General features: G+C 63.6%; 59 protein-coding genes and 1 pseudogene. 22 read left to right on the top strand and 38 right to left on the bottom strand.

Annotated elements, in window-relative coordinates:
* The 7 genes from AC1DVM_RS13275 to AC1DVM_RS13245 form a co-directional block, all read left to right on the top strand.
* The coding region (locus AC1DVM_RS13275; RefSeq protein WP_477254896.1) for a DNA translocase FtsK at nucleotides 1-490 on the top strand (490 nt) is incomplete at its 5' end.
* 184 nt (nucleotides 491-674) lie between these two features.
* Nucleotides 675-1,280, top strand: a complete 606-nt coding sequence (locus AC1DVM_RS13270) for a cysteine hydrolase family protein (protein WP_477254895.1) — start codon at nucleotides 675-677, stop codon at nucleotides 1,278-1,280.
* Between the two features lie 275 nt (nucleotides 1,281-1,555).
* Nucleotides 1,556-2,008 (top strand): hypothetical protein, encoded by a 453-nt coding sequence (locus AC1DVM_RS13265; protein WP_477254894.1) that lies wholly within the window; start codon nucleotides 1,556-1,558, stop codon nucleotides 2,006-2,008.
* A 105-nt stretch (nucleotides 2,009-2,113) separates the two neighbouring features.
* On the top strand, nucleotides 2,114-2,302 hold the full coding sequence (locus AC1DVM_RS13260) for a hypothetical protein (RefSeq protein WP_477254893.1): 189 nt from the start codon (nucleotides 2,114-2,116) through the stop codon (nucleotides 2,300-2,302).
* A gap of 239 nt (nucleotides 2,303-2,541) precedes the next feature.
* Nucleotides 2,542-4,251 (top strand): ArnT family glycosyltransferase, encoded by a 1,710-nt coding sequence (locus tag AC1DVM_RS13255; protein WP_477254892.1) that lies wholly within the window; start codon nucleotides 2,542-2,544, stop codon nucleotides 4,249-4,251.
* Between the two features lie 45 nt (nucleotides 4,252-4,296).
* Complete coding sequence (locus tag AC1DVM_RS13250) at nucleotides 4,297-5,028, top strand: glycosyltransferase family 2 protein (protein WP_477254891.1); 732 nt, start codon at nucleotides 4,297-4,299, stop codon at nucleotides 5,026-5,028.
* Complete coding sequence (locus AC1DVM_RS13245) at nucleotides 5,028-5,399, top strand: lipid-A-disaccharide synthase N-terminal domain-containing protein (protein WP_477254890.1); 372 nt, start codon at nucleotides 5,028-5,030, stop codon at nucleotides 5,397-5,399. The genes AC1DVM_RS13250 and AC1DVM_RS13245 overlap by 1 nt, the downstream gene beginning before the upstream one ends.
* Nucleotides 5,400-5,421: 22 nt before the next feature.
* Here the strand turns inward: AC1DVM_RS13245 and metC are convergent, their stop codons facing one another.
* Nucleotides 5,422-6,618 (bottom strand): cystathionine beta-lyase, encoded by a 1,197-nt coding sequence (gene metC, locus AC1DVM_RS13240; RefSeq protein ID WP_477254889.1) that lies wholly within the window; start codon nucleotides 6,616-6,618, stop codon nucleotides 5,422-5,424.
* A 228-nt stretch (nucleotides 6,619-6,846) separates the two neighbouring features.
* On the opposite strand from metC, the gene AC1DVM_RS13235 reads away from it, so the two are divergent.
* The 4 genes from AC1DVM_RS13235 (at nucleotide 6,847) to AC1DVM_RS13220 (ending at nucleotide 11,312) form a co-directional block, all read left to right on the top strand.
* A complete protein-coding gene (locus AC1DVM_RS13235) occupies nucleotides 6,847-7,866 on the top strand; it encodes an amino acid ABC transporter substrate-binding protein (protein WP_477254888.1) in 1,020 nt (339 codons plus the stop codon).
* Between the two features lie 130 nt (nucleotides 7,867-7,996).
* Nucleotides 7,997-9,199 carry an amino acid ABC transporter permease gene (locus AC1DVM_RS13230; protein WP_477254887.1) on the top strand — a complete coding sequence of 401 codons (1,203 nt, stop codon included), beginning with the start codon at nucleotides 7,997-7,999 and terminating at the stop codon, nucleotides 9,197-9,199.
* An 8-nt stretch (nucleotides 9,200-9,207) separates the two neighbouring features.
* Nucleotides 9,208-10,527 (top strand): amino acid ABC transporter permease, encoded by a 1,320-nt coding sequence (locus AC1DVM_RS13225; RefSeq protein WP_477254886.1) that lies wholly within the window; start codon nucleotides 9,208-9,210, stop codon nucleotides 10,525-10,527.
* A 5-nt stretch (nucleotides 10,528-10,532) separates the two neighbouring features.
* Complete coding sequence (locus tag AC1DVM_RS13220) at nucleotides 10,533-11,312, top strand: amino acid ABC transporter ATP-binding protein (protein WP_477254885.1); 780 nt, start codon at nucleotides 10,533-10,535, stop codon at nucleotides 11,310-11,312.
* Between the two features lie 165 nt (nucleotides 11,313-11,477).
* Here AC1DVM_RS13220 and AC1DVM_RS13215 read toward each other — a convergent pair whose 3' ends face one another.
* Complete coding sequence (locus AC1DVM_RS13215) at nucleotides 11,478-12,671, bottom strand: amidohydrolase family protein (RefSeq protein WP_477254884.1); 1,194 nt, start codon at nucleotides 12,669-12,671, stop codon at nucleotides 11,478-11,480.
* A 352-nt stretch (nucleotides 12,672-13,023) separates the two neighbouring features.
* Here AC1DVM_RS13215 and AC1DVM_RS13210 point away from each other — a divergent pair, with 352 nt between their 5' ends.
* From AC1DVM_RS13210 to AC1DVM_RS13175, 8 genes and pseudogenes are all read left to right on the top strand, one after another.
* The gene (locus tag AC1DVM_RS13210; RefSeq protein ID WP_477254883.1) at nucleotides 13,024-13,725 is read left to right on the top strand and encodes a GntR family transcriptional regulator; all 702 of its coding nucleotides are present in this window, start codon (nucleotides 13,024-13,026) and stop codon (nucleotides 13,723-13,725) included.
* 198 nt (nucleotides 13,726-13,923) lie between these two features.
* Nucleotides 13,924-15,306: pseudogene (locus AC1DVM_RS13205) on the top strand (ABC transporter substrate-binding protein); the annotation flags it as partial.
* A gap of 123 nt (nucleotides 15,307-15,429) precedes the next feature.
* Nucleotides 15,430-16,434, top strand: coding sequence for an ABC transporter permease (locus tag AC1DVM_RS13200; RefSeq protein ID WP_477254898.1), 1,005 nt, complete (start codon nucleotides 15,430-15,432; stop codon nucleotides 16,432-16,434).
* Nucleotides 16,431-17,342 (top strand): ABC transporter permease, encoded by a 912-nt coding sequence (locus AC1DVM_RS13195; protein WP_477254882.1) that lies wholly within the window; start codon nucleotides 16,431-16,433, stop codon nucleotides 17,340-17,342. Before AC1DVM_RS13200 ends, AC1DVM_RS13195 begins: the two co-directional genes overlap by 4 nt.
* Nucleotides 17,339-19,072, top strand: coding sequence for a dipeptide ABC transporter ATP-binding protein (locus AC1DVM_RS13190; protein WP_477254881.1), 1,734 nt, complete (start codon nucleotides 17,339-17,341; stop codon nucleotides 19,070-19,072). Before AC1DVM_RS13195 ends, AC1DVM_RS13190 begins: the two co-directional genes overlap by 4 nt.
* Before the next feature lie 30 nt (nucleotides 19,073-19,102).
* Nucleotides 19,103-20,557 (top strand): amidohydrolase family protein, encoded by a 1,455-nt coding sequence (locus AC1DVM_RS13185; protein WP_477254880.1) that lies wholly within the window; start codon nucleotides 19,103-19,105, stop codon nucleotides 20,555-20,557.
* Between the two features lie 98 nt (nucleotides 20,558-20,655).
* Nucleotides 20,656-21,870 carry an MFS transporter gene (locus AC1DVM_RS13180; RefSeq protein ID WP_477254879.1) on the top strand — a complete coding sequence of 405 codons (1,215 nt, stop codon included), beginning with the start codon at nucleotides 20,656-20,658 and terminating at the stop codon, nucleotides 21,868-21,870.
* A 159-nt stretch (nucleotides 21,871-22,029) separates the two neighbouring features.
* Nucleotides 22,030-22,344, top strand: a complete 315-nt coding sequence (locus tag AC1DVM_RS13175; protein WP_477254878.1) for a hypothetical protein — start codon at nucleotides 22,030-22,032, stop codon at nucleotides 22,342-22,344.
* 66 nt (nucleotides 22,345-22,410) lie between these two features.
* Here the strand turns inward: AC1DVM_RS13175 and AC1DVM_RS13170 are convergent, their stop codons facing one another.
* From AC1DVM_RS13170 to AC1DVM_RS13135, 8 genes are all read right to left on the bottom strand, one after another.
* Nucleotides 22,411-23,001 carry a GNAT family N-acetyltransferase gene (locus tag AC1DVM_RS13170; protein ID WP_477254877.1) on the bottom strand — a complete coding sequence of 197 codons (591 nt, stop codon included), beginning with the start codon at nucleotides 22,999-23,001 and terminating at the stop codon, nucleotides 22,411-22,413.
* 120 nt (nucleotides 23,002-23,121) lie between these two features.
* Nucleotides 23,122-23,583 carry a hypothetical protein gene (locus AC1DVM_RS13165; RefSeq protein WP_477254876.1) on the bottom strand — a complete coding sequence of 154 codons (462 nt, stop codon included), beginning with the start codon at nucleotides 23,581-23,583 and terminating at the stop codon, nucleotides 23,122-23,124.
* A gap of 191 nt (nucleotides 23,584-23,774) precedes the next feature.
* Nucleotides 23,775-24,032: a hypothetical protein gene (locus AC1DVM_RS13160; protein WP_477254875.1), complete on the bottom strand. Its 258-nt coding sequence runs from the start codon at nucleotides 24,030-24,032 to the stop codon at nucleotides 23,775-23,777.
* A 131-nt stretch (nucleotides 24,033-24,163) separates the two neighbouring features.
* Nucleotides 24,164-25,432, bottom strand: a complete 1,269-nt coding sequence (locus AC1DVM_RS13155) for an RluA family pseudouridine synthase (RefSeq protein WP_477254874.1) — start codon at nucleotides 25,430-25,432, stop codon at nucleotides 24,164-24,166.
* 57 nt (nucleotides 25,433-25,489) lie between these two features.
* A complete protein-coding gene (gene crcB, locus AC1DVM_RS13150) occupies nucleotides 25,490-25,873 on the bottom strand; it encodes a fluoride efflux transporter CrcB (RefSeq protein ID WP_477254873.1) in 384 nt (127 codons plus the stop codon).
* A gap of 77 nt (nucleotides 25,874-25,950) precedes the next feature.
* Nucleotides 25,951-27,258 (bottom strand): replication-associated recombination protein A, encoded by a 1,308-nt coding sequence (locus AC1DVM_RS13145; protein ID WP_477254872.1) that lies wholly within the window; start codon nucleotides 27,256-27,258, stop codon nucleotides 25,951-25,953.
* Entirely contained in the window at nucleotides 27,255-27,701 is a 447-nt protein-coding gene (locus tag AC1DVM_RS13140) for a GNAT family N-acetyltransferase (RefSeq protein WP_477254871.1), read from the bottom strand. The genes AC1DVM_RS13145 and AC1DVM_RS13140 overlap by 4 nt, the downstream gene beginning before the upstream one ends.
* Entirely contained in the window at nucleotides 27,698-29,101 is a 1,404-nt protein-coding gene (locus AC1DVM_RS13135; protein WP_477254870.1) for a Do family serine endopeptidase, read from the bottom strand. The genes AC1DVM_RS13140 and AC1DVM_RS13135 overlap by 4 nt, the downstream gene beginning before the upstream one ends.
* A 230-nt stretch (nucleotides 29,102-29,331) precedes the next feature.
* Here AC1DVM_RS13135 and AC1DVM_RS13130 point away from each other — a divergent pair, with 230 nt between their 5' ends.
* Nucleotides 29,332-30,048, top strand: a complete 717-nt coding sequence (locus tag AC1DVM_RS13130) for a hypothetical protein (RefSeq protein WP_477254869.1) — start codon at nucleotides 29,332-29,334, stop codon at nucleotides 30,046-30,048.
* Nucleotides 30,045-30,425 carry a hypothetical protein gene (locus tag AC1DVM_RS13125; protein WP_477254868.1) on the top strand — a complete coding sequence of 127 codons (381 nt, stop codon included), beginning with the start codon at nucleotides 30,045-30,047 and terminating at the stop codon, nucleotides 30,423-30,425. The genes AC1DVM_RS13130 and AC1DVM_RS13125 overlap by 4 nt, the downstream gene beginning before the upstream one ends.
* A 295-nt stretch (nucleotides 30,426-30,720) precedes the next feature.
* Here the strand turns inward: AC1DVM_RS13125 and rplQ are convergent, their stop codons facing one another.
* From rplQ to rpsM, 4 genes are all read right to left on the bottom strand, one after another.
* Nucleotides 30,721-31,140 (bottom strand): 50S ribosomal protein L17, encoded by a 420-nt coding sequence (rplQ, locus tag AC1DVM_RS13120; protein WP_477254867.1) that lies wholly within the window; start codon nucleotides 31,138-31,140, stop codon nucleotides 30,721-30,723.
* A gap of 133 nt (nucleotides 31,141-31,273) precedes the next feature.
* Nucleotides 31,274-32,293 (bottom strand): DNA-directed RNA polymerase subunit alpha, encoded by a 1,020-nt coding sequence (locus AC1DVM_RS13115; RefSeq protein ID WP_477254897.1) that lies wholly within the window; start codon nucleotides 32,291-32,293, stop codon nucleotides 31,274-31,276.
* Nucleotides 32,294-32,400: 107 nt separating this feature from the next.
* On the bottom strand, nucleotides 32,401-32,790 hold the full coding sequence (gene rpsK / locus AC1DVM_RS13110; protein ID WP_036353018.1) for a 30S ribosomal protein S11: 390 nt from the start codon (nucleotides 32,788-32,790) through the stop codon (nucleotides 32,401-32,403).
* A gap of 151 nt (nucleotides 32,791-32,941) precedes the next feature.
* The gene (gene rpsM / locus AC1DVM_RS13105; protein ID WP_477254866.1) at nucleotides 32,942-33,310 is read right to left on the bottom strand and encodes a 30S ribosomal protein S13; all 369 of its coding nucleotides are present in this window, start codon (nucleotides 33,308-33,310) and stop codon (nucleotides 32,942-32,944) included.
* Between the two features lie 637 nt (nucleotides 33,311-33,947).
* On the opposite strand from rpsM, the gene AC1DVM_RS13100 reads away from it, so the two are divergent.
* A complete protein-coding gene (locus AC1DVM_RS13100; RefSeq protein ID WP_477254865.1) occupies nucleotides 33,948-35,537 on the top strand; it encodes a M10 family metallopeptidase C-terminal domain-containing protein in 1,590 nt (529 codons plus the stop codon).
* A 12-nt stretch (nucleotides 35,538-35,549) separates the two neighbouring features.
* Here AC1DVM_RS13100 and AC1DVM_RS13095 read toward each other — a convergent pair whose 3' ends face one another.
* The 24 genes from AC1DVM_RS13095 to AC1DVM_RS12980 form a co-directional block, all read right to left on the bottom strand.
* A complete protein-coding gene (locus AC1DVM_RS13095) occupies nucleotides 35,550-36,131 on the bottom strand; it encodes an adenylate kinase (protein ID WP_477254864.1) in 582 nt (193 codons plus the stop codon).
* 54 nt (nucleotides 36,132-36,185) lie between these two features.
* Nucleotides 36,186-37,523: a preprotein translocase subunit SecY gene (secY, locus tag AC1DVM_RS13090; protein WP_477254863.1), complete on the bottom strand. Its 1,338-nt coding sequence runs from the start codon at nucleotides 37,521-37,523 to the stop codon at nucleotides 36,186-36,188.
* Between the two features lie 122 nt (nucleotides 37,524-37,645).
* Complete coding sequence (rplO, locus tag AC1DVM_RS13085) at nucleotides 37,646-38,119, bottom strand: 50S ribosomal protein L15 (protein WP_477254862.1); 474 nt, start codon at nucleotides 38,117-38,119, stop codon at nucleotides 37,646-37,648.
* A 10-nt stretch (nucleotides 38,120-38,129) separates the two neighbouring features.
* Nucleotides 38,130-38,351, bottom strand: a complete 222-nt coding sequence (gene rpmD / locus AC1DVM_RS13080) for a 50S ribosomal protein L30 (protein ID WP_477254861.1) — start codon at nucleotides 38,349-38,351, stop codon at nucleotides 38,130-38,132.
* Nucleotides 38,352-38,365: 14 nt separating this feature from the next.
* On the bottom strand, nucleotides 38,366-38,932 hold the full coding sequence (rpsE, locus tag AC1DVM_RS13075; protein WP_150948333.1) for a 30S ribosomal protein S5: 567 nt from the start codon (nucleotides 38,930-38,932) through the stop codon (nucleotides 38,366-38,368).
* Nucleotides 38,933-39,098: 166 nt separating this feature from the next.
* Nucleotides 39,099-39,461 (bottom strand): 50S ribosomal protein L18, encoded by a 363-nt coding sequence (gene rplR, locus AC1DVM_RS13070; protein WP_150948336.1) that lies wholly within the window; start codon nucleotides 39,459-39,461, stop codon nucleotides 39,099-39,101.
* A gap of 12 nt (nucleotides 39,462-39,473) precedes the next feature.
* Nucleotides 39,474-40,007 (bottom strand): 50S ribosomal protein L6, encoded by a 534-nt coding sequence (gene rplF / locus AC1DVM_RS13065; RefSeq protein ID WP_477254860.1) that lies wholly within the window; start codon nucleotides 40,005-40,007, stop codon nucleotides 39,474-39,476.
* A 54-nt stretch (nucleotides 40,008-40,061) separates the two neighbouring features.
* Nucleotides 40,062-40,457, bottom strand: coding sequence for a 30S ribosomal protein S8 (rpsH, locus tag AC1DVM_RS13060; protein WP_477254859.1), 396 nt, complete (start codon nucleotides 40,455-40,457; stop codon nucleotides 40,062-40,064).
* A gap of 13 nt (nucleotides 40,458-40,470) precedes the next feature.
* Nucleotides 40,471-40,776 (bottom strand): 30S ribosomal protein S14, encoded by a 306-nt coding sequence (rpsN, locus tag AC1DVM_RS13055; protein WP_150948348.1) that lies wholly within the window; start codon nucleotides 40,774-40,776, stop codon nucleotides 40,471-40,473.
* A 39-nt stretch (nucleotides 40,777-40,815) separates the two neighbouring features.
* The gene (rplE, locus tag AC1DVM_RS13050; RefSeq protein ID WP_477254858.1) at nucleotides 40,816-41,382 is read right to left on the bottom strand and encodes a 50S ribosomal protein L5; all 567 of its coding nucleotides are present in this window, start codon (nucleotides 41,380-41,382) and stop codon (nucleotides 40,816-40,818) included.
* Nucleotides 41,375-41,692 carry a 50S ribosomal protein L24 gene (gene rplX / locus AC1DVM_RS13045; RefSeq protein WP_150948358.1) on the bottom strand — a complete coding sequence of 106 codons (318 nt, stop codon included), beginning with the start codon at nucleotides 41,690-41,692 and terminating at the stop codon, nucleotides 41,375-41,377. The genes rplE and rplX overlap by 8 nt, the downstream gene beginning before the upstream one ends.
* Nucleotides 41,692-42,060 carry a 50S ribosomal protein L14 gene (gene rplN, locus AC1DVM_RS13040; RefSeq protein ID WP_009764309.1) on the bottom strand — a complete coding sequence of 123 codons (369 nt, stop codon included), beginning with the start codon at nucleotides 42,058-42,060 and terminating at the stop codon, nucleotides 41,692-41,694. The genes rplX and rplN overlap by 1 nt, the downstream gene beginning before the upstream one ends.
* 183 nt (nucleotides 42,061-42,243) lie before the next feature.
* Nucleotides 42,244-42,483 (bottom strand): 30S ribosomal protein S17, encoded by a 240-nt coding sequence (gene rpsQ / locus AC1DVM_RS13035; RefSeq protein ID WP_477254857.1) that lies wholly within the window; start codon nucleotides 42,481-42,483, stop codon nucleotides 42,244-42,246.
* An 11-nt stretch (nucleotides 42,484-42,494) separates the two neighbouring features.
* A complete protein-coding gene (rpmC, locus tag AC1DVM_RS13030; protein WP_477254856.1) occupies nucleotides 42,495-42,707 on the bottom strand; it encodes a 50S ribosomal protein L29 in 213 nt (70 codons plus the stop codon).
* Nucleotides 42,708-42,717: 10 nt separating this feature from the next.
* Nucleotides 42,718-43,131 carry a 50S ribosomal protein L16 gene (gene rplP / locus AC1DVM_RS13025; protein WP_210484412.1) on the bottom strand — a complete coding sequence of 138 codons (414 nt, stop codon included), beginning with the start codon at nucleotides 43,129-43,131 and terminating at the stop codon, nucleotides 42,718-42,720.
* 28 nt (nucleotides 43,132-43,159) lie between these two features.
* Nucleotides 43,160-43,864: a 30S ribosomal protein S3 gene (rpsC, locus tag AC1DVM_RS13020; RefSeq protein ID WP_477254855.1), complete on the bottom strand. Its 705-nt coding sequence runs from the start codon at nucleotides 43,862-43,864 to the stop codon at nucleotides 43,160-43,162.
* A gap of 10 nt (nucleotides 43,865-43,874) precedes the next feature.
* Entirely contained in the window at nucleotides 43,875-44,261 is a 387-nt protein-coding gene (gene rplV / locus AC1DVM_RS13015) for a 50S ribosomal protein L22 (protein WP_477254854.1), read from the bottom strand.
* Entirely contained in the window at nucleotides 44,261-44,539 is a 279-nt protein-coding gene (gene rpsS / locus AC1DVM_RS13010) for a 30S ribosomal protein S19 (protein WP_150948377.1), read from the bottom strand. The genes rplV and rpsS overlap by 1 nt, the downstream gene beginning before the upstream one ends.
* A gap of 15 nt (nucleotides 44,540-44,554) precedes the next feature.
* The gene (gene rplB, locus AC1DVM_RS13005) at nucleotides 44,555-45,391 is read right to left on the bottom strand and encodes a 50S ribosomal protein L2 (protein WP_477254853.1); all 837 of its coding nucleotides are present in this window, start codon (nucleotides 45,389-45,391) and stop codon (nucleotides 44,555-44,557) included.
* Between the two features lie 20 nt (nucleotides 45,392-45,411).
* The gene (locus AC1DVM_RS13000; protein WP_150948383.1) at nucleotides 45,412-45,708 is read right to left on the bottom strand and encodes a 50S ribosomal protein L23; all 297 of its coding nucleotides are present in this window, start codon (nucleotides 45,706-45,708) and stop codon (nucleotides 45,412-45,414) included.
* Nucleotides 45,705-46,325, bottom strand: coding sequence for a 50S ribosomal protein L4 (gene rplD / locus AC1DVM_RS12995; RefSeq protein ID WP_477254852.1), 621 nt, complete (start codon nucleotides 46,323-46,325; stop codon nucleotides 45,705-45,707). Before rplD ends, AC1DVM_RS13000 begins: the two co-directional genes overlap by 4 nt.
* A complete protein-coding gene (gene rplC / locus AC1DVM_RS12990; RefSeq protein ID WP_477254851.1) occupies nucleotides 46,325-47,053 on the bottom strand; it encodes a 50S ribosomal protein L3 in 729 nt (242 codons plus the stop codon). The genes rplD and rplC overlap by 1 nt, the downstream gene beginning before the upstream one ends.
* 47 nt (nucleotides 47,054-47,100) lie before the next feature.
* Nucleotides 47,101-47,406 (bottom strand): 30S ribosomal protein S10, encoded by a 306-nt coding sequence (rpsJ, locus tag AC1DVM_RS12985; RefSeq protein WP_150948393.1) that lies wholly within the window; start codon nucleotides 47,404-47,406, stop codon nucleotides 47,101-47,103.
* Nucleotides 47,407-47,470: 64 nt separating this feature from the next.
* On the bottom strand, nucleotides 47,471-47,718 hold a 248-nt coding region (locus tag AC1DVM_RS12980), incomplete at its 5' end, for an EF-Tu C-terminal domain-related protein (RefSeq protein WP_477254850.1).

Here is a 47,718-nt window from a genome sequence, read left to right as displayed (position 1 = left end):
CATCTCGTTCCAGGTGACCTCGAAGATCGACAGCCGCACCATCCTCGGCGAGATGGGCGCCGAGCAGCTGCTCGGCCAGGGCGACATGCTCTACATGGCGGGCGGCGGGCGCATCACCCGCGTGCACGGGCCGTTCTGCTCCGACGAGGAAGTCGAGAAGGTCGTGGCGCATCTCAAGCGACAGGCCAAGCCGGTCTACGTGGAGGCCGTCACGGCGGATGACGAGGAGGAGTTGGAAGCCGAGGAAAGCCCGGTCTTCGACGAAGGCGATTTCGGATTGGGGGCCGGCGATCTCTACGATCAGGCGGTCGCCGTCGTGCTGCGGCACAAGAAGGCCTCGACCTCCTACATCCAGCGTCGCCTGCAGATCGGCTACAACCGCGCCGCGTCGATCATGGAGCGAATGGAAAAGGAGGGCGTCGTCGGCCCTGCCAACCATGCGGGAAAACGCGAGATCCTGCTCGGCGCCGATGGGCGGGATTTCGACTGAATCCACTCCCTCGGAGAGAGGCGAAGGGCGGCACGCATATCCTCGACGGCGCACGCGTGCCGAAGCCCGCCGTCGGCGCGGATTTCGACGCTTTGGCGCTGGCGGTCGGCCTCAAGGCCAGCCTTTAACGGAACCGCCTCCCGGCATCGCCGTTCACGGGACGATCGTTGGTCAAGAGCTGGAAATGGGCGATACCTTGCAGCGGGGCCTGGGGGCGTCGGCGGCGCATCTCTGCGTCGACATGCAGCGTCTATTTTCGCCGGACGGGCCGTGGCCGACGCCGTGGATGGAGCGAGTCCTGCCTGTCGTGGCGGAGGTGGCCCGGCATGCTCCCGATAAAACAATCTTCACACGGTTCATCCCGCCTGCGCGGCCGGAGGACATGCCCGGGACCTGGCGACTCTATTATGAAAAATGGGTCGAGACCACACGCGAACATCTCGATCCGCGGCTTCTCGAATTGATGCCTCCGCTGCGGGAACTGGTGCCGCCCGCGCTCATGTTCGACAAGCCGGTATATTCGGCTTTTGCCGGCCACCGTCTGTCGGAGGAGCTTCAACACCGTCACGTCGACACGCTGATCGTGACAGGCTCGGAGACGGATGTGTGCGTGCTCGCCACCGTGCTCGGCGCCGTCGATCAAGGTTACCGCGTGGTTCTGGTGTCCGATGGCCTGTGCAGTTCGTCCGACGAGGGTCACGACACCCTGTTGACGCTCTATCGGAAACGCTTCAGCGCCCAAATCGAAACGGTCACATGCGAGGAGTTGCTCGCCACATGGCGGCCCTGAGGGCTCTTCAAAGGCAGGATAGAATGTCCAATCCCGCCCGCGGCCTCGAAGGGACCGTTGCCGTTTGGTCACTCTCTGTGGAAGACACGCGTACGCTCTGACGCAGCGCCATGATTCGGCGCGACCGGGGTCCGCTTCCGTGCTAGCGTTCCCGTGTGTTCCAAATAAACGTCCCGCTTTTTTAATTACCTCGGAATATCCCGTGAAATTATTCACACGATGTTACGTTTGAAACGTTGGATAGTCGTTTGTTGCATAGCGTTATGGGAGCGAAAATGTCCGAGGAAGAAGTCGAGTGCGTTGCCGAGGAACTGGCCAAAGTCGGCGGTGTGGCCTGGTACCCGGGCCGCGAGCCCAATGCGATCCTCCGGGTCGTCAGTGACCGCTATCGCGACCGCGCCCGCGTGGCGATCGCCGCCCTCGAGCGGCTCCGTGCCAGCCGAGAGCAGCCCGGCGAGATGGTTCTCTCAGCGGGTGAGGATCAGGATTTCGCGAATAGCGCCCATACCCGCGCGTCCGAGGAAATCGAAGTCGGCAGCGTGGTGATCTATCGCGCTCCGGGCGATCTCAGGGCCATCGCGTGCCGTGTGACCCGGCGAGAGGGCGGGGCGGTCTACCTTGTCCCCTGTGAGCGCCCCGATGTCGGCTGGGTCCAACTCGACGGAATCGTGCCGAGCGCCAAGCTCGAGGAGCGTCCGCTGACCGAGAAGGTGAGCGAGAAGAATTGAATCGTCGGTATTGCGCCAAAGGAGTCCCGGCTACTCCCTTGTATTGCTTGCGCTGCAGGCCTTTCCGGCCCGAACCTCCGAACAGAAACAAAGCGGGGGATTCGCATGATCGACGACGAGATAGAAGACGTGGCCCGTGCGATTTATGCATCGGAGTACGATTCTCGCGGCTGGGAGCAGGAGCCGGAGCTTCTGAAAGAGCGCTATCTGAAAGAAGCGCGTCTCGCCATCGCCGCACTCGATCGTCTGCGCTATCTCTCCGCAGCCCGCGAGTCCCGCCGATCGGTCGGCTAGCGAATTGACCGGCGACCCGGGCGGGCGCGACCGCCCCGGTCTCTCCCGGGCTCAGTGCCTCCGCGGGGGCTGGAACCGGCTCAAATTCTACGCGAGCGCCATGCTGTCTACCCTCGTCTCACCAAGCGCTTAATTGACTTCCCTCCGGCTTTAGGTGACATCAGCGCCCTTCAGGGGCGGCTTGGTCCCGACGACTCATTTTTCAAACTCAACAGATTGTGTCGTTGCCGGAGTTATTTATGGACGGTCACGTCGCGCAGCAGCGCATGTCATGGCGCCATTTTTACGTCGCGCGCCTGGCGAGTGCGATCGAGCGGAGCCATTTCCGCCTGTGCGTCGTCCTCGTGCTTCTGTCGCTGGCGTGCTTCCTTCCGGGCTTCACGACCCTGCAACCCATGGACCGCGACGAGCCGCGTTATGCCCAGGCCTCCAAGCAGATGCTCGAAGCGGGGGACTTCGTCGATATCCGGTTCCAGGACGAGGCCCGGCACAAGAAGCCCATCGGCATCTACTGGCTGCAGGCGGCAAGCGTCGCCATCGGGGAGGCGCTCGGTGTGCCCGACGCGCGCAGGACGGTGGCKCTCTACCGCATTCCCTCGCTTCTCGGCGCCATCGCGACCGTGCTGCTGACCTATTGGGCGGCGCTTGCTTTCCTCGGACGACGCGGCGCGTTTCTGGCCGCCGCCTTCATGGCGACTTCCATCATCCTCATGGTCGAGGCGCGGTTGGCAAAGACGGACGCGGCGCTCGCGGCCTGCGCCGTCGCCACCATGGGCGGGCTCGCCCGTGCCTATTTGAGCCGCGGTGCGGGCATCCTGACCAAGCGAACCCTGGGGTTTTTCTGGCTCGGCATGGCGGCGGGCATCCTCATCAAGGGGCCACTCATTCCGATGTTCGTCGGCCTTCCCGCGCTGGTCCTGTGGTGGCGGGAAAAGTCGGGCCGCTGGCTGCTGACGCTTCGGCCGGTTCCGGGAGCCATTTTCACGCTGCTGGTGGTGCTGCCGTGGTTCGTCGCCATCACCTGGAAGAGCGGCGGGGCCTTCTTCTCGGAATCGGTCGGCCACGACATGCTGGGAAAGGTCGGGACCGCGCAGACCTACCACTGGGCGCCACCCGGCTACTACCTGCTGGCATTCTTCGCAACCTTCTGGCCGGGGGCGGTTTTGGCGGCCATCGCGGTGCCGTTCGCGTGGATCCATCGTCGCGACGAGCACGTCACCTTCGCGCTCGCCTGGATCGTGCCGTCCTGGCTCGTCTTCGAACTCGTGCCCACCAAGCTTCCGCATTACGTCATGCCGCTCTACCCGGCCATCGCGATCGTCACCGTGATGGCGATCTCCCGGCACTTCGTCGGCCCTCAACGGCCCCTGGCGCGGCTCTCCACCGTGCTGATCCCGCTGATCCCGCTCGCCCTCGCCGTCGGCATCGCGGCCGCGGCCTGGAACCTCGACAATACCCTGCCGTACCGTGCGATCCCGCTCCTCGCGCTGTCGACCGCCGCGGGCTTCTATGCCTGGTGGCTCTTCGTCCGCGCACAGGTCCTCAAGAGCATCTGGGCGAGCTTCGCCGCGGCTGTTCTGCTCTCTGTCGGCGTGTTCGGTCTGGGGCAACTCGATCTCCGGTCCCTGAAACTGTCCCCGCGCATGGCCGAGGTCGCCCGCAATATGGCGTGCGAGAATCCCCGTGTGGCGACGCTGGGCTATCGCGAACCAAGCCTCGTCTTCCTCACCGGCACGAATCTCGAAATGCTCGAGACGGGCGCCGAGGCCTCGGCTTTCCTGCGACAGGGCGGCTGCCGCCTCGTTTTCGTCGAGAAGCGCTTCGAGGAGGAATTCCGGGCCGCCAACGAACGCCTCGGACAGCAACCGAGCCTCTCGACCCGCGTCTCGGGTTTCAATATCAACAGCGGGCGGCGGCTCGATATCGGAGCCTACGCGGCCGGCCTTTGAGGTCGGCCCGTCCCATCAAGAGGTGGCCTCGACGGCCATTGACCCATGATCGAACAGAATGCGGCACCCCGCGTGAGCGTGGTTGTCCCCGTCAAGAACGAAGCGCCCAACGTGCTCCCGCTGCTGGAGGAGATCGCGCGCGCCTGCGCGGCCATGCCCTTCGAGACGATCTATGTGGATGACGGCTCGACCGACGCCACTGTGGCGGAACTGGAAAAGGCGAGGGCCACGCGGCCGTGGCTGCGCATCCTGCGGCACCAAGCGAGTTGCGGCCAGAGCGCGGCGGTGCGCACGGGCGTCCTCGCGGCCCGATCCCCGCTCATCGTCACTCTCGACGGCGATGGGCAGAACGATCCGGCTTTCATTCCCCAAATGGTGGCGGCCCTGGACGATCCGAAGGTCGCGCTCGTCGCCGGCCAGCGGCTCGGGCGCAAGGATGGCGCCTACAAGAAATGGCAGTCGCGCATCGCCAACGGGGTTCGGGGCCGTATCCTGCGGGACGGCACCCGCGATACCGGCTGCGGGTTGAAGGCCTTCCGGCGCGACGTCTATCTGGCGTTGCCCTATTTCGACGCCCTGCACCGCTTCATGCCCGCTCTCGTGAAACGCGAGGGCTTCGAGATCGCGCATGTGGACGTGGTCGACCGGCCGCGCCATGCGGGGCGGTCAAATTACGGCCTTTTTGATCGCCTTTGGGTCGGTATTGTCGACCTCGCGGGGGTGTGGTGGCTGATCCGCCGCCGCCGCCGCCTTCCGGTCACCCAGGAGATCCTCTGATGCTGATGCGGCTTTCGCACGATATCGGCCTGTATTTCTACGACGTCGTCGTAGCCCGCTTCGACCTGTGGGCCGCCTTCGGCGTGATAGCGCAGTTCGTCTTCGGCGCGCGCTTCCTGGTCCAGTGGATCGCCAGCGAAAAGGCCGAGAAGAGCGTGATCCCGGTGGGCTTCTGGTTCCTGTCGATCTCGGGGGGGCTGATGACCCTGATCTACGGTTTCGCCCGTCGCGACCTGGTGATCATACTCGGCCAGGCTTTCTCCATTCTCATCTATGTCCGCAATCTCATGCTCATCGCCAAGGAAGCGAAGCGGCGCAAGGCGAAGGATGCGGCGGACGCGGCGGTCGGGGCCGAGGGCGCGGCGGGATGATCTCCCGCCGCCCGGCAGGCGGTCAGGCAGCCTTCGAATCCGCGCTTTTCAGCCGGGCAAAGCCCTGATCGAGGTCCCGCTGGAGGTCGTCGAGATCCTCCAGCCCGATATGGAAACGCAGGCCGTGTCCGCCCGGCGCCCATTGGGTCGCGGTCCGGTAATGCCCGCAGTCGAACGGCACGACGAGACTTTCGAAACCGCCCCAGGAAAAGCCCATTCCGAAGAGCGCGAGGCCGTCGAGCATGGCCGCCACAGCCTTGTCGGAACACGGCTTGAGGACGACCGAGAAGAGGCCGGACGACCCCTTGAAATCGCGCTTCCAGATGGCGTGGCCGGGATGCGTCTCGATGGCAGGGTGGAGCACCTGCGCCACCTCGGGACGGGCCGCGAGCCATCGGGCCATGTCGAGGGCCTGCTTCTCATGCTCGCGAAGCCGCAACGCCATCGTCCGCAAACCCCGCAATCCGAGAAAAACGTCCTCGGGACCGGGGCACATGGCAAAAGCGTCATAGGTCTTTCGTAGGGTCTTGAAGCAGCGTTCATTGGCCGAAACCATGCCGAGGAGCAGGTCGGACCCGCCGCTGAGATACTTCGTGCCCGCCTCGATCGCCACGTCGACGCCCCGCTCGTGGGGCGGGAAGAACAGCGGTGTCGCCCAGGTGTTGTCCATGACGACCACCGCCCCATGGCGGTGCGCGACCTCGGCGATGGCCGGAATGTCCTGCATCTCGAAAGATTGAGAGCCCGGCGCTTCCGTAAAGACAATTGTGGTGTTCGGCCTGAGCAGGTCGGCGATCCCCGCACCGATCAGCGGGTCGTAATAGGTGGTTTCCACACCAAAGTTTTTGAGGATCCCGTCGCAGAAGATCCGCGTCGGGCGGTAGACCGAATCCGTCATCAGCAGGTGGTCGCCCGCCTTGAGGAAGGCCATCAGCGCGAGGGTTACCGCAGCGAGACCCGATGGCGCCAGCACGGTGCCGGCAGCACCCGAAATCTGGGTCCAGGCCTTCTCGAGGGACTCCGTCGTGGGCGTTCCGTGCGTGCCGTAAGTGAAGCGTCCCCTCCGATTCAGCAGATCGTCGGTGGTGGGGAAGAGGACCGTGGAGCCGCGATAGATCGGGGTGTTCACGAAGCCGTGCTGTTCGTTCGGATCGCGGCCTGCATGAACCAGTCGGGTGCGTTCGCCGAGATCGTCGGGCTTGGGAGGAAGCTTTGACATCGCCTGCCGAATTTTTGTGAGCGGGAGAAACGATGTGGGACGGGGGGCGGGGTGCCGTCAAGTCACCTCGCAAGAGTGCTCCCATCAACACTTGACCCGTCATCGATGATAGAATGTGATGCTTTCCGGATGCCGCTCATTTTGAGTGGCGGACAGCCGCCAAACAGGGAACCGGGCTCGGCGCAGGCGACCATCGTCGCGTCAGCCTCTAGTGGAGACTATAACAACATGAAAAAGGCCATCGTAACGATCGCCTTCGGCCTCACGGCCAGCCTGCTCGCGACGGGCGCCTCGGCGCAGGCGACGCTCACCAGCGTGAAGCAAAAGGGGTATCTGACCTGCGGTTCGAACACCGGCCTCGCTGGCTTCGGCGTTCCGGACGCACAGGGTAGCTGGGCCGGCCTCGACGTGGATTTCTGCAAGGCCATGTCGGCGGCGATCTTCGACGATCCGACGAAGGTCCGCTACATTCCGCTTGCCGCGAAGGACCGGTTCACGGCCCTGCAATCGGGCGAGGTTGACGTCCTGGCGCGTAACTCGACCGCCACCATGTCGCGCGACACCCAGCTCGGCCTGGATTTCCCCGCCATCAACTACTTCGACGGCCAGGGTTTCATGGTCCGCAAGAAGCTCGGCGTATCCTCGGCCAAGGAGCTGAACGGCGCGTCGATCTGCACCCAGCAGGGCACCACCACCGAGTTGAACCTCGCGGATTATTTCCGCGCCAACAACATGAAGTATGAAGTCGTGGCCTTCGCGACCTCGGACGAGACCTTCAAGGCCTACGATTCCGGCCGCTGCGACGCCTTCACCACGGACGCCTCCGGCCTCTATGCGGAGCGCCTGCGCGCATCGGCGCCGGACGATCATATCGTCCTGCCGGAAATCATCTCCAAGGAGCCGCTCGGACCGRCAGTGCGCCACGGCGACAACCAATGGGGCGATATCGTCCGCTGGACCCACAATGCCATGCTGAACGCCGAGGAACTCGGCGTCGCCAAGGCCAATGTGGACCAGATGAAGACCTCGGATAATCCCGAGATCAAGCGTCTGCTCGGCACCGAGGGCAAGTATGGCGAGGCCATCGGCCTCACCAACGACTGGGCCTACCGCATCGTCAAGCACGTCGGCAATTATGGCGAGAGCTTCGAGCGTAACGTCGGCGAGGGCTCCAAGCTGAAGATCAAGCGCGGCCAGAATGCGCTCTGGACCAAGGGCGGCCTTCAGTACGGCATCCCCGTCCGCTAGGCGTCACGATCAAAGGGCGTCCGGAGCGATCCGGGCGCCCCTCTGAAAGAAAGAAGCCAGCCAATGGCTGCCTGCCGCGAAAATGCGGATCCCGGGCCAACAACAAGAATGCCGTGAGGGGTTAGGTTCAGTGCAGACAATCGTCAGCCAGACGTCGCCGCCAAAAAAATCGGTTCTCTACGACCCGAAAGTGCGTGGCGCGTTTTATCAAGTCCTGCTCGTCCTTGTGGTCGGCTACCTGTTCTACATGGCGGCCTCGAACGCGGTCGAGAATCTCCAGCGCGCCAAGATCGCCTCCGGTTTCGGCTTTCTCAACAACACCGCCGGCTTCGATATCAGCCAGACGCTGATCGCCTTCAGCGCGGCGGGTTCCACATACGGCGATGCCTTCATCGTCGGGCTGCTGAACACCCTGCTGGTCTCCGCCATCGGCATCGTGCTTGCAACCTTTCTGGGCTTCGCGGTCGGCATCGCGCGCCTGTCGAAGAACTGGATGGTCGCCAAGGTTTCGATGGTCTACGTCGAGGTGCTGCGCAACATCCCGCTGCTGCTGCAATTGCTGTTCTGGTATATCGCGGTGCTCGGCCCGCTGCCGCAGCCGCGCGATTCCATCGGGTTCGGCGCAGGCCTGTTTCTGAATTCCCGCGGGTTGTTCATGCCACGTCCGCTCTATGCCGGCGATGCCTGGGCCATCGGCGTGGCGATCATCCTCGGCATCGTCGGCACCATCGTATTTCGCCGGTGGGCGAGGAAGCAGCAGGAGCAGACCGGGCGGCAATATCCGGTCGGGATCGTCACGATCGCGCTGGTGCTCGTGCTGCCCTTCCTCGTGTGGCTGCTTCTGGCGCTGTTCGGCACCAATCCGATCAGCTTCGACATGCCCCAGAAGGGAACCTTCAACCTGCGCGGCGGAATGCAGATCCTGCCCGAATTCGTCGCCCTCCTCGTGGGCCTCGTCACCTACACGGCGGCCTTCATCGCCGAGGTGGTGCGCGCCGGCATCCTGGCTGTCTCCAAAGGTCAGACGGAAGCGGCGGGATCGCTCGGCCTGCGGCCGGCCCAGACGCTCCGGCTGGTCGTCATTCCGCAGGCCATGCGGGTCATCATCCCGCCGCTGACCAGCCAATATCTCAACCTCACCAAGAACTCGTCGCTCGCGGTCGCCATCGGCTATCCGGACCTCGTTCAGGTGTTCATGGGAACGGTCCTCAACCAGACCGGTCAGGCCATCGAAGTCGTGGTCATCACCATGGGCGTCTATCTCACGATCAGTCTCGTGACGTCGTTCGTGATGAACATCTACAACCGCCGCGTCGCAATCGTTGAACGGTAGGAATCATCATGAGCACCGCCGTTGACACATCCGGCTTCGTCCAGCCCCGTCAGATCGAAGCTCTGCCGCCCCCGAATCTCGCCCGCGGTCCCATCGCGTGGGTACGGGAAAATCTGTTCTCCAGCCCGCTCAACGGGCTGCTGACCCTCGCGGTTGCGTATCTGCTATACGTGATCGTGCCGCCGATCATCGACTTTCTGTTCATCGACGCGGTCTGGACGGGCACGGATCGCGATGCCTGCCGCGCCGAGACCGCCGGCCACCGGGTCGGGGCGTGCTGGGCGTTCGTGATCGACAAGATCAACTACTTTACGTACGGCTCCTACACGATCTCCGAGCGTTGGCGGGTGAACATCTTCTTCATCATGCTGGCGGTCGGCGTGACCTGGCTGCTCTGGCTCAAGGCGCCGCGGCGCGATCTCGGCGCGGTCTACTTCTTTTGGCTCTTCCCGACCTTCGCCTACATCCTCCTCACCGGCGGAAACATGAATCTCGGCGGCGGATTCTGGATCGGGTTCCTGGTGGTCGCAATCCTGTTCGCGCTCACATTCGGCGCGATGGCGTATCTGCTCAAGGTCTCGGTGAAGTCGGGAATTGCCATCGGCGCCGGCATCATGGCGGTCATCGGCATCACGCTGGGCTTGATGGATTTCGATTTCGGGCTGGACCACGTGCCGACGTCGCTCTGGGGCGGCGTTCTCGTCACGCTGCTCGTGGCAACGGTCGGAATCGTGTTCTCGCTGCCGTTCGGCATCCTGCTCGCGCTCGGCCGGCGTTCCAAGCTTCCCATCGTGCAACTCGCCTCGGTGATCTTCATCGAGTTCGTGCGCGGCGTCCCGCTCATCACCGTGCTCATCATGGCCAACACCATGCTGCCGCTCTTCCTGCCGGCCGAAATGACGGTGGACAGGTTGGCGCGGCCGCTCATCGGCGTGGCGTTCTTCGCCTCCGCCTACATGGCCGAGGTGGTGCGCGGTGGTCTCCAGGCGATGCCGAAGGGGCAATATGAAGGGGCGATGTCGCTCGGCCTCAACTACCCGCAGATGATGGTCTTCATCATCCTGCCGCAGGCGCTTCGCATCGTGATCCCGGGAATCGTCAACACCTTCATCGGGCTTTTCAAGGACACGTCGCTGGTGTCGATCGTCGGCATCTTCGACCTGGTCAAGACCATCGAGGCTTCGCGCATCGATCCCAACTGGGCGGCGCCGACCATCAGCTATACGGGCTATGCGTTCGCGGCCTTCTTCTATTTCGTCTTCTGCTTCGGCATGTCGCGCTATTCCCTCGGGGTCGAGCGTCGGCTTGCGGCAGGCCAAAACAGGTGAGTTCCATGGCAACGACACTGACTTCGCGACAAGCCGCCATCGACCCGACGGCGCAGCCGGCGATCCAGCTGGTGGACGTGCACAAATGGTACGGCGAGTTCCATGTGCTGCGGGACATCAACCTGACGGTCCAGCGCGGCGAGCGCATCGTGGTCTGCGGCCCCTCCGGCTCCGGCAAATCGACGATGATCCGCTGCATCAACCGGCTGGAGGAGCACCAGAAGGGCAACATCATCGTCGACGGCACCGAGCTGACCAACGACCTCAAGCGCATCGACGAGGTGCGACGCGAGGTCGGCATGGTGTTCCAGCACTTCAACCTGTTCCCGCACCTGACCATTCTGGAGAACTGCACGCTGGCGCCGATCTGGGTCAAGAAGATGCCCAAGAGGGAAGCCGAAGAGGTGGCGATGAAATACCTGACCCGGGTGAAGATCCCCGAGCAGGCGAACAAGTATCCGGGCCAGCTCTCCGGCGGTCAGCAGCAGCGCGTGGCGATCGCCCGTTCGCTCTGCATGAGCCCGAAGATCATGCTGTTCGACGAACCGACCTCGGCGCTCGATCCGGAGATGGTGAAGGAAGTGCTCGACACCATGGTGAGCCTTGCCGACGAGGGCATGACGATGATCTGCGTGACCCACGAGATGGGCTTCGCGCGCCAGGTCGCCGACCGGGTGATCTTCATGGATTACGGACAGATCGTCGAGATGAACACCCCCGACGCCTTCTTCAAGAACCCGCAGCACGAACGCACAAGGCTGTTCCTGTCGCAGATCCTGCACTAGAGCACGATCCGGCGAAGTGGTTGCCGGTTCGCCGAAAGATCATGCGGCTAAACCAAGAGATAGAGCCGGACCAGATTCGAAGAAGATGGATCCGACGCAACGCCGCAAGCCGGCGGGTGCGCGTTCGAGGCGCGTGAATGCGTCTCGAACGCATAAGGGTACAGGCTACGGCGCGGCCATGATCGAGCGGCCATCGCGGGCAACGACTTTTCCCGACTTGATCACGAGGTTGCGCGGCCGCCGGCTGACCACGGCTTCCGCGAGGGTCTCGCCGTCGAGCAGCACGAGATCCGCGTTGCAGCCGACCTCCAGACCATAACTCTCGCGCTCCATCATCCGCGCCCCGCCGGAGGTGCAGGTTTCCAGCGCCATGGCGACTTCGTCGTCGCGGCGGAAATTGTTGCGCAGGCCGACCAGTACCGCCCGTTCCAGCATGTCGGCATTGCCGTAGGGACCCCAGGTATCCCTGACGCCGTCCGACCCCGCACCCACCACGACGCCCGCCTCCATGAGGCGCTTCACGGGCGGCACAGCCTTGAAGGCCGGCGCGGTGGTGAGGATGTGGATCCGGGCTTCCGCCAGCGCCTCGATGAGCGCCGCGACGTAGTCCTGATCGGGCATCCCGAGGCAGAAGGCGTGACTGATGGTGACATGCCCCTGCATACCGAGCGCTTTCGTGCGCTCGACGATGAGTTCCACCGAGAAGGCGCCGAGTTCGGCCGTCTCGTGCAGGTGAATATCCACCGGCCGCCCATAGCGCTCGGCCAGATCGAAGATCACGTCCAGATGGCCCTTCGGATCGCGATCGATGGCCGACGGATCGAGACCGCCGACCACCTGGGCGCCGAGTTTCATCGCCTCTTCCATCAACGCGACCGTGCCGGGACGGATCAGCATTCCGCTTTGCGGAAACGCCACGACCTCGATATCGACGACATCGCGAAGCTTCTCGCGGGTCGCCAGAACCCCCTCGATGCCGGCGAGACCGAGATCGGTGTCCACATCCACGTGGGAGCGGATATGGGTCGAGCCGAGGGAGGACGAGAGCAGTGCCTGCCGCTCGGATTGGCGCGCGGGGTCGATGCCGAGCAGGCGCTTCTGCGCGCGTTCGTTCTCGATCTTGTCCATGAGACGCGGCCCGACATCGTTGTGATACCAGGGCATCCCCAGCAGCGTCTTGTCGAGATGGGTGTGAGCCTCCACGAGGCCCGGAATCAGGATACCCCCGCCCCCATCGAGGGTCTCCGCACCGACGCTGCCGGCTTGGCCAAACCCTGCGATGCGGCCATTCGCGAAGGTCACGCTGGTGGGATCACCGCCCATCGGGCGCACATTCGTCAGAACCAGGTTTTCACCCATCGTTTGTCTTTTCTCCATCCTGCCAAAGAAATCCGGACGGCCCGCGCGACGTGTAGTCGACCGGGACCTCGCAGCCTTCTCGTATACTCTGTGTATACAACCCGAAATGATCGCTACCGACCACCAAATTATCGTCTGTTCTCTTTCGACCTCTGCTCGCACGCCAAAAAAATCGATCTGCTTGCCGCATCGGAAGCATCGTCTGGCTTCCTATCGACACGGCGGCTTGCCGAAGCTGAAAGTTCGTATACAATAATGGAGACAATTTGTAAGATGAATTGCGCATTTGTGCGAGAGCAAAATGGATGCAAAATGGTGGAGACCGCTTTCCGTTTCACCATCCTCCGTGACCATGTCCCCCAGCAAATCGAAGACGCCGAAAAGTCCCCGCAGCGAGACGGTCTATTATGGCCTGCGTCGCGCCATCATCGAGCAGGCGCTGATGCCGGGGGACAAGCTCACCGAGGATGTCATCGGGGAACGCTTCGGGGTCAGCCGCACCATCGTTCGCACCGCTCTGGCACGCCTCAACGCCGAGGGATTGGTGGATCTGCAGCCGAATAAGGGCGCGGCCATCGCCCAGCCGAGCCTGTCGGAGGCCCATGACGTCTTCGAAGCCCGCATGTGCCTGGAGCGGCAGGTGCTCACCCGCCTCGCCGAAAAAGTCACCGACCGTGACATCGAGACCCTGGAAAAGCACATCGCGCTCGAAAACAAGGCCGACCCGGCCGATGGCCCGGCATCCATCCGGCTTGCCGGCGAATTCCACATCCTGCTGGCGGATCTGGCAGGGAACTCGGTCCTGTCCCGCTATGTGGACGAAATCGTCTCCCGCTGCTCGCTGATTCTGGCCCTCTACGGCCGCCCCCATTCGTCGGATTGTTCGCTGAACGAGCACCAGCAGATTGTCGATGCCCTGCGGTCGCGGGACGGGAAGCGCGCGATCGACAGCATGGACCACCATCTGCACGCCGTAACCCAGCGTGCGCTGCTCTCCTCGACCTCCGACAAGCACCGGGACATCCGGACGATTCTCGACCGCTACGCAAAGTAAGCGCCGTCATCGCAGCCCGGTGACGGCGGATCGCCGCGCTGTCGACAGATTCGGAGCCCGCTATCGGTCGCTCAAGCGGACGGAACAGCCTGCGGTCCCCAGACCACGTCTCACCACGCACCAAAATTGGGGGGCGGGGCGGGGTCGTGCTGACCACGAAGTCTTATTGCCTCAAATATTCGCAACTCAGGGCCCTCGATGCCGTTGACGGCGAAAATTCTGTATGCAAGTTTTTCTGACATTGTATCCAATAATCAAGATCCAGAGGCTTTGGGAGGCTCATCGATGAAGATCAAGCTCGCCGTCACCCTGTCCGTCGCCGTAGGCGCGCTCATGAGCGCCTCCGTCGAGGCGAAGACCCTTCGGTGGTCGTCCCCCACCGACATCACGACCCTCGACCCCTATGCGCATACGGAGAGCTTCACCACCAGCATGCTCCACCATGTGTTCGATCCGCTGGTGCGCCGCGGGCGCAATCTGGAGCTCGAACCTGCGCTGGCGGTGAGCTGGAAGAACGTGAAGCCCGACACCTGGCGCTTCGAGCTGCGTCGCGACGTCAAGTTTCACAACGGCAATCCCTTCACGGCCGATGACGTCGTGGCTTCCTTCACCCGCCTGCTCGACCCCGGCGCCCGCGCCCGCGGCAACATCGCGACCGTCGTCAAGGCCGAGAAGGTCGACGATTTCACCGTCGATATCGTCACCAAGGGCCCCTACCCGCTGCTGCTGAACGACCTCGCCGGCGTCTACATCCTCGACAAGGAATGGATGGAAGCGAACGACGCGCTGAAGCCCGGCAATATCGCCACCGGCGTCACGACGGCGGCCTCCACGAACGCGATCGGCACGGGCCCGTTCAAGGTCGAATCCTACAAGCCCGACGCGGGCACGAATTTCGTCGTCAACCCGAATTGGTGGGACAAGCCCCAGCACAACCTGACGCGGATCGAGTTCAAGCCCGTCAAGTCGGACGCAACGCGCGTCGCAGCCCTGCTGTCGGGCGAACTCGACCTGATCGCGCCGGCGCCGCTGCAGGATCTCGGACGCATCGGATCGGCGTCGGGCTTCAAGGTGATCGAGGAGCCGTCGCTGCGCCTCATCATGCTGTCGCTCAATTTCCGGCCGGAATTGAAGGCGATGCCGGGCCAGAAGAACCCGCTCCTCGACCCGAAGGTGCGCCAGGCCATGTGGCACGCCATCGACATGGAGACCATCAAGAAGCGCGTGATGCGCGACAAGTCCCGCAACACCGGCACGCTCGTGGCGCCGCCGGTTCCGGGCTACGCCAAGGAAAACGATACGGTCCTCGCCTACGACACCAACAAGGCGAAGGCGTTGCTCGCCGAGGCGGGCTTTCCGAACGGCTTCAAGGTGAAGCTCAACTGTCCCAACGACCGCTATATCAACGACGAGCAGACCTGCGTGGCGATCGCCGCCATGTGGACACGCGCCGGAATCCAGACCGAGCTGCAGACCGAATCCCGCGCCACCTATTTCCCGCGTCAGGACCGCGGCGAATTCGACGTGTCGATGGTCGGGTGGGCGACGTTGCCGCCCATGGACGGGTTCAGCGTTCTGTCGTCGCTACTGGCGGCGCAGAAAGACGGCTACGGCGGCTCGAATTCCGGCACCTACGCCAACCCGAAGATCGAAGAGCTCACTCGCCAATCGGCGCAGGAACTCGACGAGACCAAGCGCCGCGCCATGCTGGTGGAGGCCCTCAAGGTCGCGCATGACGATGTGGCCTACATCCCGCTCCGTCTCGGCCAGGCAGCCCTCGTGATGCTGGTCGTCTCGGCGGTGTCGTTCGTGATGTTCCGGTATGTCGGCGATCCCGTCGCCAGCATGTCGCGCGAGAACGCCTCGATCGAGGAAAAGCAGGAGCTGCGCCGCTCGCTCGGTCTCGACCAATCGGTCGTCGTGCAATACGGCCGGTTTCTCAAGCGCACGCTCTCCGGCGATCTCGGCATCAGCTACCGCAATCAGCGCCCGGTGACGGAGCTGATCGCGGAGCGCCTGCCCGCCACCCTCGAACTCGTCATCGTCGCCACCTTCCTGTCGCTGGCGCTCGGCATCCCCCTCGGCGTCTTGTGCGCCCTCAGGCCCAACGGCGCGGCGGCGCGCATCGTGCAGGCGGTATCGCTCATTGGAATTTCCACCCCCACCTTCGTCACGGGCATCGTGCTGATCCTGGTCTTCGCGGTCTCGCTTGGATGGTTGCCCTCCTTCGGGCGCGGACAGGTGGTGGATCTCGGCTGGTGGTCCACCGGGTTCCTGACCTGGAGCGGCATCAAGTCCCTCATTTTGCCCGGCATCACGCTCGCGCTGTATCAGCTCACACTCATCATGCGGCTCGTGCGCTCCGAAATGATCGACGTGCTCTCGACCGATTACATCCGTTTCGCCAAAGCGCGCGGATTGCCGCTGCGCTACATCCATTTCCGGCTGGCTTTGCGCAATGCGCTGATGCCGGTCATCACGGTCACGGGATTGCAGATCGGTTCGCTGATCGCCTTCGCGATCGTCACCGAGACGGTCTTCCAATGGCCGGGCATGGGGCTGCTTTTCATCCAGGCCGTGAGCTTCGTCGATATCCCCGTCATGGCGGCCTACCTGCTGTTCGTCGGGCTGATGTTCGTGGTGATCAACATGGCGGTCGACATCCTCTACGCGGTCGTCGATCCGCGACTGCGCGCGAGGTCCGCATGAACACGCTCGTTTCTCCCGGCCTGATCCGTCGCGTCGGCGCTCCCATTTCGGTCATGCTGGCGGCATCGCTGGCGCTCGTCATCATCGGCTGCGCCCTGCTCGCGGGCTGGATCGCGCCCTACGACCCCACCGATTTGTCGACCTTCGACCTGATGAATGCCGAAATCCCGCCCGCCTTCACGGCCGATGGCGACAGCCGCTTCTTCCTGGGCACCGACAACCAGGGGCGCGATCTTCTCTCCGCCATGATGTACGGCGCGCGGGTGTCGATCGCCATCGGCGGCGGCGCGGTGCTGCTGGCGTCTTCCATCGGCGTCTTCCTCGGCCTTATCGCGGGGTATTTCGGCGGTAAGGTCGACGCCTTGATCATGCGCATCGGCGACGTGATCCTGAGCTTTCCGACCATCCTGATGGCGCTGCTCGTCAGCGGTATCGCGCGTGCGCTGTTTCCGCAGGCGGCGACCGCCGAATGGGCGCCGCTGATCCTCATCTGCGCGATCGCGATTCACGAATGGGTGCAATATGCGCGCACGGTGCGCGCCGCCACCATGGTGGAGACCGCGAAGGATTACGTGAAGGCCGTCAAGGTCATCGGCCTTCCCTCCCACCGTATCATGCTGCGGCACATCCTGCCGAACGTGATGGGCCCGGTGCTCGTGATCGCCACTATCAACCTCGCGGCCGCCGTCCTCACCGAGGCGACCCTGTCGTTCCTCGGCGTCGGCATRCCGCCGACCTACCCGTCGCTTGGAACGCTGATCCGCATCGGCAATGAATTCGTGTTCTCGGGCATCTGGTGGATCGCGCTCTTTCCCGCCCTCACCCTCGTGCTGCTCGTGCTGGCGGTGAACGTCGTGGGCGATTGGCTGCGCGACCGGTTCAATCCCAAATTGCGGGTGAAACGATGAGCCATCGCCAGCCGCCCGTCCTCGAAATCAACAATCTGCGGGTCGAATATCCGCTTGCCAATGGCGGCCTTTTCACCGCTGTCGAGAACGCCTCGCTCACCATCCAACCGGGCGAGATCCACGCGCTCGTCGGTGAATCCGGCGCAGGAAAAACCACCATCGGCAACGCCGTCATGGGATTGCTGGAAAAGCCGGGCCGCATTGCATCCGGCTCGATCCATATCGGCGGAAAACTCCTCGATCCGACGAGCGGCTCCGCCGACGGGGTGGTGCTCGGCCGCGATGTGGGCGCGGTCTTCCAGGACCCGATGACGAGCCTCAATCCGCTCTTCACGGTGGAAAGCCAGCTCACCGAAACGCTGCGCGCGCATCTCAAGATGGACAAGGCGGCGGCGCGCCTGCGCGCCCTCGAATTGATGAAGTCCGTGGGAATTCCCGAGCCCGAGCGCCGTCTCAAGGCCTATCCGCACCAATTGTCCGGCGGGCAGCGGCAACGCGTCGTCATCGCGGCCGCCCTGTCGTGCGATCCGACCCTCGTCGTCGCCGACGAGCCGACCACCGCGCTCGACGTGTCGGTGCAGGCGCAGATCCTCAAGCTCCTGCGCGATCTCGCCGACACGCGCGGCATCGGCATCCTGCTGGTAACCCACAACATGGGCGTTGTGGCGCAGATCGCCGACCGCGTCACCATCATGCATCGCGGCCGGGTCGTGGAAAGCGGACCGACGGCCGAGGTCCTGCGCAGACCGAAAGCCGATTACGCGAAGGCGCTCATAGGGGCCGTGCCACGCATCGACATGCGGCTCGACCGCTTCCCCGTGGTCGGAGACGAGGCCAAGGGCCGCGCCGCCGACGCGCGCGAAGCCATTCGCGCCAAGGCGTTTCGCGCCGACACGACGGTGGACGGAACCGAAATTCTGTCGGTCGAGAACCTCTGCGTCGATTACGTCACGAGCGGCCTGATCCCGGGATCCAGGGGACACCGTTTCCGCGCAGTCGACAATGTGAGCTTCAAGGTGAACAGCGGCGAGGTCTTCGGCCTTGTCGGCGAATCCGGCTGCGGCAAGACGACGATCGCCAACGTCGTGGCGGGGCTCGTGAAACCCACATCGGGCCGCGTTCTCTACCAGCGAAAACCGGTTGCGGGCGAAGGCGGGGTCCGCCGCGTCGGCCCGTTGCGGCAGGCGATCCAGATGATCTTCCAGGATCCCTATTCGTCGCTCAACAGCCGGATTCGCATCGGGTCGATTCTGGCCGAGCCCATCCTGTTCTACCGCCTTGCACCGAGCCGCGCCGAGGCCGAGCGCGACGTGGCGCAGCTGATCGAGGCGGTGGGCCTCGATGCGGATTCGGCCGGCCGCTACGCACACGCCTTTTCGGGCGGCCAGCGCCAGCGCCTGKCGATCGCGCGCGCGCTCGGCGCCCGTCCGCGCCTCATCGTCTGCGACGAGCCGACATCGTCCCTCGACGTCTCGGTCCAGGCGCAGATCCTGAACCTTCTGAAGGATCTGCGCGACGCGACCGGCCTGACCCTGCTTCTCATCAGCCACGACCTCGCGGTGGTGCGCCAGATGTGCGACCGCATCGCCGTGATGAAGTCCGGCAAGCTCGTGGAGGAAGCCGCGGCCGAAACGCTCTTCCAATCGCCGCAGCATCCCTACACGCGGGAATTGCTGTCACTCGTGCCGACGCTCGATCGCATCCGCGGCGAGACAGAGAGCGCTACCTGATAAATTTTCCGAATGACTGGAGTATTCTGAATGGCCGACATCATCATCACCAACGGCATCGTCGTCACGATGGATGAAGACCGCCGCGTCATCGAGAACGGCGCCGTCGCCATCGAGAACGACCGGATCGTCGCCGTGGGCACGACCGAAGAGGTCACGGCCGCCCATCAGGCCGGGACGGTGATCGACGCGAAAAACAAGATCGTCATGCCGGGCCTCATCGACGGCCACGCCCATGCGGGCCACGGCCTGATCAAGACCATGGGCGGCGGCGACAGCGCGCAATGGTACGACGCCTGCCACGCAGCCTACACGGTGGCGTCGACGCCGGAATTCTGGCGCGCGGAAGCGCGCCTCGCGGCGCTCGAACGCCTGCGCTTCGGCGTCACCACCGGCGTGTCGCTGCTGGGCGGCGGCGACACCATTCTGCGCACCGACGATCCGGTCTACGGCGATGCCCATTGCGAAGGCGTGCGCGAAGTCGGAACCCGCTCCTTCGTCGCCGTCGGCCCCACCCGGCCGCCCCACCCGCGCACCTATGCGCGTATCGAAGACGGCACCGCGCACGAATATCCGGTGGATTTCGAACGTCAATATGAGACCTGCGTGAAGCTGATCGACACCTGGCACGGCAGCCATGGCGGTCGCCTCAACATCGCGCTGATCACGCCCACCTTGCGTCCCGAGCACGTCGAGACCCTCGGCGCCGAGAACCTGCAGAAGGCGCGGGAGCAAGCGGTGAAGGTCGCGGGCCTCGCCCGCGAGCGCGGCCTCGTTTTCACTCAGGACGGGCATAACAAGGGCAGCGTCGCTTATGCGAACGAGCTGGGAATTCTCGGTCCGAACGCGCTTCTCTCGCATTCCACGGACCTGACGGCGGACGAGATCCGCATCGTCGCGGATACCGGGACCAGCATCGCGCACAATCCCAGCGCCATCGCATCCATTCTCGGCCGCTGCCCGGTGCCGGAGCTGCTCGATGCGGGCGCGAATGTGTGCATCGGATCGGACGCCACCGCGCCGGACCGCTCCGGCGACATGTTCCGGCACATGCAGCAATGCATGCATTACCACCGGACGTTCTTCAAGGACCCCACATGGCTGCCGCCGGGACGGGTGCTCGAGATGTGCACCATCGACGCCGCCAAGGCTCTCGGTATGGAGAAGGAAATCGGCTCGCTGGAGGTCGGCAAGAAGGCCGACATCGTTCTGGTCGATATGCGCCGTCCGCACCTGTATCCGCTCAACATGCCGGTCTCGCGGCTCATCTACTTCGCCAACGGCAACGACGTCGACACGGTGATCGTCGACGGGCGCATCGCGCTGCAGGGCCGCAAGGCTCTGTTCGTGAACGAGGACGAGGTTCTCGACGACGCGCAGCGCGAAACCGACGCGATGCTCGACCGCACCGGTTTCCGCCACATGCTCGACACGCCGAAGATGTTCTGGAAACACACCCGGGCAACCGATCAGATCGAGCACTAGCCCGACATCGCGAGCGCGCCTCGCGCTTACAACCCGATCTGGATGCCGGCCCGGCGACGGGCCGCAAACGCCGCCGCACGGCCGGCCGAGTATGCGACATGCAGCAGGAACGACCCGTTCCGAACCAGAGGGAAGCGCCCATCCTGCGCCTTGCGGGGTTCGCCGGCCTGTGCCTGCTGGTCGCAGCTTTCAATCTGCGGCCGGCGCTGACGAGTCTGGCGACGATGCTGGCCGAGATTCAGCGTGGTCTCGGCATCAGCAGCTTCTGGGCCGGCATCCTGACCATGATCCCGGTCCTTTGCTTCGGGCTCTTTGGTCCCCTCGCGCCGCTCCTGTCGGCGCGGCTCGGCATCGAGAAGGCCATTTTCGGCATGTTCGCGCTGCTCGCAGCGGCCCTTGGCCTGCGCCTCGTCGAGTCCTCGCTGGCGCTCATCGTCAGCACGCTCGTTGCGGGCGCGGCGATCGGCATCGCGGGCGTGCTGCTGCCCGTCATCATCCGACGGGATTTCCCTCACCGGCTCGGGCTGATGACCGGTCTCTACACGATGGTCCTGAGCATCGGCGGGGCGAGCGCGGCGGGCCTGACGCCGATCCTCGAACGCCATGTCGGTTCGTGGAATGTCGCCCTCGCCGCCTGGTCGCTCCCCGCCATCGGCGGCGCCATCCTGTGGGGGATGTTCGCGACGCGGAACCACCAGGAATTCAAGGCGGGCCGCCTGCCCCGCTTTTCAGCCCTGTTCGGCGATCCGACGGCCTGGTACGTCACGGCCTTCATGGGATTGCAGGCAGCCCTCGCCTTCATCGTGCTGGGCTGGCTGCCCACATTGCTGCGCGATCGCGGCATCGACGTGGTCGATGCCGGCGCGATCACGTCATTGTCCATCGTGGCGCAGACGCTCACGTCGCTGATCACCCCGGTTCTCGCCACAAGACGACTCCCCGCCGGCGCGCTTGTCCTGGCGGTGCTCGCCGCCTCGCTCGCCGGCTTCACGGGCCTCCTCTACGGCTCGCCCGGTTCGACGCCGTTCTGGGGCCTCGTGCTGGGCCTTGGCCAGGGCGGCGTGTTCGGTCTGGCGCTCCTGTTCATCTCCCTCCGCTCCCCCACATCGGAGGCCGCCGCCATGCTGTCGGGGATGGCCCAGAGCATCGGGTATCTCGGAGCCTCGCTCGGTCCCCTCGCGGTCTCGCTCTTGCGCGACGTCTCGGAGGGTCCGGCGGGCCCGGAAGTGTTGTTTGCCACCATCACCCTTCTGGCGGCCTGGTGCGGACTCCTCGCCGCCCGGCCGCGGCAGGTCCTATCTTCTGTAACGTGACAACGCAGTTCAAGCGGGTCGTATAACTCAAATCCCCACAGCGATGGTATAAATACCCATGCCGCAAGAGCGCGTAAGGTAATTGCGAATCTTCAGAAAGACGGAACCCTTCTGATTACGCAGGCGTTTGCTTGCCAATATCCAACAGGAGCTCCTGTGATGAAAAAAATTGTCTCGCTCGCCGCGGTTTCCCTTTTCGGAGCCGGCATATTCCTTTCGACACCCTCCCTGGCCCAGGTCGAATTCGGCATTGGCCCCAATGGCCCCAGCGTCCGAGTCGGACCCGACGATGATCGCTACCAACGTCGCGAGCACTGGCGCGAGCGCCGCGCGATGGAACGGGCGCGCGCCTACGACGAAGGTCGTCGCGCTGCCTACCGCGACAGCCGTTACGGTGAGCGCTGCCGCACGGTGACCATCGAAGAGGAAGATGAGTGGGGCCGCGCCGTCGTGAGACGCGTCCGCCGCTGCTGATCCCTAAGCCTGAAATCCATCGAGCCGGCGCCCCGCGCCGGCTCGATTTGGCGCGTCAGCGTCAGGTCAGCAGCCGACCATGGCGCCTTCGAGGTGCTCCCGTATGGCGGGCCATTCCTCGTAGGTGATGCTGTACACGACAGTGTCGCGGATGTGCCCGTCTGGCATGATCATGTGCCGGCGCAGAATGCCGTCGAGTTTGGCGCCCAGACGCTCGATCGCGGCACGGGATTGGTCGTTCAGGCTATGGGTCCGCAATTCGACCGCGTTGCAGCCGAGGCCCTCGAAGGCATGGCGCAGCATCAGGAACTTGGCGTGGCTGTTGACGAAGGTACGCTGCCACGACGCGGCGATCCACGTCGTGCCGATTTCCACCCGGTGATGAGCGGCGTCGATGTTCATGAAGCGGGTCGAACCGATCACCCGGCCGGTTTCACGCAGGACGGTCGCGAAGGGCAGCGCGAGACCCTGCTGCTGCAGTTCCAGCGCCTTTTCCACATATGGCCCGAAATCCTCCGGACGCGGGACCGTGGTGGTCTTCTTGTCCCACAACGCGCCGTCCGCGGCCGCCTCGGCAAGCGCCGGCACATCTTCGAGCGACAGCGGACGCAGGATCAGCCTGTCGGTTGCCAGCGTCACCGGCGCGATCGTGAGCATGAATGTCTCCGGGAGGTCCCGGTTCGCTTCTAGCGAAAGACCCGGGGAACTTCAAACGGCGACCCCAGGGCAACGACCTTACCCTGAGGTGCCGCGAGGATGCTCGTCAGGTCTGGGTCGTCAGCCGACGAGGTAGAGGATGGCCGGGATGGCGACGGCGACAGCCGCCAACGCCCACGCCCCGATCACCGTATGCTGGTCACTTTCCGCCACGGCGTTACGAAGGCGCTGGGCGAAGGAGCCCGATTCCATCGTGCGGCCGCTGAGGCAGGAGCAGAAGGCATAATGCGCCTGCCCCTCCGTCAGCTCGAAGAAGTCCATGGCGTCTCCCAACCGGTCGCTCTTCAAGCCTTCGGCCCGAAGGACCGCATCCTCGAAGGCGACGACGAGAGGCGACCCGTCCTGACGGACGAGAACTCGCTCTGCCGGCGGCTTGTATTCGATTTCACCCAACGAGTTCAGGCGCCGCGTGGGATCGCGCTCGAGCAGCGAGATCCAGCGGTCGAGCCGCTCCTGCCGGGTCATCGATCTCGGCTGCACATCGGCAACGCTACGGAGCTGATCAAGAAGCTTGTGTTCCATAGACCTCCTCCTTGCTGGAACCCCGGTCCGAACGCGACCGGGGGAGGTCTCATTCTCCGCCCGCTAGCGGGCAAAAGTGCGACAGAGAACTGTGTGTGGCCCCCTTCTCTCGAAGGTAAAAGTCGCCTCGTCGATGGGTTCCGGAGGAGAGCCCAAAGCTGGATCTTGGGCGAGTGCCGACAGCAGGCCTCTCAGCGCCTGCCGGCGCGGTTCACGGGGCCGCCACGATTCATGGGGGTTCCAGGCCGCACTCCGACGCCCGGGGCACCAACGCCGGGGGTTACCACGGCTCGGGCGACCGGCCGCGGGCGCAGCACAACGCCAGATCTCACGATACAACCGACGGGATAATTGACGTACTGGCAGTACACGACGGCACTCGCCTCTTCGGTGCTCGACGCTAGAAAACCAGTGATGAGCAGCGCTGATAACGTGACCGAAGACTTCATTTTGGCCTCCAACCGTCAATCTTATCTGATGAAACTAGGCGATCCTCATCGTTGTTCAATGCATGTCAGCAAGCGTTTTCTGTAGAGCCTGCTTGTTTGATGCCAGTCGAGGGCAACGAGCCCGCGAAGTCTCAATCCTCCGGCGCCTCGACGATCGGGTCATAGCGGCTGGTGTCGAACCCCAGCAGGTTGAAGGTCTGCTGCATGTGGGGCGGCAGGGGGGCGGTGATGTCGAGGGGCTTGCCGGTGCGCGGATGCGCGATGACGATTCGGCGGGCCAGCAGATGCAGCTTGTTCTGGATGCCGCCCGGCAATTCCCAGTTCTCGATGTCGAAATATTTCGGATCGCCGACGATGGGATGGCCGATATGGGCCGCGTGGGCGCGCAGCTGGTGGGTGCGGCCGGTGACCGGCTTCAGCGACAACCACGCGAGCTTCGTGGCGGCGGTCTCCACGGTGGCATAATAGGTCAGCGCATGGCTCGCGCCCTCGGCGCCATGTTTGGAGACGCGCATCCGCGACTCCCCCTCCTCGCCTTCCTTGGCGAGATAGGTCGAGATGCGGCCCTGCCGTACGCGGGGCACACCCGCCACCAGCGCCCAATAGATCTTGCGGGTTGAACGCGAGCGGAAGGATTTCGCCATCGTCGAGGCGGCGAAACGCGTCTTGGCGATGACGAGGCAACCCGCCGTATCCTTGTCGAGCCGGTGCACCAGTCGGGGCTTCTGGCCCTCGTCGTCCCGCAGCGCCTCGAGGATCCCGTCCACATGCCGCGTGGTGCCCGATCCGCCCTGCACGGCGAGCCCCATCGGCTTGTTGATCACGAGGACGTCCTTGTCCTCGTAGAGCGTGATCGACTTGAGAAAGTCGCGTTCGTCCTGGTCCTTGCCCGGCGCGCGCGAAATCGGCCGGGGCTGATCGAGCTTGAGCGGCGGGATGCGGATTTTCTGTCCCGCAACCAAACGCTCGTTCGGTTTGGCGCGGCGGCCGTCGATGCGCAACTCGCCCTTGCGGACGATGCGCTGGATATGCGTGAAGGCGAGTTGCGGAAAGCGCGCCACGAGAAACCGGTCGACCCGCATATCGGCCTCGTCGGGCTCGACCTGCAGGGTCTGGACGCCGGTTGCCAGCGTTTCGGTCGCGGCGGCGCGCGCTTCGGCGCGGGTGGGCTTGGGCGCCACGTCGGCCGGCAGGGGCTTCGGAGCCGGCTTGGCGACGGCGCCGGCGAGAGCCGGGCGCGGAGGCCGGGGCTTGACGGGCTTCGCTGCCGCTTTCGAGACGCGTTTTTGGGGGTTGGTGGGCCGTGTTGGCTTGTCCTCGCGCGAACGAAAGCCCTGCCGCGTACCCGACCGCCCCTTGGTGCCCCGGGCGCCGCTTTTTCCTGAACCGCTTTGTGTCATGCGCCTTCGGTAACAGAGCGTCGCGCGGGCGGCAATCGAGCAGGCGCGGCAATCGCGTCAGGCGAGCGAACGCATGAGCGCGAGACCCAGCGCCAGTCCCGCGATCGACAGAAGGACCGATCCCACCACATAGGCGGCGGCGGTCGCGGCATCGCCCCGTTCCCACAGCAGCATGGCATCGAGCGAGAAGGCCGAGAACGTCGTGAAGCCGCCGAGAATCCCCGTGGTGAGGAACAGGCGCAAAGGCTGGCTCCAGCCCTCATGCGCCTTGAAGGCCAGCCACCCGGCGATCACCCCCATCAGGAAGGAGCCGAGGATATTCACCGTCACGGTGCCCCAGGGAAACGCCAGGCCGCAATAGCGGGCGCAAGCCGTGTTGACCGTATGCCGCAGCGCGCCGCCGATGCCCGCCCCCACAAAAATCAGCAGATAGCTTCGCATCGCCCCAACATTTCGCTCATTTCGCCACAGATACCCGGCCACGGCGGGTATTGCACGCGGCAACGCCCGCGGACAGGTTATTTATTCCGGTCGCGCCGGAGCTTCGCCCACCATTCGAGCCGCTTCCCGATATCGCGTTCGAAGCCGCGATCGACCGGATCGTAGAAGGATTGGCGCCCGAGCTTGTCGGGCCAATAATCCTGCCCCGAGAAGGCATCCGGCTCGTCGTGATCGTAGCGGTAGCTGTCGCCGTACCCGATCTGCTTCATGAGCTTCGTGGGGGCGTTGAGGATGGTCTTCGGCGGCATCAAGGAGCCATGCTCCTTGGCGACCCGCGTGGCGGCCTTATAGGCGGTGTAGACCGCGTTGGATTTCGGCGCGGTCGCGAGATAGATGGTGGCCTGAGCCAGCGCCAGCTCACCCTCGGGCGAGCCCAGGAAATCGAACGCGTCCTTGGCCGCGTTGGCGACGACGAGGGCCTGCGGGTCGGCAAGGCCGATATCCTCCACCGCCATGCGCACGAGCCGTCTGGCGATGAACAGACGATCCTCGCCCGCATCCAGCATCCGGGCGAGATAGTAGAGYGCGGCGTCCGGGTCGGAGCCGCGAACGGTCTTGTGCAGGGCCGAGATGAGGTTGTAGTGGCCCTCCTGCCCCTTGTCGTAGATCGGCGCCCGGCGCTGGATGATTTCCTGCAATTGCTCGGCGTCGAAAATCTCGCCGGGCTTGGCCGACCGCCAGACCTCCTCGGCGAGGGTCAGCACCGCCCGCCCGTCGCCATCCGCCATGCGCACGAGCGACGCCCTCGCCGTCTCGTCGAGCGGCAGGGCCTTGCCCGTGATGGTCTCGGCCCTGAGCAGGATGTCCTCGATCGCCGCCTCGTCGAGGGAGCGGAACACCAGCACGCGCGCCCGCGACAGGAGCGCGGCATTGAGCTCGAAGGAGGGGTTTTCAGTGGTGGCGCCGACGAGCGTGATCGTGCCGTCTTCCATCACCGGCAGAAAGGCGTCGAGCTGGGCCCGGTTGAAGCGGTGAATCTCGTCGACGAAGAGCAGCGTACCCTTGCCGGTGGAACGCAAGGCCCGCGCCGCCTCGAAGACCTTCTTGAGATCCGCCACTCCCGAAAAGATCGCCGAGATCTGGACGAAATGGAGATCGGTCTCATGGGCCATCAGGCGCGCGACCGTCGTCTTGCCGGTGCCCGGCGGTCCCCAGAAGATCAGCGAGCCGAGCGATTTCGAGCCGATGAGGCGTGTGAGAATCCCGTCCGGCCCGACGAGGTGATCCTGCCCGACCACCTCCGACAATTTCGTCGGCCGCATCCGGTCCGCGAGCGGACGCGGCGCGCTCTGGTCCATGCCGGCCGAGGCGAAAAGATCGCTCATGTGGCGTCGGCCCCTAAGCGGGCGTAGATGTCAGGATCGTTTCTCGCCATGATGACCGATGGATCGGGCAGCGCTTCAAAGCCATATCGGGCATAGAGCGCGTGTGCATCCTTCGTTGCCAGCAGCCATCGGCGCAGATTTTGCAGCTTTGGATGATTGACGATCGACTCGAGCAGAAAGTGTCCGGCCCCCTTCCCTCTCTCCGAGGGATCGATGAAGACATCCGCCAAATACGCGAAGGTCGCGGAGTCGGTGACGGTTCTGGCGAAACCTCTCAAGGTCTGATCCCGGTCGCGTAGGGCGAAACACAGGGAATTGGCCAGAGACCGTTCGAACACAGCGCGCGGAATCCCGTTTGCCCAATAACTGTCCTGTGAGATCCAGCGAAAGACGATGTCCTCTTCCTTTGAGGTCAGTTCGGTCGAGACGCTCCAGCTGCTCATCGTCCGAACACCGTGGTGACCACGCGCCCGCCCCGATTGATGGTGAGTTCCCAATAGCTGCCGCGCTGCGTCAGCCGCTCGGCGTCTTTCGTCGAGGCCAGACGTTCGCCGTTGATGGCGACGATCTGGTCGCCCTTCTGGAAACCGACGCTCGCCGCCACACCCTGCTCGTCGAGATCCGCCACCACCACGCCGTCGTCAGAGATGTCGATCTGGAATTCCTCGGCCACGGCCGGCGACATGTTGACCAGCGTCGCGCCGGCAAGCGGCGAGCGCGTGCGGATGCGGACCGGGTCGCGGGCGGGACGCTCGGGCGGCGGCAGCAGGCCCACCCGGATTTCGTTCTGCTTGCCGTCGCGCAGAATGGTCAACGGCGTCTGCCCCTTCGTGCCCTTGAGCGTGAAACGGTAGCCGAAGGCGTCGGGGTTATCGACAGGCTGCCCGTCGACCGCCAGGATCGCATCGCCCCGCTTCAAGCCTGCCTCCGCCGCGGGGCCGTTATCGTACACGGAGGTGATCAGCACGCCGCTCGGCCGCGCGAGGCCCAGGCTGGTGGCGATCTCGCCGTCGACCGATTGCAGGCGCGCGCCGAGCCAGGGCCGCACCACCATGGTCGACCCGCCCTTGGCCGAATTGAGCACGACCCGCGCCATGCTGGAGGGGATGGCGAAGCCGATGCCCACATTCCCGCCGGACTTCGAGAAGATCGCCGTGTTGATTCCGATGAGGCGCCCGTTCATGTCGATGAGGCCGCCGCCGGAATTGCCCGGGTTGATGGCCGCATCCGTCTGGATGAAGAACTGATAATCGGACACGCCCACCTGCGTGCGCGCGAGTGCCGAGACGATCCCCTGCGTGACGGTCTGCCCGACGCCGAACGGATTGCCGACGGCGAGCACGAGATCCCCCACCTGCAGCGCTTCGGAATCGCCGAGTTCGAGCACCTGCAGGTCGGCGGCGTTCTTCAGCCTCAGCACCGCGAGATCGGTGCGCGGATCGCGCAGCACGATCTCGGCCTCGAATTCGCGCCGGTCGGCGAGGGCCACCTTCACCTCGTTCATGTTCTCGATAACGTGGTTGTTGGTAATCACGAGGCCCGACGCATCCACGATGACGCCCGATCCAAGCGAGCTCTGCGAGCGCCCGGGGGGAACGCTGGGCCCGCCCTCCCCGAAGAAGCGGCGGAAGAAATCCTCCATGCCGGCATTCTGACGGCGCTCGGAGCGCGTGGCGTAAACATTCACCACCGCGCCGCTGGTGGAGCGCACGATGGGCGCGAAGGAGAGCTGCACCTGCGCCTGGCTTTGGGGCACGGCGCGGTCCTGCGCCTGCGCACCGGAGAGACCGGCAGAAAGAACACAGGCGGCGGCGAAGGCGAAACGGCGGATGGCGGAAGGCATGGGACGGGTATCCAATCGAAGGTCTCGAGATTGGCATAAGACGTGGTGCGCCAAACGCCAAATTCCAGCGACGCCGGACCTCGCGAAAGGCTCCGTCTCTGATCCAAACCCAATACCACAAGTTGACTTTGTTCCCTATTTGTTCTAGGAATAAAGAGATGATGCAATGATGGATCGTTATGATGCTTTCAGATGGTGCAGGGCGGGAGTTGCGAAGAGCGAGCCACTCGTTGGCGAACGCTCAGCTCGCATTGAGAAGCCTGAGGCTTGCGAGAATCTTCAAGCGCTTCAACCCAAGCCAGGCGCGGCTGCCGGCGGGAACAACCGGCGGCGGGCGATGGACGGCCGGCGGCGGCAGTGGAGGTGGTGGGGCAACTTTCCATCCGGTTTCCACCCGTCCACGGGCCGGTTCGGGCGCGACCCGCGTCATTCGCGGCCGCGTCCATGAAGTCACACCCGGTCAGGAGGCTCGCCTCGATGTCTCCGCCGCGCAGGCCCGCGCGGTCATCCGAGAGGTTCAGCGCCACGATCCGAATTGGCGCCCGCGGCCCAGTATCTACGAGGGGGTCGAAGGCGAGATCGCGGCCAATCAATCGGACGCGTTGCAGGCTGCGGCGCGACTGCGGGAGCTGGGCGCGCGGGAGCTGGCGCCGAAGCCGCCTGAGACAACGTTGATACCGAAGGGACAAGTCATTGGCAGGAGACAAGGCAGAGCAGACGGCGATACCAGAACCGTTACGTCAGCCGAGTTTGACGAAATGCTTGAAGCCATCAGTCAAGGCGCGGAGATTATACGGTCTCCTTCTGCCTATAATGGACACTGGTATCGACGATTTGACGGATTTATTTTTGGAATTCGTAAAAGCCCAAGCAACGGCCTCACGTTCGATGTTATCGATTATGATCACCCTATCGTAAACAGAAGTTTCAAGGTCCACCAAAGATGATCGAAGAACCAAGACACAAATATTATGGTCATTCTCTGAGCGATTACATCTTAATAGTTGCCGACGAACTCCCGGTCGATGCGGTCGGCATGTGGCAGATCGTGCCTGGCGGGCGAAGAGGCTTCGGCCTCGAAGGCGAGGCGCTGACCGATTACGTCCGTCGCTGCATTGCCGAGCTACTCTCACGCGGCGCCATACCGGTCATCGGCGGGGGCGGAACGCCATATCACTGGATTGCCCAGAAGCAGTACGGGTCGAAGGCGGAAGACATCATTGAAAATGTCGTTCGTGAATGGCTGGGGAACGGCGCCAAGGACGAAGATCCTGGCGGCTTGTGGTTCGCGCTGCGCGAGGATGCGTGGTCACCGCCAGACTAGCCGCTCAGCGATTCCACGCGTCGGCACTTTCTGATGCTGGGGCGGGCTGTGTCGAGGCAGACGCAGTGCCGGCGCGCCTCTCCGGGTTCGGTCGGCGCGGGCGCTGAATGACAGAAGCGGCTATTCCGCCTCCGTTCCGCCTGCGAGCCTTTCCATGCAGATGGCCCGTGCGTCGCGGACGTCCTGATCGCCGAGAGGCTCACTCACCCGCGCGAAGTTGGCAGGCACCGCCAATCCAAATAACGAAAAGGGCGACCCGAAGGCCGCCCTTGATACTCTCGAAACCAGTCGTGAATTACGCAGCGGTGTCGATGACGGTTTCCTGGGTCGGGCCCGAATCCTTGCCGCGTGCTGTGACGTCGCGGTCGACGAACTCGATGACCGCCATCGGCGCGTTGTCGCCGTAGCGGAAGCCGGCCTTCATGATGCGCAGATAGCCGCCCTGGCGGGACTGGTAGCGCGGGCCGAGGACCGCGAAGAGCTTCCGGACCATGTCCTCGTCGCGCAGCTGCGACATCGCCTGACGGCGGGCGTGCAGGTCGCCGCGCTTGCCGAGCGTGATGATTTTCTCGACGATCGGACGCAGGTCCTTCGCCTTGGGCAGCGTGGTGACGATCTGCTCGTGCTTGATCAACGCTGCCGCCATGTTGGCGAACATTGCTTTGCGGTGCTCGGTCGTACGGTTCAACCGCCGACCACGAAATCCGTGACGCATGGCTCTCTCCTGATTTTACGGTCGCCGGGCCAAGGTACGACCGTCTGTTACTTGCGAGTGGCGATTAGCGAGTGGCGAATGGAAGAGCGGCCGGGAAAACCCATTCGCCACTCACCATTCGCCATTCGCGTCCTTAGTAATGCTCTTCGAAACGCTTCGCGAGGTCTTCGATGTTCTCGGGCGGCCAGCCGGGGACGTCCATGCCGAGATGGAGGCCCATGGAGGCGAGAACTTCCTTGATCTCGTTGAGCGACTTGCGGCCGAAGTTCGGCGTGCGCAGCATCTCGGCTTCCGATTTCTGGATCAGGTCGCCGATATAGACGATGTTGTCGTTCTTCAGGCAGTTCGCCGAACGGACCGACAGCTCGAGCTCGTCGACCTTCTTGAGAAGCGCAGGGTTGAACGGCAGCTGCGGCGCAGCGGTCGCGGTCTCTTCCTTGCGGGGCTCTTCGAAGTTGACGAAGACCTGAAGCTGGTCCTGGAGGATGCGCGCGGCATAAGCCACCGCGTCTTCCGGGGAGATCGAGCCGTTGGTCTCAACCGTCATGATGAGCTTGTCGTAATCGAGAATCTGGCCCTCGCGGGTGTTCTCGATCCGGTACGACACCTTGCGGACCGGGCTGTAGAGGCTGTCGACCGGGATCAGGCCGATCGGCGCGTCCTCGGCGCGGTTGCGTTCCGCGGGCACATAGCCCTTGCCCATGTCGACGGTGAACTCCATGCGGATTTCCGCGCCCTCGTCGAGGGTGCAGAGCACGAGTTCGGGGTTCAGGATCTGGACGTCGCCCACCGTGTTGATGTCGCCGGCCGTGACCAGGCCGGGGCCGGTCTTGCGGAGCGTCATGCGCTTCGCGCCTTCGCCCTGCATGCGGATTGCGACGTTCTTCACGTTCAGGACGATATCCGTCACGTCCTCGCGGACGCCGGGGATCGACGAGAACTCATGCAGCACGCCGTCGATATGGATCGACGTGACCGCGGCGCCCTGGAGGGACGACAGCAGTACGCGGCGCAGGGAGTTGCCGAGGGTCGTACCGAAACCACGCTCGAGGGGCTCCGCTACGACCGTCGCGACGCGCTTCGGATCGTCGCCGGGCGCGACTTCGAGTTTGTTCGGCTTAATAAGCTCTTGCCAGTTCTTCTGGATCACGATCGGCACCTTCTCTGTACGAGTGGCGAACTTCTAGCGAATGGCGAATGGCGAATGGCGAATGGTTTGAGATCCACTCGCCATTCGCCACAAACCATTCGCCCTTTTGATCAGACGCGGCGACGCTTGCGCGGGCGGCAGCCATTGTGCGGGATCGGCGTCACGTCACGGATCGACGTGACGGTGAAACCCGCCGACTGGAGCGCGCGGAGCGCGGATTCGCGTCCCGAACCGGGGCCGGAAACCTCGACCTCGAGGGTGCGCATGCCGTGCTCGGAGGCCTTGCGGGCCGCGTCTTCGGCAGCGATCTGGGCTGCATATGGGGTCGACTTGCGCGAGCCCTTGAAACCCATGGCGCCGGCGGAGGACCACGAGATCGTGTTGCCCTGCGCGTCGGTGATGGTGATCATCGTGTTGTTGAACGAGGCGTTCACGTGAGCGACGCCCGACACGATGTTCTTGCGTTCGCGGCGGCGAACGCGGGTAGCTTCTTTAGCCATTCTATCCGTCCTTCAAGCGCGCCCGTCATGCCAGGCGCTCGGGATTGCAATTTCGATTTCGGACCTCGGGAGGGCGCATGTGGCGCGAGCCCGAGGCCAGTGCCGGGACGAGCCCGGCGAGGATCGCGAGGCGGGTAACCCGCCGTCTCGATTACTTCTTCTTGCCGGCGATCGGCTTGGACTTGCCCTTGCGGGTGCGCGCATTGGTGTGCGTGCGCTGGCCGCGAACGGGCAGGCTGCGGCGATGGCGAAGGCCGCGATACGCGCCCAGATCCATCAGGCGCTTGATGTTCATGGAGACTTCGCGGCGAAGGTCGCCTTCCACCATGTAGTCGCGATCGATGGTCTCGCGGATCGCCAGAATTTCGGCGTCGGTCAACTGGTTCACGCGGCGCTCGGCCGGAATGTTGACCTTGGTGACGATCTCCTCGGCCTTCTTGGCGCCGATGCCGTGGATATACTGAAGCGCGATGATCACGCGCTTGTTGGTCGGGATGTTGACGCCTGCAATACGGGCCATCGTTATCTCCATGTCGCCGAAACCGAAGGTTCCGGAGTGAAGCGTTACCGCTTCGGCTGATGTTATCGCGCGTCCGGTGGAGGCCGGCCCTTGCGCGGGCTTGAGGAACACGACAATCCGGAGCGGCCTCTCACGAGGCACTCCGGGTCGCGTATTTCTTTAGAGAGCGGGTTCCATAGATCAGCAATGCCCCCGCGTCAAGGCCGAAACGCCGGCGTGGCCAAAGGGAGCACGTCCGACCGCCGGGTAGCCGGGGGGACCCGGCGAGCCGCAGCGTGCCGCAGCCCCCCGTTTTCTAATCATGGGCACAATGGGGTCAAGCAATATCTCATAGGTGTGAAACGTCACCCCGAGTGACAATCGTCACAACGCGGAGAAACGGCTGTCGTTTTGGGTTGATGTCGTTATTTTAGAGGAATATCGTTCTAAGAGATACAATATGCTCCAACAAACTACATCAATCATTATGGAATTTTGGGTTTCAGATCAGAGAATTTACTGCGGTTTGCATATTAATACTTTAGGCAGCGGAGTTTTTCGTTCGACAACAACCGACCAACTGCCCTCACCCCATCGAGGGCGTCGACCGTTCCGCGACACCGAGAGAAAGTCCTGACCACCTGACAGGGAGACCACCATGAGGGGGAGTTTTGGCAATGACAGGCTGGTCGGCGGCGGCGGCCGCGACCTGCTCGACGGGCGGCGCGGGGACGATCACCTGATGGGCCGCGGACACGACGACACCCTGATCGGGAGTGTCGGACGGGACTATCTCGAGGGCGGACGAGGCAATGACAGGCTGTCTGGAGGAGCGCAAGCGGATCGCCTCGTCGGCGGCTTCGGCCGCGATGTACTCGACGGAGGCAAGGGCAACGACCGGCTGAGCGGGGGCCACCATGATGACAGGCTCTCCGGGGGCATCGGACGCGATGTGCTCGACGGCGGCCACGGAGACGACGTGATCGTCGGCGGCGGCGGCGCCGACCGGATGGCGGGACGCGTAGGTCATGACTCCTTCGTCTTCTCGTCGCTCGCCGAGACGGGGACCGGCAAGTCCCGCGACGTCATCGTCGATTTCACACCCGGCGACGACATGATCGATGTCTCGGGCCTCGATGCCGATTCCTCCCATCCGGGCCTGGACGCTTTCTCCGTGCTGCTGGCAGCGAGCGCGTCATTCACTTCCGCGGGGCAGCTCCGCTACGATTCGAGCACGGGCCTTCTTTACGGGAATACCGACGCCGACAGCGAGGCGGAGTTCGAAATCCTGCTCGCGAGCAAACCGGCCCATCTCGTTCTGGACCGCGACATTCGGCCGGTCGCCCACGGCATCCCTCCTCTCCCTCCTCTCCCTCCTCTCCCTCCTCTCCCTCCTCTCCCGCCTCTCCCGCCTCCGGGTCCCGGGCCGATCGTGAGCGGCTATGACAAAACGATCCTGCTGGACCAGCCGACTCTATTCCTTCCCCTGGCGGACGCCGGGCGTGCCTTGCAGGAAACCGATCGCATGCATGCGGACAGGGAGGGGACATACCATCACGCCGTGTCTCCCGCGCGCATGCCGAACGGCGATGGGGCGGCCGGGTTCGACGGCCTCGGCAGTTACTTCGAGTTTCCGGACGCGCCCGACCTCTCGGTCACGAAAACCGGCATTCTCACCATCGAGGCGTGGCTGCGCCCGGATGCGCTGATCTTCCCGATGCAGGAAGGCAGCGGCTATCTTCACTGGATGGGAAAGGGGGAACTGGGAGACGGAGCAACGCCCGATCGGATGGAATGGGCAGCCCGGATCTATGGCGCCAACAACACCGACATCCCTTGGCGCGAGAACCGCATTTCCGGCTACGCCTACAACATGGAAGGCGGGCGTGGCATCGGCTCCTATTTTCAGGATGACATCGCACCGGGTGACTGGATCCACTATGTGCTGGTGATCAACACGACACCCGACGACGCACAGGATCCCGGATACACCAGGATTTACCGCGATGGCAGCAACGCGCTGTCGCTCTCATCCACTCCCTGGGACGACATGGATTCGCTGCTGGAATTCTGGCCGGACCCGACCACCCCGCATCTGATCTCGCCCGGCGACGGCGATTCTCCACTCCGTATTGGAACGCGCGACTTCCGCTCGTTCTTCCAGGGAGCGGTGGGAAAGGTCGCGATCTACGATCACGAGCTGACGCCGCAGCAGATCCAGAGCCACTACGAGGCCATGTGGAGCTGATGGAAGCCCGGTCTACCGACCCAGAATTCCCTTGATCGACTCGGTGACTTCGTCGATCGGCCGCATGCCGTCGACGGTCCTGAGCGACCCCTTCTGGGCGTAATAGGCCGAGAGAGGGGCGGTCTGGTTGCGGAAGGCTTCGAGGCGGGTCTTGAACACGTCCGGGTTGTCGTCCTTGCGGACCGGCTCGCCACGGGCCTCGGTGTCGGCAGCACGGCGGACGATGCGGTCGACGAGTTCCTGTTCGTTGACCTTGAATTCGATGACGGCGTCAAGCTTGAGCCCCTTGTCGGCGAGCATCCGGTCGAAGGCCTCGGCCTGCGCGACCGTGCGGGGAAAGCCGTCGAGAATGAAGCCGTTGCGGGCGTCGGTCTCCTCGATCCGGTCGGCGATGATGCCGACGACCACGTCGTCGGAGACGAGATCGCCGCGATCCATGATGGCCTTGGCCTTCACGCCGATCGCAGTGCCGGCCGCAACCGCTGCGCGGAGCATGTCGCCTGTCGAGAGCTGGGGAATGCCCAGCCGCTCGACCAGTCGCACGGCCTGGGTGCCTTTACCGGCCCCTGGCGGCCCGAGCAGAATCATTCTCATCGACGTCCCCCTGACTTCGTCGAACCCCTCGCCGCGCGGCGAGGGTCGATTTTCTTAGCGCCGCCGCCCGCCCTTGAGCTTGGCCTTCTTCACGAGCCCCTCATACTGGTGAGCCAGAAGGTGCCCGTGAACCTGGGCGACGGTATCCATCGTAACGGACACGACGATCAGGAGCGAGGTCCCGCCGAAATAGAATGGCAGGGCCGCATACGAGACCAGAATCTCTGGAATCAAACAGATGATGACCAGATATGCTGCACCGATAACGGTGATGCGTGTCAACACCTGATCGATGAAGTCGGCCGTGCGCTCGCCGGGACGGATGCCGGGAATGAAGCCGCCCTGCTTCTTCAGGTTGTCCGCCGTCTCGGTGGGGTTGAACACGATGGCGGTGTAGAAGAACGCGAAGAACACGATCAGCGCGGCGTAGAGGAACATGTAGGCGGGGCGGCCGTGACCGAGATAGGTGGTCAGCATGGAGATCCAGCCGGTCCCGTCCGACGACGCCTGGAAGCTGGCGATCGTCGCCGGCAGCAGCAGGAGCGAGGACGCGAAGATCGGCGGGATCACGCCCGCGGTGTTGAGCTTCAGCGGCAGGAACGAGGTCTGGCCCTCGTAGAGCTTGTTGCCGACCTGGCGCTTCGGATAATTGATCAGGAGCCTGCGCTGCGCGCGCTCCATGAACACCACGAAGTAGATGATCGCCGCGATCATCACGATGACGCCGATGATCAACCCGGTCGAGATCGCGCCCTGACGGCCGAGTTCGAGGGTGCCGGCGATGGCCGTCGGCAGGTTCGCCACGATGCCCGCGAAGATGATCAGCGAGGTGCCGTTGCCGATGCCGCGCGAGGTGATCTGTTCGCCGAGCCACATCAGGAACAACGTGCCGCCGGTGAGCGTGATCACCGAGGAGATCAGGAAGAACGGCCCGGGCGACAGCACGATGGTGCCGGAGCTCTGCAGCCCGACGGCGATGCCCCACGACTGGAACACGGCCAGCAGAACCGTGAGATAGCGGGTGTATTGGTTGAGGATCTTGCGGCCCGATTCACCCTCTTTCTTGAGGGCTTCGAGCGAGGGCAGCACCGAGGTCAGCAACTGAACGATGATCGATGCCGAAATGTACGGCATGATGTTCAGGGCGAAAATCGCCATGCGCTCGACCGCGCCGCCGGAAAACATGTTGAACAGGCCGAGCACGCCGCCACTGGCGCCCTGGAAGCTCTGCCGCAGCGCCTCGGGGTCGATCCCCGGGAGCGGAATGTAGGTGCCGAGGCGATAGACGATCAGCGCACCGAGGGTGAACCAAATGCGCTTCTTCAACTCCTCCGCTTTAGCGATCGAACCGAAGTTGATGTTGGCGGCAAGTTGTTCGGCTGCTGAAGCCATGGCGTCGTCCYCGAAATACCGACTACGTGCGGACTATGGAAATGTCGTGGTCATCATGAAAACGGCGGCCGCACGATCAGACGCGGGCCGCCGCTTGGATCAAGGTCAATGTGGGTTCAGGCTCACGCCTCTGCAACGGCGCCCAGAAGGGAAACCGAGCCACCCGCCTTTTCGATCGCCTCGACGGCCGACTTCGATGCGCCGACAACCTGGAAGGAGAGCTTCGTCTTGAGCTCGCCCACGCCCAGGATCTTCACACCGTCGCGCGGCTTGGAGACCACGCCGGCTGCGACCAGGGACTCGACCGTGATCGGCGCGCTCTTGTCGAGCTTGCCGGCTTCGATCGCCTRCTGGATGCGGCCGACATTGACCTCGTTGAGGTCACGGGCGTTGATGTTGTTGAAGCCGCGCTTGGGCAGGCGACGATGCAGCGGCATCTGGCCGCCTTCGAAGCCCTTGATGGCGACGCCCGAACGGGACGTCTGGCCCTTCACGCCGCGACCGCCGGTCTTGCCCTTGCCGGAACCGATACCACGGCCGACACGCATCCGGTTCTTGGTCGCGCCTTCGTTGTCACGAATTTCATTGAGTTTCATGACGCTCTCCTCACTGCGCCGCGTTCTTGTCGTCAGAGACGACGCGAACGAGGTGCTTGACCTTTTCGATCATGCCGCGAACCGAAGGGGTGTCGGCGAGAGTCGAGGTACGGTGGAGCTTGTTGAGCTTCAGGCCCACCAGCGTTGCGCGCTGGCTGCCATCGCGGCGGATCGGCGAACCGGTCTGCTCAACGGTGAGTGTTGTTGCTGCTGCGGCAGGCTTCTTTGCCATGGATCAAGCCTCCCTTACGCTTCTGAGCCGACGACGTCGGCGTCGGATGCATCGCGGCGGCGGCCCTGGAGCGTCGAAACCTTCAAGCCACGGCGCGCGGCAACCGAGCGCGGGCTGTCTTCGTTCTTGAGCGCGTCGAAAGTCGCGCGAACGAGGTTGTAGGGGTTCGACGAGCCGAGCGACTTGGCGACGACGTCCTGCATGCCGAGCGTCTCGAAGACGGCGCGCATCGGGCCGCCGGCGATGATGCCGGTACCCTGGGGAGCCGAGCGCAGGATGACCTTGCCGGCGCCGTGGCGGCCGTTCACGTCATGATGCAGGGTGCGGCCCTCGCGGAGCGCCACGCGGATCAAGCCGCGCTTTGCAGCCTCTGTCGCTTTGCGGATCGCTTCCGGGACTTCGCGAGCCTTGCCATGACCGAAGCCGACGCGGCCCTTCTGGTCGCCGACGACGACGAGCGCGGCGAAGCCGAAGCGACGGCCGCCCTTCACGACTTTCGCGACGCGGTTGATGTGAACCAACCGATCGACGAATTCGCTGTCGCGGTCATCGCGATCGCGTTCTCTGGGTTCTCTTGCCATAAGACCTCTCACTTGCGCAGGCGGCGGGCCTGCTCGCTAAGGGTGAATATAAAAAACAATCCGCCGTATCGCCCCGTCCGGACCATCAGGAGCCGGAAAGCGCGGAACCTCGATGCCTGTCGCGGTAGCCGGCCCTTGGGGCCGATCCGCGTTCAAGCGTGTTCGTTTAGAAATCCAGACCGCCTTCGCGGGCGGCGTCGGCCAGGGCCTTCACGCGTCCGTGGAAGAGGTAGCCCGAACGGTCGAAGATCACCTGCTTGACGCCGGCTTTCGTCGCACGCTCCGCCACCAGCTTGCCAACTTCCTTCGCCGCCTCGACGGTGGCTCCGGTCTTCAGCTTGCCCTTGACGTCCTTCTCGATCGTGGACGCCGCTGCGACGGTGACACCGCGCACGTCGTCGATGATCTGAGCGTAGATCTGCTTGGAAGAACGGAAGACCGACAGGCGCGGGCGACCGTTAGCAGCTTTCTTGATCGCACGGCGCACACGAGCCTTGCGGCGATCTTCAGCGCCTTGTTTCTCAGCCATGATGCGTCGTCCTTACTTCTTCTTGCCTTCCTTGCGGAAGATGAATTCGCCAGCGTACTTGACGCCCTTGCCCTTGTAGGGTTCGGGGCCGCGATAATCGCGGATTTCAGCAGCCGCCTGGCCAACTTTCTGCTTGTCGGTTCCCGACACGACCACTTCGGTCGGCTTGGGAGTGACGATGGTCACGCCAGCCGGGATCTCGTAATCGATGTCGTGGCTGTAGCCGAGCGAGAGCTTGAGGATCTTGCCCGCGACGGCGGCCTTGTAGCCGACGCCGTTGATCTCCAGGCGCTTCTCGAAGCCCTTGGAGACGCCCTCGGCCAGGTTTGCCAGCTGAGAGCGAGACATGCCCCACTTCGCACGAGCCGTCTTGGAATCGTCGCGCGGCTTCACCGCGACCGCACCATCCTCAAGCGCAACCGTGACTTCCTCGGGCACCAGGAACGAGAGCTCGCCCTTTGCACCCTTCATCTTAACGTTCTGACCCTCGACGGTCGCCGTCACACCTGACGGAACCGCTACGGGCTTTTTGCCTACTCGAGACATTTTCGAAACTCCGTGGTTCTGTGCTGATGCTCAATCTTCCAATGACACGAAGTCTTAGAAGACCTGGCAGAGCACTTCGCCGCCCACGTTCTTCTCGCGAGCCTCATGATCGGCCATCACGCCCTGGGGCGTCGACAGAATGGTGATGCCCAATCCGTCAGCCACGCGGGGCATGGCGTCGACGGATGCGTACACGCGGCGACCGGGCTTCGAGACACGCTTGATCGAGCGGATCACGGGCTGGCCGTCGTAGTACTTCAGCTCGATCGAGAACTCCGTCCGGCCGTTGCCGAACTCGGTCTGCGAGTAGTCGCGGATATATCCCTCGGTCTTGAGAACCTCGAGGACACGGGCGCGAAGGGTCGAGCCTGGGGTGGAAACCGTGCCGCGACGGCGCATCTGCGCGTTGCGGATACGGGTGAGCATATCGCCCAATGGATCATTGATCATGGATGCTCTCCTCCTACCAGCTCGACTTCACGAGACCTGGGATCAGGCCTTGCGAACCCAGCTCGCGCAGGGCGATGCGGGACATGCCGAGCTTGCGGTAATAGGCCCGCGGGCGGCCGGTCACTTCGCAGCGATTGCGGATGCGCGTCGCGCTGGAATTGCGCGGCAGCTCAGCCAGCTTGAGGCGCGCGTCGAAGCGCTCCTCCATGGATTTCGACTCGTCGTTGGCGACCGCCAGCAGGCGCTCGCGGCGGCCGGCGAATTTCTTCACCAGTTCGCGACGGTGCTTGTTCTTCTCGATAGCGCTTTTTTTAGCCATTGATATTTCTCCAGTGTCCGCGTCTGAGAACGGATGTTCTCACTGCCGGAACGGGAAGTTGAAGTGGCGCAGGAGTGCGCGGGCCTCGTCGTCGGTCTTCGCAGACGTCGCGATGACCACGTCCATGCCCCAGACTTGCTCGGCCTTGTCGTAGTTGATCTCAGGGAACACCAGGTGCTCCTTGATGCCGAGGGCGTAGTTGCCGCGGCCGTCGAACGACTTGGGGTTCAGGCCCCGGAAGTCGCGGACGCGAGGCAGAGCGATCGTCACGAGACGATCCATGAACTCGAACATGCGAGTTTTGCGGAGCGTCACCTTGGCGCCGATCGGCATGTTCTCGCGGACCTTGAACTGCGAGATCGCCTTGCGGGCCTTCGTGATCACCGGCTTCTGGCCGGCAATCAGCGCCAGATCCGCAGCGGCCACGGTGGCCTTCTTCGAATCCGCCGTCGACTCGCCAACGCCCATGTTGAGGACGATCTTGGTGATCGTCGGCACTTCCATGGGGTTCTTGTAGCCGAATTCTTCGATCAGCGCCGGACGCACTACGTCTTCGTAGTGCTTCTTCATGCGCGGAGTGTAGCCGTCCACCTGGGCCTTAGCCATCGATCAGGTCTCCCGAACGCTTGGCGAACCGGACCTTGCGGCCGTCGTCCAGAGTTTTGAATCCAACCCGGGTCGGCTTGCCGTCCTTCGGGTCCGCATAGGCCAGGTTCGACAGGTGAAGCGGCGCCTCTTTCGAGATGATGCCGGCCTCCTGGGCTCCCGTCTGGCGCTGGTGGCGCTTGACGAGGTTGACGCCACGGACGAGCGCACGCTCCTCCTTGGGCATCACCTGGACGACTTCGCCGGTCTTGCCCTTGTCGCGACCGGCCAGAATGACGACCTTATCGCCCTTCTTGATCTTCGCGGCCATTAGAGCACCTCCGGCGCAAGCGAGATGATTTTCATGTGATTCTTGGCGCGCAGTTCACGGGGAACGGGGCCGAAGATACGCGTGCCGACCGGCTCCTTCTGATTGTTGATCAGAACGGCGGCATTCCGGTCGAACCGGATCACCGAGCCGTCGGCGCGACGGATGTCCTTGGCGGTGCGAACGACGACCGCCTTCATGACGTCGCCCTTCTTCACGCGACCGCGCGGGATGGCTTCTTTAACGGAGACGACGATAATATCGCCGACGGAAGCGTATTTACGCTTCGAACCGCCGAGAACCTTGATGCACATCACGCGACGCGCGCCGGAATTGTCGGCGACGTCCAGATTCGTCTGCATCTGGATCATGGCTTTGATCCTTTCCTTTGTTTCAGACAGGTTTCCGGGCCAAGGCACGATTGCCTTCCCGGACTACGCCTGATGGGGATCTGCAGTCCCCTGCCCTTCATGTCGAGAAAGGCGGCCGTATACACGAGCCGCCCCCGTTAGACAAGTCCCAGGTGGAAAGCGCCAGGCGCTCTCCCGAAAGCCTTACGCTTTCGTCTGGTTGAGGAGCACCCAGGTCTTGAGCTTGGAGAGCGGCTTCGATTCCTCGATGGAAACCTGATCGCCCACTTTCGCAACGTTATTCTCATCGTGAGCGTGGTAGTTCTTCGTCCGACGCACGGTCTTCTTCATGACCGGGTGCGTGAAACGACGTTCAACCTTCACGACGACCGTCTTGTCCTGCTTGTCGCTGACAACGACGCCCTGCAAAACGCGCTTCGGCATGTTGTTCCCCTTTATGCCTTCGCCGCAGTGGCTTTCTGCCGCTGCTGCGTCTTGACGCGTGCGATGTCCCTGCGGACCTCGGTGACGCGCCCGGTGTTTTCGAGCTGGCCGGTGGCACGCTGGAAGCGGAGGTTGAACTGCTCCTTCTTCAGGTTCAGCAATTCATCCGACAATTGGTCCGTCGACATGGCCTTGATGTCAGAGGATCTCTGCTTAGACTTCATGATGCCCTCCTTACTCGGCGATGCGTTGGATGAACCGCACCTTGATCGGGAGCTTGGCGGCACCCAGACGAAGCGCCTCGCGGGCGACATCCTCCGGCACGCCGTCGATCTCGAACATGATACGGCCCGGCTTGACGCGGGCGGCCCAGAATTCGGGAGCGCCTTTGCCTTTACCCATGCGGACTTCCGTCGGCTTCGACGAAACCGGCACGTCCGGGAAAATGCGGATCCACACGCGACCGGCACGCTTCATTGCGCGCGTGATCGCCCGGCGAGCCGCCTCGATCTGACGAGCGTTCACACGCTCGGGTTCCATCGCCTTCARCCCGAACTGGCCGAAATTGAGGTCCGTACCACCTTTCGCGGTACCGGAAATCCGGCCCTTGAACTGCTTACGGAACTTGGTTTTCTTCGGTTGCAACATGGCAAACCTCTCCTGAACCCTCTAGAGCTTACGCCGCGTGATCGCGGCGGCCACTCGAGCGGCTTCCCTCTTCGTTCATCCGCTTGTCCTGCGCCATCGGGTCGTGCTCAAGGATTTCGCCCTTGAAGATCCAGACCTTGATGCCGCAGGTGCCATAGGTCGTGAAGGCCGTCGCCGTGCCGTAATCCACATCCGCGCGCAGCGTGTGCAGCGGAACGCGACCTTCGCGATACCATTCCTGACGGGCGATTTCGGCACCGCCGAGACGACCCGCGCAATTGATCCGGATGCCTTCCGCGCCGAGACGCATCGCCGATTGGACGGCGCGCTTCATGGCACGACGGAAAGCAACGCGGCGCTCGAGCTGCTGGGCGATCGAATCGGCCACCAGGGTCGCGTCGACTTCCGGCTTGCGGACTTCGACGATGTTGATGGCCACGTCCGCGTTCGTCATCTTGTTGACGAGCTTGCGCAGCTTCTCGATATCCGCGCCCTTCTTGCCGATGACCACGCCCGGACGACCCGAGTGAATGGTGACGCGGCACTTCCGGTGCGGACGCTCGATCACGATCTTCGAAACGGCAGCCTGCTTCAGTTGCTTCATGAGTGCTTCGCGGATCGCCATGTCCTCGTGCATCAGCTTGGCGTATTCGCCCTTGCCGGCGAACCAGCGGCTGTCCCAGGTCCGGTTGATGCCGAGCCGAAGACCGATCGGGTTAACTTTCTGACCCATCTGGTGCTCCTTAAGCCTGCTGTTGTTCGGCGACTTCACGAACCACGATCGTCAGGTTCGAGAAGGGCTTCAAGATACGGGCGCCACGGCCGCGAGCGCGGGCATGGAAACGCTTCATGACGAGCGCCTTGCCGACGAAAGCCTGGCTGACCACGAGATCGTCCACGTCGAGGTTGTGGTTGTTCTCGGCGTTCGCGATCGCGCTCTGGAGGCACTTCCTCACATCGAGAGCGATCCGCTTGCGCGAGAACTCGAGATCGGCGAGTGCCGCGCTCACCTTTTTGCCGCGGATAAGCTGGGCAACGAGGTTGAGCTTCTGCGGGCTGACGCGCAGCATGCGAGCGACGGCTTTCGCCTCCGTGTCACTGAGCGCGCGAGGAGTCGAGGTCTTACCCATTACTTCCTCCTCGCCTTCTTGTCGGCCGCGTGACCGTGGAAGGTCCGGGTCGGCGAAAACTCGCCGAACTTGTGACCGACCATTTCCTCGCTCACGTAGACGGGGATATGCTTCTGACCGTTGTAGACCCCAAAAGTGAGGCCGACGAACTGCGGCAGGATCGTGGAGCGACGGCTCCAGATCTTGATGACCTCGCTGCGGCCCGCACCACGGGCAGCCTCGGCCTTCTTGAGGAGGTAGCCGTCAACAAACGGGCCCTTCCAAAGCGAACGTGCCATGACGTGCCTCTGTCCTTATTTCTTCCGCGCGTGGCGGCTCGACACGATGAACTTGTCGGTCCGCTTGTTCGAACGGGTTTTCTTGCCCTTGGTCGGAATGCCCCACGGCGTCACCGGATGGCGACCGCCCGAGGTGCGACCCTCACCACCACCGTGCGGGTGGTCGATCGGGTTCATGGTCACGCCGCGGTTATGCGGACGCTTGCCGAGCCAGCGATTGCGGCCTGCCTTGCCCAACGACGTATTCATGTGGTCGGGGTTGGACACGGCGCCGACAGTGGCGAAGCAATTGCCATGGACCAGACGCTGCTCGCCCGAATTCAGGCGAACCGTGACGTAGCCCTGGTCACGACCAACGATCTGAGCGTAGGTGCCGGCGGAGCGGGCGATAGCGCCGCCCCGGCCGATCTTCAGCTCGACGTTGTGGATGATCGTCCCCACCGGCATGTTGCCGATCGGCATGGCGTTGCCTGGCTTGATGTCGACCTGCTCGCCGGCCGACACCTGATCGCCCACAGCCAAACGCTGCGGAGCCAGGATGTAGGCCTGCTCGCCATCCGCGTAGTTGATCAGCGCGATGAAGGCAGTGCGGTTGGGATCGTACTCGATCCGCTCCACGACAGCCACATCGCCCATGCGTCCACGACGCTTGAAGTCGACRAGGCGCAGSGTSCGCTTGTGRCCRCCGCCGCGAAAGCGGACGGTGACACGACCCAGATTGTTACGGCCGCCGGAGGAGCTCTTGCCCTCCGTCAGCTTCTTGACCGGCTTGCCCTTGTAGAGCTCGCTGCGGTCCACGATCACCAGCTGGCGCAGGCCGGGGGTGATTGGTTTGAATGTCTTCAAAGCCATGGGATCACTTCCTCAACCGCTCAGAGGCCCGTCGTGACGTCGATGGTTTGGCCCTCTTCGAGGGTCACAACCGCCTTCTTCACATCCGACCGCTGACCGCGCATCCCGCGGAAAATCTTCACTTTGCCCTTGGTGACGAGCGTGTTCACGCTCTTCACCTTGACGTCGAACAGTTTCTCGACCGCTTCTTTGATCTGCGGCTTCGTGGCCGTCGGGCTCACCTTGAAGACGACCTTGTTCTGATCGGACAGGGTCGTGGCCTTCTCGGTGATGACCGGGCTCACGATTACATCGTAGTGGCGCGGGTCCAGGCTCATTTGAAGCGCGCCTCCAGCGCATCGACAGCCGCCTTCGTGAGAACGAGTTTCTCGCGGCGGAGGATGTCATAGACGTTGATGCCCTGCACCGGCAGGACGTCGATGTTCGGGATGTTGCGAGCAGCCCGCTGGAAGTTCGCCTCGATCTCGACACCGCCGATGATCAATGCGCTTCCCAGACCCATCTTGCCGAAGCGGTCGATGAGGCCCTTGGTCTTGGGATCCGAAAGCTTCACGTCATCGATGATGATGAGCGACGAATCCTTGACCTTAGACGACAGGGCGTGCCGCAGAGCGAGCGCGCGGACCTTCTTGGGCAGGTCGTGCGCATGGGAGCGAACGACCGGACCGAAGGCACGTCCACCACCCCGGAACTGGGGAGCGCTCGCGGCGCCGTGGCGGGCGTTACCGGTGCCCTTCTGCTTGTACAACTTCTTGGTCGTGCGGTTGATGTCCGAACGGCCCTTGGTGGCGTGCGTGCCGGCCTGGCGCTTTGCGAGCTGCCAGCGGACGCAACGGGCAAGCAGATCGGCGCGCGGATCGAGACCGAAGATGGTCTCGTTCAGATCGACCGAGCCTGCGCTCTTGCCTTCGAGCGTGGTGATATCGAGCTTCATCACGCGTTCTCCTCTTGAGCCTGCGGTGCGGCCTCGGCAGCAGCGCCGTCAGCACCGGTCCGGAACTTGCCGGGCATCGGCACGTCGGTCGGCAGCTTCCGCTTCACCGCGTCACGGATGTAGATCCATCCGCCGGCGACGCCGGGAACGGCGCCCTCGACCAGGATCAGACCGCGCTCGACATCGGTCGACACCACGCGCAGGTTCTGCGTCGTGACGCGCTCGGCGCCGAGATGACCGGGCATCTTCTTGTTCTTGAAGGTCTTGCCAGGATCCTGACGGCCACCGGTCGAACCGATCGAGCGGTGCGACACGGAAACACCGTGGGTGGCGCGAAGACCGCCGAAGTTCCAGCGCTTCATACCGCCGGCGAAGCCCTTACCCATCGTGGTGCCCGTGACGTCCACGAACTGCCCCGCGACGAAGTGATCGGCGGTGATTTCTGCGCCCACGGGGATGACTGCATCCTCGGAGACGCGGAATTCCGCGATCTTGCGCTTCGGCTCGACGTTGGCGACGGCGAACCGTCCACGCTCGGCCTTCGAAACGTTCTTGACCTTGGCTTTACCGACGCCGACCTGCAGCGCCGTGTAGCCATTCTTGTCCATCGTCCGATGGGCGACCACTTGACATTGGTCGACCTTCAGGACCGTGACCGGGACGTGTTCACCCGCATCCGTAAAGATGCGTGTCATCCCCAACTTCTGTGCAATGACGCCTGAGCGCATGTGCGTATCCTCTCGGCGTGTCCKACCGAAAGCTCCAAGCCAAAGGCCTAGAGCTTGATCTCCACGTCCACGCCCGCGGCGAGGTCGAGCTTCATCAGCGCGTCCACCGTCTGGGGTGTGGGGTCCACGATATCGAGAACACGCTTGTGAGTGCGCATCTCGAATTGCTCACGCGACTTTTTGTCGATGTGAGGCGAGCGAAGAACCGTAAAGCGCTCGATGCGCGTCGGCAGCGGGATGGGCCCGCGAACCTGGGCGCCGGTCCGCTTCGCGGTCGACACGATTTCGCGTGTCGATGCGTCGAGGATCCGGTGGTCGAACGCCTTAAGGCGAATGCGAATATTCTGGTTCATGGCTTGACCTGTTCCAGAAGGAGGAGACCGACGGAGAGCCGGTCACCTTCTTCGATCCTCTGAATTAATCCATGACCTGCGCGACGACGCCTGCACCGACGGTGCGGCCGCCTTCGCGGATGGCGAAGCGCAGCTTCTCTTCCATGGCGATCGGCACGATCAGCTGAACGTCCATGGAGATGTTGTCGCCCGGCATCACCATCTCGGTGCCTTCAGGCAACGTCACCACGCCCGTCACGTCCGTCGTCCGGAAGTAGAATTGCGGACGGTAGTTGGTGAAGAACGGCGTATGACGGCCACCCTCCTCCTTGG

Source organism: Microvirga sp. P4_A5 (genome assembly GCF_056402495.1).
Note: the sequence above shows the minus strand (reverse complement) of the source record. Positions and strands in the feature narration are given on the sequence as shown.

Bases quoted from the DNA above. Each gene is read 5' to 3' on its own strand.
- AC1DVM_RS13270 (WP_477254895.1), top strand. From the start codon at position 675: ATGGGCGATACCTTGCAGCGGGGCCTGGGGGCGTCGGCGGCGCATCTC.
- AC1DVM_RS13265 (WP_477254894.1), top strand. From the start codon at position 1,556: ATGTCCGAGGAAGAAGTCGAGTGCGTTGCCGAGGAACTGGCCAAAGTC.
- AC1DVM_RS13260 (WP_477254893.1), top strand. From the start codon at position 2,114: ATGATCGACGACGAGATAGAAGACGTGGCCCGTGCGATTTATGCATCG.
- AC1DVM_RS13250 (WP_477254891.1), top strand. From the start codon at position 4,297: ATGATCGAACAGAATGCGGCACCCCGCGTGAGCGTGGTTGTCCCCGTC.
- AC1DVM_RS13245 (WP_477254890.1), top strand. From the start codon at position 5,028: ATGCTGATGCGGCTTTCGCACGATATCGGCCTGTATTTCTACGACGTC.
- metC (WP_477254889.1), bottom strand. From the start codon at position 6,618: ATGTCAAAGCTTCCTCCCAAGCCCGACGATCTCGGCGAACGCACCCGA.
- AC1DVM_RS13225 (WP_477254886.1), top strand. From the start codon at position 9,208: ATGAGCACCGCCGTTGACACATCCGGCTTCGTCCAGCCCCGTCAGATC.
- AC1DVM_RS13220 (WP_477254885.1), top strand. From the start codon at position 10,533: ATGGCAACGACACTGACTTCGCGACAAGCCGCCATCGACCCGACGGCG.
- AC1DVM_RS13215 (WP_477254884.1), bottom strand. From the start codon at position 12,671: ATGGGTGAAAACCTGGTTCTGACGAATGTGCGCCCGATGGGCGGTGAT.
- AC1DVM_RS13210 (WP_477254883.1), top strand. From the start codon at position 13,024: ATGTCCCCCAGCAAATCGAAGACGCCGAAAAGTCCCCGCAGCGAGACG.
- AC1DVM_RS13200 (WP_477254898.1), top strand. From the start codon at position 15,430: ATGCTGGTGGAGGCCCTCAAGGTCGCGCATGACGATGTGGCCTACATC.
- AC1DVM_RS13185 (WP_477254880.1), top strand. From the start codon at position 19,103: ATGGCCGACATCATCATCACCAACGGCATCGTCGTCACGATGGATGAA.
- AC1DVM_RS13180 (WP_477254879.1), top strand. From the start codon at position 20,656: ATGCAGCAGGAACGACCCGTTCCGAACCAGAGGGAAGCGCCCATCCTG.
- AC1DVM_RS13175 (WP_477254878.1), top strand. From the start codon at position 22,030: ATGAAAAAAATTGTCTCGCTCGCCGCGGTTTCCCTTTTCGGAGCCGGC.
- AC1DVM_RS13170 (WP_477254877.1), bottom strand. From the start codon at position 23,001: ATGCTCACGATCGCGCCGGTGACGCTGGCAACCGACAGGCTGATCCTG.
- AC1DVM_RS13165 (WP_477254876.1), bottom strand. From the start codon at position 23,583: ATGGAACACAAGCTTCTTGATCAGCTCCGTAGCGTTGCCGATGTGCAG.
- AC1DVM_RS13160 (WP_477254875.1), bottom strand. From the start codon at position 24,032: ATGAAGTCTTCGGTCACGTTATCAGCGCTGCTCATCACTGGTTTTCTA.
- AC1DVM_RS13155 (WP_477254874.1), bottom strand. From the start codon at position 25,432: ATGACACAAAGCGGTTCAGGAAAAAGCGGCGCCCGGGGCACCAAGGGG.
- crcB (WP_477254873.1), bottom strand. From the start codon at position 25,873: ATGCGAAGCTATCTGCTGATTTTTGTGGGGGCGGGCATCGGCGGCGCG.
- AC1DVM_RS13140 (WP_477254871.1), bottom strand. From the start codon at position 27,701: ATGAGCAGCTGGAGCGTCTCGACCGAACTGACCTCAAAGGAAGAGGAC.
- AC1DVM_RS13135 (WP_477254870.1), bottom strand. From the start codon at position 29,101: ATGCCTTCCGCCATCCGCCGTTTCGCCTTCGCCGCCGCCTGTGTTCTT.
- AC1DVM_RS13125 (WP_477254868.1), top strand. From the start codon at position 30,045: ATGATCGAAGAACCAAGACACAAATATTATGGTCATTCTCTGAGCGAT.
- rplQ (WP_477254867.1), bottom strand. From the start codon at position 31,140: ATGCGTCACGGATTTCGTGGTCGGCGGTTGAACCGTACGACCGAGCAC.
- rpsK (WP_036353018.1), bottom strand. From the start codon at position 32,790: ATGGCTAAAGAAGCTACCCGCGTTCGCCGCCGCGAACGCAAGAACATC.
- rpsM (WP_477254866.1), bottom strand. From the start codon at position 33,310: ATGGCCCGTATTGCAGGCGTCAACATCCCGACCAACAAGCGCGTGATC.
- AC1DVM_RS13100 (WP_477254865.1), top strand. From the start codon at position 33,948: ATGAGGGGGAGTTTTGGCAATGACAGGCTGGTCGGCGGCGGCGGCCGC.
- AC1DVM_RS13095 (WP_477254864.1), bottom strand. From the start codon at position 36,131: ATGAGAATGATTCTGCTCGGGCCGCCAGGGGCCGGTAAAGGCACCCAG.
- secY (WP_477254863.1), bottom strand. From the start codon at position 37,523: ATGGCTTCAGCAGCCGAACAACTTGCCGCCAACATCAACTTCGGTTCG.
- rpmD (WP_477254861.1), bottom strand. From the start codon at position 38,351: ATGGCAAAGAAGCCTGCCGCAGCAGCAACAACACTCACCGTTGAGCAG.
- rpsE (WP_150948333.1), bottom strand. From the start codon at position 38,932: ATGGCAAGAGAACCCAGAGAACGCGATCGCGATGACCGCGACAGCGAA.
- rplR (WP_150948336.1), bottom strand. From the start codon at position 39,461: ATGGCTGAGAAACAAGGCGCTGAAGATCGCCGCAAGGCTCGTGTGCGC.
- rplF (WP_477254860.1), bottom strand. From the start codon at position 40,007: ATGTCTCGAGTAGGCAAAAAGCCCGTAGCGGTTCCGTCAGGTGTGACG.
- rpsH (WP_477254859.1), bottom strand. From the start codon at position 40,457: ATGATCAATGATCCATTGGGCGATATGCTCACCCGTATCCGCAACGCG.
- rpsN (WP_150948348.1), bottom strand. From the start codon at position 40,776: ATGGCTAAAAAAAGCGCTATCGAGAAGAACAAGCACCGTCGCGAACTG.
- rplE (WP_477254858.1), bottom strand. From the start codon at position 41,382: ATGGCTAAGGCCCAGGTGGACGGCTACACTCCGCGCATGAAGAAGCAC.
- rplX (WP_150948358.1), bottom strand. From the start codon at position 41,692: ATGGCCGCGAAGATCAAGAAGGGCGATAAGGTCGTCATTCTGGCCGGT.
- rplN (WP_009764309.1), bottom strand. From the start codon at position 42,060: ATGATCCAGATGCAGACGAATCTGGACGTCGCCGACAATTCCGGCGCG.
- rpsQ (WP_477254857.1), bottom strand. From the start codon at position 42,483: ATGCCGAAGCGCGTTTTGCAGGGCGTCGTTGTCAGCGACAAGCAGGAC.
- rpmC (WP_477254856.1), bottom strand. From the start codon at position 42,707: ATGAAGTCTAAGCAGAGATCCTCTGACATCAAGGCCATGTCGACGGAC.
- rpsC (WP_477254855.1), bottom strand. From the start codon at position 43,864: ATGGGTCAGAAAGTTAACCCGATCGGTCTTCGGCTCGGCATCAACCGG.
- rplV (WP_477254854.1), bottom strand. From the start codon at position 44,261: ATGGGTAAGACCTCGACTCCTCGCGCGCTCAGTGACACGGAGGCGAAA.
- rpsS (WP_150948377.1), bottom strand. From the start codon at position 44,539: ATGGCACGTTCGCTTTGGAAGGGCCCGTTTGTTGACGGCTACCTCCTC.
- AC1DVM_RS13000 (WP_150948383.1), bottom strand. From the start codon at position 45,708: ATGAGCCTGGACCCGCGCCACTACGATGTAATCGTGAGCCCGGTCATC.
- rplD (WP_477254852.1), bottom strand. From the start codon at position 46,325: ATGAAGCTCGATATCACCACGCTCGAAGGCAAGAGCGCAGGCTCGGTC.
- rplC (WP_477254851.1), bottom strand. From the start codon at position 47,053: ATGCGCTCAGGCGTCATTGCACAGAAGTTGGGGATGACACGCATCTTT.
- rpsJ (WP_150948393.1), bottom strand. From the start codon at position 47,406: ATGAACCAGAATATTCGCATTCGCCTTAAGGCGTTCGACCACCGGATC.